49 protein-coding genes (1 of these 49 cut by a window edge) are annotated in these 56,854 nt (G+C 66.6%); 19 read left to right on the forward strand and 30 right to left on the reverse strand.

Features of this window, described 5'->3' with window-relative positions; translation table 11 throughout:
- Positions 1-371 precede the first annotated feature (371 nt).
- Positions 372-1,220, forward strand: a complete 849-nt coding sequence (locus AC6CIE_RS09405) for a tRNA threonylcarbamoyladenosine dehydratase (protein WP_498092132.1) — start codon at positions 372-374, stop codon at positions 1,218-1,220.
- Between the two features lie 91 nt (positions 1,221-1,311).
- Here AC6CIE_RS09405 and AC6CIE_RS09410 read toward each other — a convergent pair whose 3' ends face one another.
- Genes AC6CIE_RS09410 through AC6CIE_RS09420 form a run of 3 tightly spaced genes read right to left on the reverse strand, consistent with a single transcriptional unit; the run spans position 1,312 to position 3,372 of the window.
- The gene (locus AC6CIE_RS09410) at positions 1,312-1,623 is read right to left on the reverse strand and encodes a non-heme iron oxygenase ferredoxin subunit (RefSeq protein WP_175138836.1); all 312 of its coding nucleotides are present in this window, start codon (positions 1,621-1,623) and stop codon (positions 1,312-1,314) included.
- Positions 1,624-1,637: 14 nt separating this feature from the next.
- Positions 1,638-2,111, reverse strand: coding sequence for an aromatic-ring-hydroxylating dioxygenase subunit beta (locus tag AC6CIE_RS09415; RefSeq protein ID WP_175123243.1), 474 nt, complete (start codon positions 2,109-2,111; stop codon positions 1,638-1,640).
- Between the two features lies 1 nt (position 2,112).
- Positions 2,113-3,372 (reverse strand): aromatic ring-hydroxylating dioxygenase subunit alpha, encoded by a 1,260-nt coding sequence (locus AC6CIE_RS09420; protein WP_498092134.1) that lies wholly within the window; start codon positions 3,370-3,372, stop codon positions 2,113-2,115.
- A gap of 213 nt (positions 3,373-3,585) precedes the next feature.
- On the opposite strand from AC6CIE_RS09420, the gene AC6CIE_RS09425 reads away from it, so the two are divergent.
- Positions 3,586-4,488, forward strand: coding sequence for a LysR family transcriptional regulator (locus AC6CIE_RS09425; RefSeq protein ID WP_175138834.1), 903 nt, complete (start codon positions 3,586-3,588; stop codon positions 4,486-4,488).
- 10 nt (positions 4,489-4,498) lie between these two features.
- Here the strand turns inward: AC6CIE_RS09425 and AC6CIE_RS09430 are convergent, their stop codons facing one another.
- The 6 genes from AC6CIE_RS09430 to uvrA all read right to left on the reverse strand — a co-directional run bounded on the left by AC6CIE_RS09430 (position 4,499) and on the right by uvrA (position 16,254).
- Entirely contained in the window at positions 4,499-6,889 is a 2,391-nt protein-coding gene (locus AC6CIE_RS09430; protein WP_498092136.1) for a TonB-dependent siderophore receptor, read from the reverse strand.
- Between the two features lie 104 nt (positions 6,890-6,993).
- Complete coding sequence (locus AC6CIE_RS09435; protein ID WP_498092138.1) at positions 6,994-7,974, reverse strand: FecR domain-containing protein; 981 nt, start codon at positions 7,972-7,974, stop codon at positions 6,994-6,996.
- Complete coding sequence (locus AC6CIE_RS09440) at positions 7,971-8,486, reverse strand: sigma-70 family RNA polymerase sigma factor (RefSeq protein WP_498092140.1); 516 nt, start codon at positions 8,484-8,486, stop codon at positions 7,971-7,973. Before AC6CIE_RS09440 ends, AC6CIE_RS09435 begins: the two co-directional genes overlap by 4 nt.
- Before the next feature lie 92 nt (positions 8,487-8,578).
- The gene (locus AC6CIE_RS09445) at positions 8,579-9,211 is read right to left on the reverse strand and encodes an aminotransferase class IV family protein (protein WP_498092142.1); all 633 of its coding nucleotides are present in this window, start codon (positions 9,209-9,211) and stop codon (positions 8,579-8,581) included.
- A gap of 104 nt (positions 9,212-9,315) precedes the next feature.
- Positions 9,316-10,452: an aminodeoxychorismate synthase component I gene (locus AC6CIE_RS09450; RefSeq protein WP_498092143.1), complete on the reverse strand. Its 1,137-nt coding sequence runs from the start codon at positions 10,450-10,452 to the stop codon at positions 9,316-9,318.
- 6 nt (positions 10,453-10,458) lie between these two features.
- Entirely contained in the window at positions 10,459-16,254 is a 5,796-nt protein-coding gene (uvrA, locus tag AC6CIE_RS09455) for an excinuclease ABC subunit UvrA (RefSeq protein WP_498092144.1), read from the reverse strand.
- 228 nt (positions 16,255-16,482) lie between these two features.
- Here uvrA and AC6CIE_RS09460 point away from each other — a divergent pair, with 228 nt between their 5' ends.
- From AC6CIE_RS09460 to AC6CIE_RS09475, 4 genes are all read left to right on the forward strand, one after another.
- On the forward strand, positions 16,483-17,268 hold the full coding sequence (locus AC6CIE_RS09460) for an IclR family transcriptional regulator (RefSeq protein WP_370633071.1): 786 nt from the start codon (positions 16,483-16,485) through the stop codon (positions 17,266-17,268).
- A gap of 22 nt (positions 17,269-17,290) precedes the next feature.
- On the forward strand, positions 17,291-17,941 hold the full coding sequence (locus AC6CIE_RS09465) for a bifunctional 4-hydroxy-2-oxoglutarate aldolase/2-dehydro-3-deoxy-phosphogluconate aldolase (RefSeq protein WP_218344937.1): 651 nt from the start codon (positions 17,291-17,293) through the stop codon (positions 17,939-17,941).
- Positions 17,934-18,866, forward strand: a complete 933-nt coding sequence (locus AC6CIE_RS09470) for a sugar kinase (RefSeq protein WP_218344936.1) — start codon at positions 17,934-17,936, stop codon at positions 18,864-18,866. Before AC6CIE_RS09465 ends, AC6CIE_RS09470 begins: the two co-directional genes overlap by 8 nt.
- Positions 18,867-19,128: 262 nt before the next feature.
- Positions 19,129-19,257 (forward strand): hypothetical protein, encoded by a 129-nt coding sequence (locus AC6CIE_RS09475; protein ID WP_006226408.1) that lies wholly within the window; start codon positions 19,129-19,131, stop codon positions 19,255-19,257.
- 87 nt (positions 19,258-19,344) lie between these two features.
- Here AC6CIE_RS09475 and AC6CIE_RS09480 read toward each other — a convergent pair whose 3' ends face one another.
- Positions 19,345-20,310, reverse strand: a complete 966-nt coding sequence (locus AC6CIE_RS09480) for a LysR family transcriptional regulator (RefSeq protein ID WP_175123229.1) — start codon at positions 20,308-20,310, stop codon at positions 19,345-19,347.
- Between the two features lie 223 nt (positions 20,311-20,533).
- On the opposite strand from AC6CIE_RS09480, the gene AC6CIE_RS09485 reads away from it, so the two are divergent.
- Positions 20,534-21,469 (forward strand): glycosyltransferase family 2 protein, encoded by a 936-nt coding sequence (locus tag AC6CIE_RS09485; protein ID WP_498092145.1) that lies wholly within the window; start codon positions 20,534-20,536, stop codon positions 21,467-21,469.
- 27 nt (positions 21,470-21,496) lie between these two features.
- On the opposite strand, the gene AC6CIE_RS09490 is transcribed toward AC6CIE_RS09485, so the two are convergent.
- The 14 genes from AC6CIE_RS09490 to AC6CIE_RS09555 form a co-directional block, all read right to left on the reverse strand.
- Positions 21,497-22,234 (reverse strand): ABC transporter ATP-binding protein, encoded by a 738-nt coding sequence (locus tag AC6CIE_RS09490; RefSeq protein ID WP_498092146.1) that lies wholly within the window; start codon positions 22,232-22,234, stop codon positions 21,497-21,499.
- Positions 22,231-24,027, reverse strand: a complete 1,797-nt coding sequence (locus AC6CIE_RS09495) for an ABC transporter permease subunit (protein WP_495602203.1) — start codon at positions 24,025-24,027, stop codon at positions 22,231-22,233. Before AC6CIE_RS09495 ends, AC6CIE_RS09490 begins: the two co-directional genes overlap by 4 nt.
- Complete coding sequence (locus AC6CIE_RS09500; protein ID WP_175184095.1) at positions 24,024-25,064, reverse strand: branched-chain amino acid ABC transporter permease; 1,041 nt, start codon at positions 25,062-25,064, stop codon at positions 24,024-24,026. Before AC6CIE_RS09500 ends, AC6CIE_RS09495 begins: the two co-directional genes overlap by 4 nt.
- 162 nt (positions 25,065-25,226) lie before the next feature.
- Positions 25,227-26,378: an ABC transporter substrate-binding protein gene (locus tag AC6CIE_RS09505; RefSeq protein ID WP_498092147.1), complete on the reverse strand. Its 1,152-nt coding sequence runs from the start codon at positions 26,376-26,378 to the stop codon at positions 25,227-25,229.
- A gap of 162 nt (positions 26,379-26,540) precedes the next feature.
- Positions 26,541-27,269: an SDR family NAD(P)-dependent oxidoreductase gene (locus AC6CIE_RS09510; RefSeq protein WP_175123223.1), complete on the reverse strand. Its 729-nt coding sequence runs from the start codon at positions 27,267-27,269 to the stop codon at positions 26,541-26,543.
- A 37-nt stretch (positions 27,270-27,306) separates the two neighbouring features.
- Positions 27,307-28,092, reverse strand: a complete 786-nt coding sequence (locus AC6CIE_RS09515) for a cyclase family protein (protein WP_152383539.1) — start codon at positions 28,090-28,092, stop codon at positions 27,307-27,309.
- Positions 28,093-28,141: 49 nt separating this feature from the next.
- Positions 28,142-29,389, reverse strand: a complete 1,248-nt coding sequence (locus tag AC6CIE_RS09520) for an SDR family NAD(P)-dependent oxidoreductase (protein ID WP_498092148.1) — start codon at positions 29,387-29,389, stop codon at positions 28,142-28,144.
- On the reverse strand, positions 29,386-30,555 hold the full coding sequence (locus AC6CIE_RS09525) for a thiolase family protein (RefSeq protein WP_498092149.1): 1,170 nt from the start codon (positions 30,553-30,555) through the stop codon (positions 29,386-29,388). Before AC6CIE_RS09525 ends, AC6CIE_RS09520 begins: the two co-directional genes overlap by 4 nt.
- Entirely contained in the window at positions 30,552-32,192 is a 1,641-nt protein-coding gene (locus tag AC6CIE_RS09530; protein WP_498092150.1) for an AMP-binding protein, read from the reverse strand. Before AC6CIE_RS09530 ends, AC6CIE_RS09525 begins: the two co-directional genes overlap by 4 nt.
- A gap of 9 nt (positions 32,193-32,201) precedes the next feature.
- Positions 32,202-32,693, reverse strand: coding sequence for an aromatic-ring-hydroxylating dioxygenase subunit beta (locus AC6CIE_RS09535; RefSeq protein WP_291378794.1), 492 nt, complete (start codon positions 32,691-32,693; stop codon positions 32,202-32,204).
- The gene (locus AC6CIE_RS09540; RefSeq protein ID WP_498092151.1) at positions 32,690-34,009 is read right to left on the reverse strand and encodes an aromatic ring-hydroxylating dioxygenase subunit alpha; all 1,320 of its coding nucleotides are present in this window, start codon (positions 34,007-34,009) and stop codon (positions 32,690-32,692) included. The genes AC6CIE_RS09535 and AC6CIE_RS09540 overlap by 4 nt, the downstream gene beginning before the upstream one ends.
- Before the next feature lie 19 nt (positions 34,010-34,028).
- The gene (locus AC6CIE_RS09545) at positions 34,029-35,006 is read right to left on the reverse strand and encodes a PDR/VanB family oxidoreductase (RefSeq protein ID WP_498092152.1); all 978 of its coding nucleotides are present in this window, start codon (positions 35,004-35,006) and stop codon (positions 34,029-34,031) included.
- 27 nt (positions 35,007-35,033) lie between these two features.
- The gene (locus AC6CIE_RS09550) at positions 35,034-36,578 is read right to left on the reverse strand and encodes an indolepyruvate oxidoreductase subunit beta family protein (RefSeq protein ID WP_498092153.1); all 1,545 of its coding nucleotides are present in this window, start codon (positions 36,576-36,578) and stop codon (positions 35,034-35,036) included.
- A gap of 13 nt (positions 36,579-36,591) precedes the next feature.
- A complete protein-coding gene (locus AC6CIE_RS09555) occupies positions 36,592-38,823 on the reverse strand; it encodes a thiamine pyrophosphate-dependent enzyme (protein WP_498092154.1) in 2,232 nt (743 codons plus the stop codon).
- Between the two features lie 369 nt (positions 38,824-39,192).
- On the opposite strand from AC6CIE_RS09555, the gene AC6CIE_RS09560 reads away from it, so the two are divergent.
- From AC6CIE_RS09560 to AC6CIE_RS09585, 6 genes are all read left to right on the forward strand, one after another.
- The gene (locus AC6CIE_RS09560) at positions 39,193-39,690 is read left to right on the forward strand and encodes a MarR family winged helix-turn-helix transcriptional regulator (protein ID WP_056569521.1); all 498 of its coding nucleotides are present in this window, start codon (positions 39,193-39,195) and stop codon (positions 39,688-39,690) included.
- Positions 39,691-39,877: 187 nt separating this feature from the next.
- Positions 39,878-41,449: an ABC transporter substrate-binding protein gene (locus tag AC6CIE_RS09565; protein ID WP_175138817.1), complete on the forward strand. Its 1,572-nt coding sequence runs from the start codon at positions 39,878-39,880 to the stop codon at positions 41,447-41,449.
- 58 nt (positions 41,450-41,507) lie between these two features.
- Positions 41,508-42,494: an ABC transporter permease gene (locus AC6CIE_RS09570; RefSeq protein ID WP_105237526.1), complete on the forward strand. Its 987-nt coding sequence runs from the start codon at positions 41,508-41,510 to the stop codon at positions 42,492-42,494.
- The gene (locus AC6CIE_RS09575) at positions 42,494-43,408 is read left to right on the forward strand and encodes an ABC transporter permease (RefSeq protein ID WP_175123213.1); all 915 of its coding nucleotides are present in this window, start codon (positions 42,494-42,496) and stop codon (positions 43,406-43,408) included. Before AC6CIE_RS09570 ends, AC6CIE_RS09575 begins: the two co-directional genes overlap by 1 nt.
- Positions 43,409-43,415: 7 nt before the next feature.
- Complete coding sequence (locus AC6CIE_RS09580) at positions 43,416-44,402, forward strand: ABC transporter ATP-binding protein (RefSeq protein WP_105237528.1); 987 nt, start codon at positions 43,416-43,418, stop codon at positions 44,400-44,402.
- Positions 44,399-45,394, forward strand: a complete 996-nt coding sequence (locus AC6CIE_RS09585) for an ABC transporter ATP-binding protein (RefSeq protein WP_175138815.1) — start codon at positions 44,399-44,401, stop codon at positions 45,392-45,394. Before AC6CIE_RS09580 ends, AC6CIE_RS09585 begins: the two co-directional genes overlap by 4 nt.
- A 49-nt stretch (positions 45,395-45,443) precedes the next feature.
- Here AC6CIE_RS09585 and AC6CIE_RS09590 read toward each other — a convergent pair whose 3' ends face one another.
- Entirely contained in the window at positions 45,444-45,965 is a 522-nt protein-coding gene (locus AC6CIE_RS09590; protein ID WP_175138814.1) for a hypothetical protein, read from the reverse strand.
- 221 nt (positions 45,966-46,186) lie between these two features.
- On the opposite strand from AC6CIE_RS09590, the gene AC6CIE_RS09595 reads away from it, so the two are divergent.
- From AC6CIE_RS09595 to AC6CIE_RS09610, 4 genes are all read left to right on the forward strand, one after another.
- Complete coding sequence (locus AC6CIE_RS09595) at positions 46,187-47,107, forward strand: DMT family transporter (RefSeq protein WP_175138813.1); 921 nt, start codon at positions 46,187-46,189, stop codon at positions 47,105-47,107.
- 115 nt (positions 47,108-47,222) lie between these two features.
- The gene (ettA, locus tag AC6CIE_RS09600; RefSeq protein ID WP_175123208.1) at positions 47,223-48,896 is read left to right on the forward strand and encodes an energy-dependent translational throttle protein EttA; all 1,674 of its coding nucleotides are present in this window, start codon (positions 47,223-47,225) and stop codon (positions 48,894-48,896) included.
- Between the two features lie 131 nt (positions 48,897-49,027).
- Positions 49,028-49,561, forward strand: a complete 534-nt coding sequence (locus tag AC6CIE_RS09605; RefSeq protein ID WP_498092155.1) for an isochorismatase family protein — start codon at positions 49,028-49,030, stop codon at positions 49,559-49,561.
- Between the two features lie 191 nt (positions 49,562-49,752).
- Complete coding sequence (locus AC6CIE_RS09610) at positions 49,753-49,977, forward strand: YMGG-like glycine zipper-containing protein (protein ID WP_056321146.1); 225 nt, start codon at positions 49,753-49,755, stop codon at positions 49,975-49,977.
- A gap of 90 nt (positions 49,978-50,067) precedes the next feature.
- Here the strand turns inward: AC6CIE_RS09610 and minE are convergent, their stop codons facing one another.
- From minE to AC6CIE_RS09630, 4 genes are all read right to left on the reverse strand, one after another.
- On the reverse strand, positions 50,068-50,325 hold the full coding sequence (gene minE, locus AC6CIE_RS09615) for a cell division topological specificity factor MinE (RefSeq protein WP_006217654.1): 258 nt from the start codon (positions 50,323-50,325) through the stop codon (positions 50,068-50,070).
- Positions 50,326-50,328: 3 nt separating this feature from the next.
- Positions 50,329-51,144: a septum site-determining protein MinD gene (gene minD, locus AC6CIE_RS09620; protein WP_008158705.1), complete on the reverse strand. Its 816-nt coding sequence runs from the start codon at positions 51,142-51,144 to the stop codon at positions 50,329-50,331.
- A 142-nt stretch (positions 51,145-51,286) separates the two neighbouring features.
- Positions 51,287-52,231 (reverse strand): septum site-determining protein MinC, encoded by a 945-nt coding sequence (gene minC, locus AC6CIE_RS09625; RefSeq protein ID WP_343738724.1) that lies wholly within the window; start codon positions 52,229-52,231, stop codon positions 51,287-51,289.
- Between the two features lie 160 nt (positions 52,232-52,391).
- A complete protein-coding gene (locus AC6CIE_RS09630) occupies positions 52,392-54,158 on the reverse strand; it encodes a glutamine--tRNA ligase/YqeY domain fusion protein (protein ID WP_498092156.1) in 1,767 nt (588 codons plus the stop codon).
- Between the two features lie 136 nt (positions 54,159-54,294).
- Here AC6CIE_RS09630 and AC6CIE_RS09635 point away from each other — a divergent pair, with 136 nt between their 5' ends.
- Together AC6CIE_RS09635 and AC6CIE_RS09640 are read left to right on the forward strand one after the other, a co-directional pair.
- The gene (locus tag AC6CIE_RS09635) at positions 54,295-55,638 is read left to right on the forward strand and encodes a cytochrome ubiquinol oxidase subunit I (RefSeq protein ID WP_498092157.1); all 1,344 of its coding nucleotides are present in this window, start codon (positions 54,295-54,297) and stop codon (positions 55,636-55,638) included.
- Positions 55,635-56,690: a cytochrome d ubiquinol oxidase subunit II gene (locus tag AC6CIE_RS09640; RefSeq protein ID WP_175123204.1), complete on the forward strand. Its 1,056-nt coding sequence runs from the start codon at positions 55,635-55,637 to the stop codon at positions 56,688-56,690. The genes AC6CIE_RS09635 and AC6CIE_RS09640 overlap by 4 nt, the downstream gene beginning before the upstream one ends.
- A 65-nt stretch (positions 56,691-56,755) precedes the next feature.
- Here AC6CIE_RS09640 and recQ read toward each other — a convergent pair whose 3' ends face one another.
- A protein-coding gene (recQ, locus tag AC6CIE_RS09645; protein ID WP_175123203.1) for a DNA helicase RecQ crosses the window boundary here: on the reverse strand, positions 56,756-56,854 show its 3' end. Its footprint extends 1,731 nt past the window's final position; 99 of the gene's 1,830 nt are visible here — the last part of the coding sequence; its start codon lies off the right edge, out of view; the stop codon is at positions 56,756-56,758.

Raw genomic sequence — 56,854 nt, forward strand, 5'->3', positions numbered from 1 at the left:
CCACGCCGGGCTCGGGTGGTTTCAGCTTGGCGGGCGCTGGGGCGGGTTGAGTTCTTAAGGTTCTTGGCTGCGCTTGCGCGGGTTTGCCGCGTCTTGCGGGGCCCGCGCCCGGTTGGCCGCGCGGGCGGCCTCCGGGCGCTTACGCGGTTTCTTGCGTCGGAGGATGACGCTTCGCGCTTGCGGTGGGCGGCGGTACCGTCCGTTTCTGACAGCCTGTCTGTGGGTTCCTCTGGGATCTGGACTGGCGGCGAAAAGTGCGCCGGTGTCTGACACCCTTGAGGCACATCCGCGGCATGACTGCAGTCTCCGCAGGGTGTCAGACACCTTGTCCGCGTGACTTGGGCGGGTAGGCTGGCGGCCGCTGCCATAAAATGCGCTCCATGAACTCGCCCGAACTCATTCCCGAACCCGCCGATCTCGACCGTCGTTTCGGCGCGCTGTCGCGCCTTTATGGTCCTGACGCGCCCTCCCGCATCCGCAATGCCCACGTTGCCGTCGCCGGCCTGGGCGGCGTGGGGTCGTGGACCGTCGAGGCGCTGGCGCGGTGCGGGGTGGGGGCGTTGACGTTGATCGATCTGGATCACATTGCCGAGTCCAACGTCAATCGGCAGATCCATGCGTTGAGTTCGACGCTGGGGCAGTCCAAGGTGGATGCGATGGCTGAGCGGGTGTTGGCGATCAATCCGGAATGCCGGATCACGCGGGTGGATGACTTTGTGTCGCCGGAGAACGTGGGCGAGGTGTTGCCGGGGCCTTATACGGTCATCATCGACTGCACCGATCAGGCGGCCGCGAAGATCGCGATGATTCTGCATGCGCGTGCGCTTGGGGTGCCGATGCTCCTTTGTGGCGGCGCGGGTGGGAAGACGGATCCGTTGGCGTTGCGGGCGGGGGATCTGTCGGGGGCGGTCAATGATGCGTTGCTGTCCAAGCTGCGCAACAAGTTGCGGCGCGAGCATGGGTTTCCGCGGGCGTCGGACAAGAACGGCAAGGCGCTCAAGCGGGTGCCGAAGATGGGCGTGCATGCGTTGTGGTTTGACCAGCCGGCCGTTTTGCCGGATGCGTGGACCAGGCCGCTTGAAGGTGAAGATGATATGGGCGCGTCGGGTCTGAACCTGGCGCCGCAGGGCTTGTCGTGCGCGGGCTATGGGTCGGTGGTTACCGTGACGGCTGCCATGGGCATGGCGGCGGCGAACGAGGCGTTGCGGCTGGCGGTTTGAGGGCCGCCGGGGCGGCGGCGCCTCAATTTCTGAGCGCTGCGGTGCGTCAACGGACTGGCGTCTTGTGGTCGCCGTGCCCAGCGTCAGTAAATCAAAGCGCCACGAACACGACGCCATCCTCAATACGCACCGGATAGGTCGCGATGTTCTCCCGCAGTGGCGAGCACAGCGCGCGGCCGTCGCGCACGTCGAAGCGGCCCTGGTGCAGCGGGCATTCGATTTCGTGGCCGGTCAGGAAGCCGTCGCACAGCCTGGCATTGCCGTGCGTACAGAGGTTGTCGGTGGCGTAGACCTGGCCTTCGACGCCGTATAGCGCGATTTCTTTTCCGCCTGCCTCTACGGCGATGACGTCTTCTTCGGGGACTTCATCGCGTTCAATCGCCTTTGTCCATTGCACAGTCATTGTTCGTCTCCGGGTCAGATGGGATAGATCAGCGAGTTGGGGATCAGCTCGCTGTCGAAGATGCACAGCCGCGATTCGAATTTGAGACCGTCGGGGGTCTGGCGGATCACGTCGAGGTAGCGGCCTACGTTGAAGACGGTGGTGAGCTGGCTGGGCTTGGTGCGGAAGATGGCGTAGTTGGCTTCGGACTCGATGCGGTCGTCCTGCGCCAGCAGCACGCGCGGGGCGCCGACGACGTGGCGTTGGTAGTAGGGGTCATGGAAGATGGTTTCGGTGGCGCCGTAGATGCGGTCCTTGAGCATGCCGCGGCTCTCGAACGCCATGGTCGCCAGCGGAAATCCGCGTTCGTAGTTTTCGCGCGGCAGCACTTTGTAGATGCAGTCTTCCGTGAAGAAGTCGGGCCACTTTTCCCATTCGCCGGCGTCCAGGGCGGCGGCGTAGTCGGTGTACAGGCGGGTGAGTTGGTAGTAGCGCGGAAAGTCCAGCATGTCACGCCTCCATCACGCGGCGCCAGTACGCGTACATGCCGCGTATCAGCGTTTCGGTGACCATGTGATCGGTGTTTTCGGCGGTTTTTCCGCCGAGTTCGGCGACGCTGCGGTGCCAGGGCTTTTGTTCGAAGCCGGATTGCGAGAATTCGATGACTTCGCCGTCGTCGGCGGACACGAAGCCGGCGGGGCCGAAGAGGTTGGCCTGGCGCAGGCGGCGCTGGGTCATTTCGGGGGTGTCGTCGGCAAAGCCGAAGTGGGTCCAGACGAAGTCGAAGGCGTCGTGGCCGACGGGCTGGATGTGGCGGGTAGACAGCGAGTTCACCTGCTGCTGGATGATGACGCTGGGGAACAGGGTCATGAGCACGGCGGTGGGGCCGTTCCACCAGGGTTCCTGCACGATGTCCAGAAAGCGGTCGTCGTTCAGCGACATCTGTTCCTTGAAGCTGGACACGCCGCTGGTAACAGTGCTTTTGCCGCCCTGGCCGCGTGTGGAGATCATGGCGGCGTGGCGGAAGTGGCGGTCCATTTTCAGTTCGGACCGGTTGTCCGCGCGCCATAGGCCGAAGGTGACGAACCAGGTGTGCAGGAGGCCGGGGTGATAGGGGTCTTTGATGTTCTCCTGCATCAGCTTCCAGTTGCCGGGAATGCGCTGGCGGCTGTAGCCGTGGATCACCAGTTCGCGGCCGTCGAAGACGCGGTCGAAGTAATGCGCGATGTCGGGGCCCAGGTAGTCTTCGAGCGGCTCGACGTCGTGGTCGAAGGACGCAAAGACGACGCCGTTGCGGCAGGCGACCGCCAGTTTTGTCAGGCCGTGGTCCTCGGGCTTGAAGTCGGGCGGCATGCCGCCGTTGACCTTGCCGTCCTGCTTGACCCCGCGGCGGAAGGGCACGCCGATCAGGTTGCCCTGCAGGTCGTAATTCCACTGATGGTACGGACAGACGAACTCAGTACGGTTGCCGGCGCGTTCGCGGCAGAACTGCACGCCGCGATGGGCGCAGACGTTTTCCACGACGCGCACTTCGCCATCGTTGTCGCGCAGCAGGATGACGGACCGCTCGCCCACGACCGTGCGTTTGAAGTCGCCGGGATTCGGGATTTCGGCCTCGAGGCCGACGTAGCTCCAGTGGCCTTGGTAGAAGAAGCGCTCCAGTTCCCGCTGGTGCAGCGCGGCGTCGGTGTAGACGCCGAACGGGATGCGATGGGAACCGTCGCCTTGCCAGGGCGGGACGAATTGGACGGGGTGTTCGGGGGCGTTCATGGACGGCCCCAGCTACAGGACGTGGCGATGCGATGCGTGCGGACGCGCATGATTTGTCTCCATTTTTCAGCTGGCCGCATGGCGGCCGGGCAGCGCCTTGCGCGGCATGGGCGCAGGCAGTTTTTCCGCATCTTCGGGCAGGGCGCCAAATTAATAAATAGAATCTGGCTTATTACATAAATCACCAGAATCAATATTGGTGGAGACAGCCGCATGAACCTGAAAGACGTGGATCTGAATCTGCTCGTCGTCTTCAATGAATTGCACAAGCATGGCCGGGTGTCGGCGGCGGCGGAAAGCCTGGGGATTTCGCAGCCGGGCGTCAGCAATGCGCTGAGCCGGCTGCGCAAGCTGCTGGGCGACGAGTTGTTCCTGCGGACCTCGCGCGGCATGGTGCCGACGCCGTATGCCGAGAGCCTGGCTCAGCCGATCGCCGATGCGCTTTCCGCGCTGCAAGGCACGCTGAACGCGCGCGTGGCGTTCGATCCGGCGCGCAGCGAGCGGTCGTTTGTGATCGGGGTGAACGACGTGGGAGAGACCTACTTTCTGCCACGCCTGATGCGGGCGCTGGATCAGGTGGCGCCGGGCGTGACCATCCGCACGGTGCGCACGACGTCGATCGACGTGCGCGACGAAATGGAGCGGGGCCGCATGGATCTGGCCATGGGCTTTCTGCCGGGGTTGAAAGGCGGGTTCTTTCAGCGCCGGCTGTTTCGCCAGCCCTATGTGTGCATCTTCCGGCAGGACCATCCGCTGGCGCGCTCGGGCGTGTCGGCCAGGCAGTTTCGCGCGGCCGAACACGTGGCGATCGTGTCCGAGGGCACGGGCCACGGCGTGGTGGACGAGGTGATCGCGCGTGCGGGCATCCGCCGCCGGCTGCGGCTGACGGTGCCGCACTTCATGGCGGTGGGGCCGGTGCTGCAGGCCACCGACATGATCGCGGTGGTGCCGCAGCGCTTTGCCGACTGCGCGTGCGGCCCGTTCGGCCTGGCCGCCGCGCCCTGTCCGGTGAAGATTCCGGAGTCGGTCATCAACGTGTTCTGGCACGCCCGCAACCACCGCGAAGCCGCCAACCAGTGGCTTCGTCAGGTGGTGGTGGACGTGTTTGCGGATTGAGTTCGCGTCTTCAGAACTGCATCTGCGCCGACAGCGCGACGCTGCGCGGACTGCCGAGGTAATAGCTGTTCAGCCAATAATCGCGGCCGGTGACGTTGTTGACGTTCAGGCGCAGCGTCAGCGGCCGGCCCGAGACCTGGGCCGCATAGCGCAGACCGACGTCGAACGTGGTGTAGGACGGCAGGCGGCTGACGTTGGTGGCGGAGGACCATTGCTTGCCGACGTGGTAGACGCCGCCCGTGACGCTGAGGCCGGGCGCGAAGGGCAGGGCGTATTCGGAGTAGAGCTTGGCCATGAACTTGGGCACGTTCAAGGGATCCTTGCCGTCGTTGGCGCCGCCTTCGACGCGGGCATGCAGCCAGGTGGCGCCGCCCACGACCGTCCATGCGGGCGTGACCTTCCCGATGGCCGAGACCTCCGCGCCGCGGTGGCGCTGTACGCCGTCCTGGCCGTAGACGTTGGAATCGTTGGTGTATTCGTAGGCCTTCTCGATGTCGAACAGTGCGCCGCTCACAAGCACGCCGCCGACTTCGGCCTTCAGGCCCAATTCCTTCTGCTTGCTGCGCATCGGCGCCATGACCTGCAGCGCATTCGCGGCGTCTTCGGGCGCCACGCCGCCTTGCTCCAGACCTTCGATGTAGGTGGCGTAGGCCGTCATCCACGGCACGGGCGTGAAGATCAGCGACGCGTTGGGCGAGTTTCTGCCGCGGTCATAGTCGGGCTGGCTGAGGCTGCCGTCGGCGTTGCGGTCGGTCGTCTGGATGGTGCTGCGGTTGATGCCGACCAGCGCGGACCATTGATCGTTGAAGCGCACCAGGTCGCCGATCATGAAGTTGTCGTTGCGGATGCGGCTGGAGAAGTACATCGACTTGGCCGGCGTCGTGGCCCAGTCCGGTTCCGGCACGTGCGTGGGCGAATCCAGGCTGTACGGGCCCTGGTAGCCGGTGCTGGGGAACCACGTGTTCTGCCATTGCCGGTCGGTGTAGCCGTAGTACCCCATGGTGATCTTGTGATCGACCGGACCCGTGGCGAACGAGATGTCGGCCAGCGCCTGCCATGCCTCGGATTCCGTGCGCGTGGGGCCGACCTTCTGGCGCAGCTGGAAGTATTCGCCGGCGGAGCGCACGGAATTCATCGTGTGGTACTGCACCGGCCGGTCCTGGTATTCGCGCAGGTGGGCCACGCGCACCGTCAGGTGATCGCTGGCCTCATATGTGGCCCGGGCCATCCACTTGCGCGTTTCGGTTTCGTCGCGGACCCACGGCTGGCTCCAGTTCTTCTTCGTGTCCAGCGTGGGGCGGGACACGCCGTCGCGGAAGAACCAGTACGAGTTGGGCGCGTCCATCTTGTAATCGCCGTAAGACGCGCCCAGCTCCAGCTTGAAGCGGTCGGTGATGTTGAAGTCAAACGCGGCGCTGGCCAGGCTGCGGTCGATCTTCTGATCGTCGACGGCGGTGTCGCCGTCCTGGCGCACCAGGTTGACGCGGTAGCCGACCTTGCCGTTGCTGTCGACCGGGCCGCCGAAGTCGCCGTGCACGTAGTACTGGCCGCCGCCGTAGTTGCCGACGGTGACGCTGTTCAGGCGCTCCTGCGTGGGGCGCTTGTAGACGTAGTTCACCATCCCGCCGGGCGAGGCCGCGCCGAACAGGAAGCCCGACAGGCCGCTCAGGATCTCGACGCGTTCCTTGTCTTCGATGGATGCCGCGAAGCCGAAGGAGCGGCGCAGGCCTTCTTCGGCGCGATCGTAGCTGTTGAAACCTCGGATCTTCACCATGGGCGCCCAGCCGCTGATCTGGGGCGTCTGCGTCATGGCGGATGGGCTGATCTTGTAGACGTCGTCGGGTGACTGCGCCTGCACGTTCTGCAGCAGTTCGCGCGGCACGACGTTGATGGCGAAGGGCGCGCGCTGCAGGTCCATGCCGCCTAGGGCGCCGACCGACTGCACGAGCGAGGCGCGGTAGCCGTCGCTGGCCAAGCCGTCCTGCTGCAGGGCGGCGTTGGTGGAGCCGGTCACCGTGACACCGGGCAGCGTCACCACCCCCGGCGCTGCGGGGCTGGGCCGCAGGGTGTACTCGCCGCCGCCCCGGTGGACTGCCTCGAGGCCGGTGCCGGCGAGCAGGGTGCCAAAGCCGCTCGCCACGGAATGGCGGCCCCGCAGGCCGGGGCTGTCGCGGCCGGCTGTCATGGCGGCGTCGACGGACACCTGGATGCCGGCCTGCGCCGCGAACTGGGTGATGACGCGGCTCAGCGCGCCGGGCGCGATGTCGAAGTCGCGGCTGGCCGAGGCGGCCGGCGCGGACTGCGCGTGCACGGGCGAAATCGTGGAGACGGCAATGCCCAGGAGGGCCGCGGAAATCGCCAGCGACAGCGCGGTGCGGCGGGTAAGGGACGAGGAGTGCATGGAAAGCCTTTCGTGGGGGAAAGAAGAGGGTCTTCACCCCGTATGCCAAACGTGGCATCCGAAAAGGGAACCTCGGTCCTGAAATCTTTTTGCAACGCGTGGCGTCAGCGCGGCACCACCGTCACCCACCACGGCATCGGCGCCTGGATGCGCACGGGCAGCGTGGCGGCCAGCGCGCTCAGCACCCGGTCCGTGTCCGGCAGCGCATAGGCGCCGACGATGCGCAGGTCGGCCACCTCCGGCGCACAGGCCAGATAGCCGCGCCGGTAGCGGGACAGCTCGGCGATGAAGTCCGCCAGGCGCATGTTCTCGGCGATCAGCAGACCGCGCGACCAGGATTCGCGCGCCGGTTCGGCGGGCTCGGGGGGCGCGGCGGCCGCCCGGGTGACGCGGGACTGCTGGCCGGCGTGCACGATCAGGGTCGCGGCGCCGGCGGCTTTGGGGCGCACTTCCACCGCGCCCTCGAAGACGGCGACCCGGCTGGCGTCGTCCTCCTGGTAGACCGCGTAGCGCGTGCCGAGCGCGCGCAGCCGCGCCTCGGCGGTGTCGACCACGAAGGGCCGCGCGGGCGACTGCGTGTCCGGCGCGGTGCTGACCAGGATCTCTCCGGCCACCAGCACCACGCGACGCAACTGCGGTCCGTAGTCCACGTCGACCGCGCTGCCGGTGTTGAGCCACAAGGTGCCGCCGTCGGCCAACTGGATCTGGCGGCGTTCGCCCACGCTGGTGTGATGGGCTGCGGTCCAGGCGCGCCAAGGCGTGGTCTGGGACGCGGTCCAGACGCCCAAGCCGGTGCCGCAGAGCAGCGTCAGCATCTTCAGGGCGCTGCGGCGCTGCGAGCGTTTTGCCGCGGCGGCGTCCAGCATGCGATGCGCGGTGGGCTTGTCCACGCCCGGCAGGTCGTCGAACTTGCCGCTGATGGCCTCCACGCGGTGCCAGGCGGCCTGATGCATGGGATCGGCGTCATGCCACTGGCGCCAGCGCTGGCGCTCGCCGGGCGGCACCGCGGGGGCGCGCAGCACGGCGAACCACTCGGCGGCCTCTTGCAGCACCTTGAAGCTGGGCGCGCTGGGGGCGGGCGTCATGGTGCGGTGGCCGCCAGGCTGAAAGTCAGGCAGTGCAGCATCGCCTGCGCCATGTACTTCTTGACCATGCGCTCGGACACCGCCAGACGCTCGGCGATCTCGACGTAGCCCAGGCCTTCCAGGTGCGCCAGCAGAAAGGCCGTGCGGGCCTTGGGATTGAGCTGGTTCAGCAGGGCGTCCAGTTCGGACAGCGCGTCCATCAGCAGCGCGCGGTCTTCAGGCGAGGGATGGAGCGTGTCGGCGACGGTGGCCAGCGTGTCACGGTAGGCGCGTTCCAGATCCTGCCGCCGCCAGTGGTTGACGACCAGGCCGTGGGCGATGGTGGTCAGGAACGCGCGCGGCTCGCGGATGGGTTCCTGGTTGCGGAACAGGCGCACGAACGTGTCGTGCGCGATGTCGGCGGCGTCGAAGGTGTTGCCCAGGCGGCGCCGCAACCATTCCTGCAGCCAGCCGTGGTGGTCGCAATACAGGGATTCGATGCAGGCGGGCGCCCCGGGGCGGGAGGAAGACACGATGAAGCCGCTGACATGATGCCAATAAGAATCAGTCGCAATTATTCTTCAGCGGCGCGGCTTTTGCAATGCGCGTTCGCCCCGAGCAGATGTCAGGCGTCGCGGAATGTCACCGTGAACCATCCGCGCAGCGCATTCGACAACCGGATTTCGTCGGCTGCATGCAGGTCCGCCAACGTCAGGACGCGTTCCTTCGCCTTGCCGTCGTCGAGCAGTTGCGCGCGCTGCACGCCCGGCAGGCAGCCGCTGTCCACGGGCGGGGTGTACCAGACGTCGCCCAGGCGCAGATAGACGTTGCTGCGGCTGCCTTCGCAGAGTTCGCCGCGTTCGTTCAGGTAGACCAGATCGAAGATGTGCGGATGCGAGGGCAGCCATTCGATCGTCTTGGTGTACCAGGGGCGGTGCGTGGTCTTGTAGCGCAGCAGCGGTTCGGAAGACCGCAGCGCCTCGGGCGCCAGCATGACTTCCTGGTGCGCGGGCAAGGGGGGCAGGACGGCGGTCTGGATGTGACGGCTGCCGTCGCGCGCGACCAGGAGGCGCAGGCGGTGGGGACCGGCGGAGCCCAGGGACATGACGGCGACGAGGATGTCGCCTTCGACATCGCGGCCGCCCCAGACATAGCCCAGGGCCTTGCATGACGCTTCGAGGCGGTGGAGGTGGCGCGCCAGCAGCGGCACGTTGCCCGAGGCTTCAACCAGGATGGTCTCGATCAATTCAGGTTGCATGGGACTCTCCTGGAATAAGGCGCGGGGCCGGCTGAGTGGGGCCGCGCCAGGCCGGGCTGCGCGGGCCGCGCTCTATGCTACTACCGGCCGTGGGGTTTGCGCCGTCAGGCGCGCAGGATGCGGGCCTTCCAGTGGCATTCCTGCCATTCGCCGGCCGGGTCCGAATCGTAGACGATGCCGCCGCCGACGCTGTAGACGCCGTGGCCCCGCCGGTCCAGGACCAGCGTGCGGATCGCGACGTTGAGCGAGAAGTCGCCATCCGGGGCCAGCCAGCCGATGCTGCCGCAATACAGACCGCGCGGGGCGGTTTCCATCTGGCGGATGCGGCGCATGGCCGCGACTTTCGGCGCGCCGGTGATCGACCCGCAGGGAAAGAGGGCTTGCAGCACGTCCGACAGCGTGGCGTGCGGCGCGGTGGCCGACACGGTGGACGTCATGGTCCAGACCGTGGGGTATTGCTCCAACGAAAACAGCGCGTCGACCTTCACCGAACCCGGCTCGGCCAGCCGTCCGAGGTCGTTGCGCAGCAGGTCCACGATCATCAGGTTTTCGGCGCGGTTCTTGTCGCTGGCCAGCAATTCCTGGCCCAGGCGTTCGTCCTCGGCCGGGTCGGCATGTCGCGGTGCGGTGCCTTTCATGGGCCGGGTCGTCAGCCGGGCGCCCTCGCGCCGCACGAACAGCTCGGGCGAAAACGACAGCACCGTGCGATCGCCGTCCTGGATGTAGGCTGCGTGCGCGACCGGATTGCGCGCCGCGATGCGGCGGTACAGCGTGGCCGGATCGCCCTGGAAGCCGACGTCGAGCGGCTGCGTGAAATTGACCTGATACAGCTCGCCGTCCCGGATCAGGCCGCGAATGGCGTCGATCTGGCGCACGTAGGCGGGCTCGGTCATGCGCGGTACGGGCAGGCTGATGGACGCCGTGGGCGCATCGGCGTCCGGCGCGTCCCATGGCGCTTCGTCGATCTTGCGGTCGAACACCAGCGCAGTCAGACGGGGGCGTCCGTCATCGCGCGGCGGCGTCCACGGCCCGGCCGGCGCGGGCCGGGTGGCCTCGGGCAGTAGCCATTCGCCCAGCTCGTAGTCCAGCAGCAGGGCAATCCAGCGGCCTTCGCGCCGCGCGGCGTCGATGGCGGCCAGCGCCGGGGCGACCTCGGCCGCGGCGCGCGCCTCGATCCGGTCGCAAAACCCGTCGAGGCGCAGCGCGCGACCGGCAAGCCGGTCTTCAAAACGGCAATCCATGGTGCGTTACCGCTGTTGTTGCGCAAGGAACTCCGTCAGGACCCGGCCGGTGTGGGAATGATCGGCCAGCGTCATCACGTGCTCGGGCGAGCCTTCGCCCACCAGTTGCCCGCCGCCCGTGCCGCCTTCGGGGCCCAGGTCCAGCAGCCAGTCGGCTTCGGCGATGACGTCCAGGTTGTGTTCGATCACCACCACCGTGTTGCCGGCTTCGACCAGGCGGTGCAGCACGTGGATCAGCTTTTCGACGTCGGCCATCGACAGCCCCACCGTCGGCTCGTCCAGCACGTACAGCGTGTGCGGGATGCGCGAGGCGCGGCCGGTCTTGATCAGGCCGTTGGTCAGGCGGGCCTTGGACAGCTCGGTCACCAGCTTGATGCGCTGCGCCTCGCCGCCCGACAGCGTGGGCGACGGCTGGCCCAGCGTCAGGTATCCCAGCCCCACGTCCTGCATCAATTGCAGCGGACGGTGGATCTTGGGATGGGCGGCGAAGTAGCCGATGGCGTCGTCCACTTCCATGGACAGCAACTCGCCGGCGTTCTTGCCGCGCATCTGCACGCTGAGCGTGTCGTTGTTGAAGCGCGCGCCGTTGCAGGCGTCGCACGGCACCTTCACGTCGGGCAGGAAGTTCATCTCGATGGTGCGCATGCCCTGGCCTTCGCAGATCGGGCAGCGGCCATCGCCGGTATTGAACGAGAAGCGCGCCGCGGTCCAGCCGCGCATGCGGGCCTCGCGGGTGTCGGCGAACTGCTTGCGCACGTCGTCCCAGAAGCCTACATAGGTCGCCGGGCACGAGCGCGGCGTCTTGCCGATGGGCGTCTGGTCCACTTCGAGCACGCGGTCGATGGCTTTCCAGCCCTTGATGCTTTCGCAGCCCGCCCAGCCCGGCGCCTTGCCTTGCGAGACCGCCTGCGTCAGGTTGTCCAGCAGCACTTCGCGCGCCAAGGTCGATTTACCGGATCCGGACACCCCGGTCACCACGCTCAGGCGGCCCACCGGAATGCGCGCGTCGACGCTGCGCAGGTTGTGCAGGCGCGCGCCGCGGATCTCGATCATGGGCGTGTCGGCCTCGACGGGACGGCGGCCTTGCAGCGGATGCGCAAGCGGTGTCTTCAGGTAGCGGCCGGTCACGGACTCGGGCGCGTCGATCACGTCCTGCACCGTGCCTTGCGCCACCACGCGGCCGCCGCGGATGCCCGCGCCCGGGCCGATGTCGATGACGTGCGAGGCGCGGCGGATGGTGTCGTCGTCGTGCTCGACCACCACCAGCGTGTTGCCGTTGCCTTCCAGCCGCGCCAGCGCGTCCAGCAGGATGCGGTTGTCGCGCGGGTGCAGGCCGATGGTGGGTTCGTCCAGCACGTAGCAGACGCCCTGCAGGTTGGAGCCCAGTTGCGCGGCCAGCCGGATGCGCTGCGCCTCGCCGCCGGACAGCGTGGGCGCGGCGCGGTCCAGCGCCAGGTAGTTCAAGCCCACTTCCTGCATGAAGTTCAGGCGGCCGCGGATCTCGGCCAGGATGTCGCGGGCGATCTCGCCTTCGCGGCCGCGCGCCACCAGTCCGGTAAAGAAGGTGTGCGCGTCCGACACCGGCAGCGAGGCCAGTTCGGCAATCGACTTGTCGCGCCAGCGCACGGCGCGCGCCACGCGGTTCAGCCGCTGGCCATCGCATTGCGTGCAGGTCTTGGCCTCGCCTTCGTACCACGCGTTCCAGGCGGTTTCCTCGCCGGTCTGCTCTTCGTCAAAGCCCTGCAATTGCAGGCCCGTGCCGTAGCAGCCTGTGCACCAGCCGTGCTTGGAGTTGTACGAGAACAGGCGCGGATCGGGTTCGGGGAAGCTGGTGCCGCAGGACGGGCACGCGCGCTTGACCGAGAAATGCTGCTGCTGCAGTTCGCTGTTCAGCGCCTCGTGAAGCTTGTTGACGGGCCACACGACCGACATCACGCCCTGGCCGTTTTCCAGCGCGCTCTTGACGGCGGCGCGCAGGTCGGCCTCGTTGGCCGGGTCCACCACCACGTCTGCCACCGGCAGTTCGATGTTGTGTTCCTTGTAGCGGTCCAGGCGCGGCCACGGCGCCACGGGAATGAATTCGCCGTCAACGCGCAGATGGGAATGGCCCTTGGAGCCCGCCCACTTGGCCAGATCCGTGTAATAGCCCTTGCGCGCGGTGACCAGCGGCGCCAGCAGGCCGATGTGCTCGCCCTTGTGCTCGCGCAACAGGCGCGCCACGATCTGGTCGGTGTTCTGGGGTTCGACCGCGACATTGCAGTCCGGGCAGTATTGCGTGCCCAGTTTCACGTACAGCAACCGCAGGAAGTGATGGATTTCCGTCATCGTGGCCACGGTGGACTTGCGGCCGCCGCGGCTGGTGCGCTGTTCGATCGCCACGGTGGGCGGGATGCCGAAGATGGCGTCCACATCCGGCTTGCCGGCCGGCTGCACAATGGCACGCGCGTAGGCGTTCAGCGATTCCAGATAACGGCGCTGGCCCTCGTTGAACAGGATGTCGAAGGCCAGCGTGGACTTGCCCGACCCCGACACGCCCGTGATGACGGTGAACTTGTCGTGCGGAATTTCGACGCTGATGTTCTTCAGGTTGTGTTCGCGCGCGTTGCGGATTTCGATGGCCATGCTGCCCTGGCGGCGTTCGCGCACCAGGGATTGCAGGGGCGAGCCCACGCCCGCGCCGTACTCGGCTTGCGGCTCGGCGATGCGCGCGGTCAGGCCGGCCTGCTCGGCCTCCTGCGCGTCGGCATCGCTGCTGACGATGACGTCGGCCTTGCCGCCCGCGACGGTATCGACGGGCAGGATGCTGACTTCGTAGTCGCGCAGCGCGGCGCCCGTGTGCGACTTGGGGTTGTCCATCAGGTCCTGCGGCGTGCCCGTACCGAGGACCAGGCCGCCGGCGTCGCCGCCTTCCGGACCGAGGTCGATCAGCCAGTCCGCCGCGCGGATCACGTCCAGGTTGTGTTCGATGACGAGCAGCGTGTGGCCGGCGGCCAGCAGCTTGCGGAACGCGCGCATCAGGCGCGCGACGTCGTCGAAGTGCAGGCCGGTGGTGGGTTCGTCGAACAGGAACAGGCTGCCCTTCTTGGCGACCTTGGCGGTGGAGATGCCGCTGCGCGCGGCCTCAGCCAGATGGCCTGCCAGTTTCAGGCGCTGCGCCTCGCCGCCCGACAGGGTCGGCACCGGTTGCCCCAGCCGCACGTATTCCAGGCCCACGTCGGCCAGCGGCGCAAGACCGGTCTGCACGTCGCGCAGCCCCTTGAAGAAGTCCAGCGCCTCGCTGACCGTCATTGCCAGCACCTCGTCGATCGAGGCGCTCTTGCCCAAATGTTCGACGCGCACTTCCAGCACTTCGGGGCGGAATCGCTTGCCGTCGCAATCGGGGCAGCGCAGGTACACGTCGGACAGGAACTGCATTTCGACGTGTTCGAAGCCGGTGCCGCCGCAGGTCGGGCAGCGGCCGTCGCCGCCGTTGAAGCTGAATGTGCCCGCCGTGTAGGCGCGTTCACGCGCCAGCGGGGCTTGGGCAAACAGCTTGCGGATCGCGTCGAACGCGCCGACGTAGCTGGCCGGGTTGGAGCGCGCGGTCTTGCCGATGGGGGTCTGGTCCACCATGACGACGTCGGCGATCTGCTCGGCGCCGAGCAGACGGTCGAAGGCGCCCGGCGCTTCCGACGGCTTGCCCTTCTGCTTGAGCAACGCGGGGTAGAGCACGTCCTGCACCAGCGTGGATTTGCCCGAACCGGACACGCCGGTCACGCAGACCAGGCGGCCCAGCGGCAGCTCGACAGAGACGTTCTTCAGGTTGTGCGCATTGACGCCTTCCAGCAGCAGGCGCGGCGTGTTGGCCGCCACCGGCATCGGACGCGGCGCTTCCACACGCAGTCGGCCGCCGAGATAATCGCCGGTCAGCGAGGGCGCGGCGCGCAGTTGATCAGGCGTGCCGTCGAAGACGATGCGGCCGCCCCGCTCGCCGGGACCGGGGCCGATGTCGATGATGCGGTCCGCGGCCACCATGACCTGCGGATCGTGCTCCACGACCACCAGCGTGTTGCCGGCGTTGCGCAGGCGGTGCATGACTTCGACGACGCGGTGCATGTCGCGCGGGTGCAGGCCGATGGAGGGCTCGTCCAGCACGAACAGCGTGTTCACCAGCGAGGTGCCCAGCGCGGTGGTCAGGTTGATCCGCTGGACCTCGCCGCCCGACAGCGTGCGGCTCTGGCGGTCCAGCGTCAGGTAGCCCAGGCCCACGTCGCACAGGAATTTCAGGCGCGCGCGCACTTCGGTCATCAGCAGGTCGGTGGCGGCGTCCAGCGCGCCCGAGAACGACAGCGTGTCGAAGAATTTACGCACCCGCTCGATCGGCAGCAGCATCACGTCGTGCAGCGACAGGCCGTCCAGGCCGTTGAGCTGCTCGCGGCTCCAGGTGGTGCCGACCGGCATGAAGCGCTTGTAGCGGCCGTCTTCGGGCGGCAGCACGGCGTCGGCTTCATCCTTGTTGCCCAGGCGCCAGAGCAGGGCGTCGGGCTTCAGTCGCGCGCCGTTGCAGCTGGGGCAGGGCGTGTAGCTGCGGTACTTGGACAGCAGCACGCGCACGTGCATCTTGTACGACTTGGTTTCCAGCCAGTCGAAGAAGCGCTGCACGCCGTACCACTGGTGCTTCCAGGCGTCGTTGCCGCCCTTCCAGTCGGGTGTGCCGTACAGCACCCAGCGCTTGTGCTCGTCGCTCATGTCCTTCCAGGGCACGCCCAGCGGCACGCCCGCGCGCGGGGCGTACTTTTGCAGGTCGTCCTGGCATTCCTTGTAGGACGGCGTGGTCCACGGCTTGATGGCGCCTTCGAGCAGGGTCTTTTTCTCGTCGGGGATGACCAGGCCGAAGTCGATGCCGATCACGCGGCCGAAGCCGCGGCAGGCCTCGCAGGCGCCCAGCGGCGAATTGAACGAGAAGCTGCTGGGCAGCGGGTCGGTGTATTCGATGTCGCAATCGGCGCAGTGCAGCCGGTCGCTGTACTTCCAGATGTGCGCGTTGCCGCCGTCGGCGTCCATGGCGTAGACGGCGATGTGGCCGGCGCCCATGCGAAGCGCGGTGTCCAGCGCTTCCATGATGCGTTCGCGCTCGGTGCCGGCGAAGCGGAAGCGATCCTGGATGACGTGCAGGATGCGGCGTTCTTCGGTGGCGGCCTTGGCGGTCTTCGTGGCCTTGGCCTTCTTGGCGCCCTTGGCGGGCGCGGCGGCGCGGGGCACGGCGGTTTCTTCGGCGTGCACGCGGGTGTAGCCCTGCTGCTCAAGGAAGCCGCGCACTTCGTCTTCGGTGAAGTTGGCCGGCACGGCGATCGGGAAGGTCACCACCAGGCGCGGGTCGCCCACGGTCGCAGCGCGCTCGGCCAGCGAGTGATAGACGGATTCCGGCGTGTCGCGCCGCACCAGCTTGCCGCAGCCGCGGCAATAGAGCTTGGCGCCACGCGCGAACAGCAGTTTCAGGTGATCGTTCAGTTCGGTCATCGTGCCGACCGTGCTGCGCGAGCTGCGCACCGGATTGGTCTGGTCGATGGCGATAGCGGGCAGAATGCCCTCGATGCGGTCCACCTGCGGCTTGTCCATGCGGTCCAGGAACTGGCGCGCATAGGGCGAGAAGGTTTCCACGTAGCGCCGTTGGCCCTCGGCGTAAAGGGTGTCGAAGGCCAGCGAACTTTTACCGGACCCCGACACCCCGGTGACGACGACCAGTTCGCCGGTGGCGATGGTCAGATCCAGGTTCTTGAGATTGTTCTGGCGGGCGCCAACGATGCGGATATGGGAGCTCATGGACGGTATCGTAGCCTGACGAAGGGAGCATGCCGGCGCGGCGATCCATCGCTGGTTCCGGGCGCGTCGATATGGAATAATTGACTATATTGTGAGGCGCATGTCCATATTGTGGACAATCGGCGCCTCGGTAGCTGTACAAATAAACAGTATCGCAGATTCGTCTGATATTCGCGCTTGCCGCGTTGCGGATCTGGCCTGGGCTATCGCATGTATTTGGGGACATGAGTGCAGGAATCCAAGGTCGCGGGCGCGGCAGCGTTCGGAAAATTCATGGCGGTATTGCAGGCGGTGGCCGATGCGCCGCAGCCGCCGACGGCCGCCATGCTTGCCCGTGACTGCGGCTATCCCCGTCCTACCGTCTACCGCATCCTGGCGGCGCTGGCCGAACAGGGGATGGTCACAGAATCCAGCGGCGCGTATCGCCTGGGGCCGCGCCTGATGTCGCTGGCCAGCAAGGCATGGTCCCAGTTCGATCTGCGCGCCGCGCTGGCGCCCGAACTGCAGGCGCTGCGCGACCAGACCGGCGAAACCGTCCATCTGGCCGTGCCCGCGGGCCACGAGATGATCTATATCGACAAACTGGAAAGCCCCGGCCCCGTGCGCATGGTGTCGCGCGTGGGGGCGTCCGTCGCGCTGCATTCCAGTGCCGTCGGCAAGGCCTATCTGGCCGCGCTGGACGAGCCCGCGCGCGAGCGCCTGCTGCACGCGCTGCCGATGCCGGCCCGGTTGCCCGCCACGCTGACCACTCTGCCCGCGCTGCGCGAGGCGCTGGGCGTGGCGGCTCGGCAAGGCTACGCTGTCGACAACGAGGAAAACGAACCCGGCATCGTCTGCTACGGCGTCGCGCTGTGCGACGGGGCAGGGCGTCCCGTCGCGGGCGTCAGCGTCAGCACGCTGCTGTTCCGCCGCCGTGGCGATCCGCAGTCCGCCTATATCGAACCCTTGCTGCGGCTGCGTGATGCCGCCGCAGCCAAACTCGCCGTCCTGCCGGTAACGTCCGGCGGCGCCTGATCGTCAGCCCCAGAGGAAATCCATGACCGCAACCGCTGCTCCCACCGCCTCCAAGCTTGCCGCCCTGTTGGCCGCCCGCGTCGTGCCCGTCCTGCGCTACACCGACGCGGCCGCCGCGGCCTATGCCGCCGAAGTCGCGGTGTCGGCCGGCTGCACCACGCTGGAACTGACCTGGACCATTCCGAACGTCACAGATCTGGTGCGCGCGCTGCGCGACAAGCACGGCGCCAGCCTGCTGCTGGGCGTGGGTACAGTGCTGGACGAGTCGCAGGCGCGCGACGCGCTGGTGGCGGGCGCCGACTTCCTGGTGTCGCCCGCGCTGGCGCACGAGATCGTGGATATGGCCCACGCCGCCGACGCGCTGTGCATGCTGGGCGCGTTCACCCCGAGCGAAGTCCTGGCCGCGCGCCGCGCCGGCGTGGACGTGGTGAAGGTGTTCCCGGCGGACACCGGCGGCCCCAAGCACCTGGCCGCGCTGAAGTCGGTGTACCCGGACACGATCTTCTGCCCCACGGGCGGCATCACGCAGGAAAACATGGGTACGTATTTCGCGGCCGGCGCCGGCCTGGTCGGCATCGGCAGCAACCTCTACGACAAGGCCGCCTTCGCGTCGCGCGACACCGCCGCGCTGGTGGCGCAGATCACCCGGACCCGCGAGGCCGCTCATGGCTGACTTCGACATCGTCGCGCTGGGCGAGCCGCTGGTCGAGCTGAACCAGACGCACGACGGCCAACGGCAATACCTGCAGGGATTCGGCGGCGACACCTCCAACGCGGTGATCGCAGCCGCCCGCCAGGGCGCGCGCTGCGCATACCTGACCCGGGTCGGCAATGACGCCTTCGGCAAGCAGTTCCTGGACCTGTGGCAGAACGAGGGCGTCGACACGTCCGGCGTAGAGGTCGACGATGACGCGCACACCGGCCTGTATTTCGTGCAGCACGGACCTGACGGCCATGCTTTCAGCTATCTGCGGCGCGGCTCGGCCGCCAGCCTGATGACGCCGGCCAGCCTGGACGCAGGCCTGATCGAACGCACGCGTTTCCTGCACGTGTCGGGCATCAGCATGGCGATCAGCACCACCGCCTGCGATACGGTCTTCGCCGCCATCGAGCGCGCGCATGCCGCTGGCGCGCAGGTCAGCCTGGATTCCAATCTGCGGTTGCGCCTGTGGCCCGTGGACCGCGCCCGCGCCATCCTGCGCGAAGCCATGCGCACGGCGGACGTGTTTCTGCCCAGCATGGACGACATGCAGCACCTGACCGGCAACGACGACCCGGAGCGCACGCTGGACTGGATCCGCGACGGCGGCGCGCCGGGCGTGGTGGTGCTGAAGCTGGGCAAGGACGGTTCCATCATTGACGACGGCCGCAGCCGCACGGCGATGCCGGCGCTGCGGGTGCAGGCCGTGGACGCGACCGGCGCGGGCGACTGCTTTGCCGGCAGCCTGCTGGCGCGGCGTTGCCAGGGCGATGCCTGGGAAGACGCCGTGCGTTATGCCAATGCCGCGGCGGCGCTGTCCACGCTGGGCTACGGCGCGGTCGATCCGCTGCCGCGGGCGGAGCAGGTGTGGGAACGGCTGAAGGAAACGTCGGGCTGAGCGCGGCAGGGCGGCGGTGCAGCGGGTGAGACGGACGCGGTCCGGCCATATTGCGCCGCGCCTTGGCGCCTTCGCGTATCCGCCGCCGATTTGTCCCTGTTTGTTTCAGGCGGTGCGTAAGCCCCGGTTGGCGCCTTTGAAATCCGCCCATTGGCGTCCGATTCGGATTTCAGGCTAAAATGCCAAGTTATCCGAATTTTTTCCGCCAGTCCGGTTTCCGGTTGTGCGGGCCACTTTCCGCAAATTCAACAGGAGAATCAACATGGCTGAACGCAAACGCGTGCGTCGTAACACCCTGGAACGCCGTTGCCTGGGCAAGGCTTTCAAGCGCTTGTTCGTCAAGTCGCCCAAGGGCGTGTTCAAGATGCTGGAAAAGATCAAGCGCGTCTAAATGATGCGTTCGGCCGGCAGGTCTTCGGACCCGCTTGGCCTGATCAAAGAAAAACCGCAAGGCGCGAGCCCTGCGGTTTTTTTTTCGTCAGGCCTGCGGGGCCCCGAGCTTGGGCCGGATGAAATCCATGAACGCGCGGGTCTTGGCCGGCTGGATGCTGGAAGGGAAAACCACATAGATCGAGATCGGATCCACCGACCAGCCCGGCAACACGCGCCGCAGCGAGTTGCGCTGGATGATCGGTTCCAGCGCCAGGCAATGCGGCATGCGCGTGATGGCCAGGTCCAGGCCGGCCAGCGTGCCCGCGATGCTCATGTTGTTGGCGGCCAGATGTCCGTGCACGGCCACGCGCTGCGAAATCGCGCCGTTATTCAGCGTCCAGTACGAATGGGCTTCGTCGATGGTCGTGCGCAGGCACTGGTGCTGCGACAGATCGGCCGGCGTCTGCGGCTCGCCATGACGCGCGATATAGCTGTCGGACGCGTACAGATGCGTTTCCAGCGAGACCAGCTCATGCACCACGGCGCCCTCGATGGCGCGATGCGGCGTGCCGTTGCCATTGCCGTTGTCGGCGGAGGCGCCCGGATAGTCGGCTTCGCGGCCGAACCGCAGCACGATGTCGAACGGCGTGCCCTGCGCGTCGGAGGCCGTCATCATGCTCAGGTCGAACTCGCATTCCACTTCGGGATAGCGATCGGTGAAATCGCTGATGGTCTCGGGCAGCAGCCAGATGGCCAGGCTGTACGGCATGGAGACGCGCAGATTGCCCGACGGGCCGCCTGACAACGACAGCAGTTGCTCGTGCGCCAGCCGGGCTTCGTCGATGAGGCCCTGGCACCGGCGCATGTAGGCCGCGCCCGCGTCGGTCAGATCCAGCCGGCGCGTGTTGCGGTTGATGAGCCGCAGCCCGATCGCGCGTTCCAGTTCGTTGATCCGGCGCGACAGCGTCGACGTCGGCATGTCCAGCGCGCGCGCGGCCTGGCTGAAGCTCTTGCGCTTGGCAACCTCCACGAACAAGGCGATGTCATTGAGCTGGACGGTCGAGGCTTCCATAGGCGTTCCGAATTGGGCCGCCCGAGTTTACGCCACGATGCCCTGCGGCCAACGTCCGGCGCGGCGCATGGCATCAAAAAAAAACCGCACGGTTTGTCAGATTTGATTGCAAATTCCAAAGCCGTGGAATCGGTTCCCCGAGGCATATCCCCTACACTTCAGGCGAAATCATAAGAACCAAGACCGCAGCGGTTTCTGGAAGATCGCAAGGGGCACAGCAGGCATGACCGATACACCGATTTTTTTCACCGTTCTGACGCCGACCTACAACCGGGCAGGAACCCTGCACCGCGTCTACGAATCGCTCTGCCAGCAGACTTTCCGGGATTTTGAATGGGTGGTGGTGGACGACGGCTCCACCGACAACACGCACGAGTCCATCCTGCATTGGCAATCGCTGGCGGATTTTCCGATCCGCTATGTCTGGCAGAACAATCAGCACAAGAAGACCGCCTTCAATCGTGGCGTGCGCGAGGCGCGCGGCCAGATGATCGTGGGCCTGGATAGCGACGACGAAATGCCGCCGGACGCGCTGGCCATTTTCCATGAGGCCTGGAACGCGATTCCGCCCGCGCGCCGCGACTCGTATTTCGCCATTACCGGGCTGTGCGCGCGGCCCGACGGCACCATCGTCGGCGACCGTTATCCGCAGGACGTGTTCGACAGCACTGCCGTCGACGTGTATTTCCGCTACCGCATCAAGGGCGAGAAATTCGGCTGTATGAGCACGGACATCCTGCGCAAGTACCCGTTTCCCGAGGACGTGGCGGGCTTCGTGCCCGAAAGCCTGGTGTGGTGGGCGGTGGCGCGTGCGGGGTATCTCAGCCGCTTCATCAACCGCGTGGTGCGCACCTATCACGACACGCCCGGTGGCCTGAGCCAGGGCGCGGTGTCCGTCAGCAACAACGCCCAGGGCCTGTACCTGCTGGCGTGGGACATGTTGCAGCATCACCTGGAATTCTTCCGCTACCGCCCGCGCGAATTCATGATGGCGGCGGCGCGCTACACGCGTTTTCGCCTGCACCTGAAGCATTCGGGCGTGCCGACGGCAATGCAGGCCTACCGGCTGACCCATCCGGTCGCGACTTTCCTCGTGGCCGTCATGTACCCGCTGGGGTATGCGCTGTACCGCCGCGATCGGCGTCGCGGCGTGGCCTGACCCAGCCGGCCGACCCGGCAGCCTGCGTCACGCAGGCGCGCCGTGCCCCAGTCCCAGATAGACCTCCACGACGCGCGGATCCTGCGCCACCTCGGCCGCCGGACCTTCCAGCGTCACCGTTCCGGTTTCCAGCACATAGGCGTAATCGGCCACCTGCAGCGCGGCGCGCGCGTTCTGTTCGATCAAGAGGATGGACACGCCCATCTCGCGCAGCCGCGCGACGATGCGGAACACTTCACGCACGATGCGCGGCGCCAGCCCCAGGCTGGGTTCGTCCAGCATCAGCAGGCGGGGTTTGGCCATCAGCGCGCGGCCCACAGCCAGCATCTGGCGCTCGCCGCCGGATAGCGTGCCGGCCAATTGCGCGCGCCGTTCCTGCAGCCGGGGAAACAGTTCAAAGACCTCGGCCAGCGTCTGATCCTGGTCGCGCAGGCTGCGGCGATAGCGGTCGAAGGCGCCCAGCATGAGGTTGTCCTCGACCGTCATTTCCGCGAAAAGCTCGCGCTTTTCGGGCACCAGATTCATGCCCGCGGCGACCATTTCCTCGATTTCGGCGTGCTCCTGCGCCTTGCCGCCGAAGGTGATGCCGCCCTGTGACGGCAGCACGCCCATGATGGCCGACAGCAGCGTGGTCTTGCCCGCGCCGTTGGGACCGATCACGGTCACGATCTGGCCTTCGCCCACTTCCAGGCTGACGCCGGAGACCGCCTCGACCTTGTCGTAGGCCACGCGCAGGTCGCGCACTTGCAGCAGTTTCGCGCTCATTCTTCCACTCCGCCCAGATACGCTTCAAGCACCGCGGGATTCTGCTGGATCTCTGCCGGCAGGCCTTCGGCGATCTTTTCGCCGAAGTCCATGACCACCACGCGATCCACCAGCCCCATCACGAAATCCATGTCGTGTTCGACAAGCAGGATGGCCATGCCTTCGGCGCGCAGGCGCTTGAGCAGCTCGGCCAGCTCGCATTTCTCTTGATAGCGCAGGCCGGCCGCGGGTTCGTCCAGCAGCAGGATGCACGGGTCGGACGCCAGCGCGCGCGCGATCTCCAGGATGCGCTGCTGGCCCAGCGCCAGCGAGCCCGCCTCGTCATGCAGATGCTTGCCCAGCCCCACGCGCTCGACCTGACGCGTGGCTTCGGCCAGCAGGCGCGCCTCTTCGGGCCGGTCCAGCCGCCAGGCGGCCGGCAGCACGCCGCGATGCCCGCGCAGGTGCGCGCCGATGGCCACGTTTTCCAGCACGCTCATGCGGCCCAGCAACCGCACGTGCTGGAACGTGCGCGACAGACCCAGGCGCGCAATCTTGCGTGCGCCCACGCCGGCCACCGGCTGGCCCAGCAGCGTCACCTGTCCCGACGTCGGCGTGTCCACGCCCGAGATCTGATTGAACATCGTGCTCTTGCCCGCGCCATTGGGGCCGATCAGCGCCAGCACTTCGCCCGCGCGGATCTCCAGGTTCATGGCGTTGTTGGCCACCAGGCCGCCGAACTTGCGCGTCACGTCCACGGCTTTCAGCACCACCTCGCCGCGCGGCGGCATGGTGCGCCGGGGCAGCGGTTCGGCCGTCATGTCGACATGGCGCGGCTTGCGCTTGACGGGCACCCAGCGCGTCAGCACCGGCCACAGGCCGCTGCGGGCGCGGTGCAGCAGCAGCACCATGCCGAAGCCGAAGACGATCACTTCGAAGTTGCCGGTCTGGCCCAGCACCTTGGGCAGCAGGTCCTGCAGCCATTGCTTGAGCACCGTGAAGACGCCCGCGCCGACCAGCGCGCCCCACACCTGTCCGGCGCCGCCGATGACGGTCATGAACAGGTATTCGATGCCCATCTGCAGGCCGAAGGGGTTGGGGTTCACGAAGCGCTGCATGTGCGCGTACAGCCACCCCGACGCGCAGGCCTGCAGCGCCGCGATGACGAAGATCACCATGCGCGAGCGCGCCGTGTCCACGCCCATGGATTCGGCCATTACGCGCCCGCCCTTGAGCGCGCGGATGGCGCGGCCTTCGCGCGAGTCCAGCAGGTTCTGCGTAGACCACACGGCGACCAGCAGGAACGCCCAGATCAGGTAATAGATGTTGCCGCCCTGGTTGAGCGTCCAGCCGAACAGGCTGATGGCCGGAATGTCCGGGATACCGGTGTGGCCGCCCAGCCCTTCGACCGAGCCGAAGACGAAGTACAGCGACAGCCCCCAGGCGATGGTGCCCAGCGGCAGGAAGTGGCCGGACAGCTTCAGCGTGATCGCGCCCAGCAGGTAGGCCAGCGCCAGCGTCAGCGCCAGGCCGGCCAGCAGCGTGAGCCAGGGCGATGCGCCCAGCCAGCCGAGCCACGACGGCAGCGTGTCCGCGCGGGTGGTGAGCAGCGCCGTCGTATAGGCGCCCACGCCCACGAAGGCGGCCTGGCCGAAGCTGGTCAGGCCGCCGACGCCGGTCAGCAGCACCAGGCCCAGCGCGACCAGCGCATACAGACCGATGTAGTTCAGCAAGGTCACGTAAAACGGCGGCAGCACCAGGGGGCCGAGCGCCAGCAGAGCCAGGAAGGCGAGGAGGATGTGGCGCGGGGTCATTCGTCTTCTTCCTCGACGTGATGGCTGTTGAGTGAACGCCAGAGCAGCACGGGGATGATCAGCGTGAACACGATGATTTCCTTGTAGGCGCTGGCCCAGAACGACGAGAAGGCTTCGATCAGCCCGACCAGCACGGCGCCCGCGGCCGCCAGCGGATAGCTCACCAGCCCGCCGATGATCGCGCCCACGAAGCCTTTCAGGCTGACCATGAAGCCCGAATCGAAATACATGGTGGTGATGGGTGCGATCAGGATGCCCGACACGGTGCCGATCAACGCGGCCAGAAAGAACGTGGCCTTGCCCGCGAACACGGGCGAGATGCCCATCAGGCGCGCGCCGATGCGGTTGAACGCCGCGGCGCGCAGCGCCTTGCCGTACATCGAGCGTTCAAAGAACTGGTACAGCACGACGATCAGCACCACTGACACCGCCACCACCCACAGCGCCTGGCTGTTCACATTGACCGGGCCGAGCGTCATGCTGGCGTCGCTGAACGGCGCGGTGCGCGCGCCTTCCGCGCCAAACGCCAGCAGGCCCAGGCCGACCAGCGCCAGGTGGACCGCGATGGATACGATCAGCAGCACCAGCGTCGAGGCCGACGCGATCGGCTGATAGAACAGGCGATAGAGCTGCGGACCCATCGGCACCAGCAACAGCAACGTCAGCAGCGCCTGCACCGCCATCGGCAGTTGCGCGAGCGGCAGGCGGTACAGCAGCAGCGCCAGCGCCAGCGGATAGATCACCTTGGCGGCCATGCGCCAGTGGGTGCGGCCGCGCGCGGGGCGCTTGCGGCGCGCCATCAGATCGGCGATGACCTCGGCCAGCGCGAACGCAAGCAGCAGCCACACCAGCAGGATGGGCTTGCCGGCCTGCATGGCGGCCATGGTGAGCGCGCCAAAGGCGACGAACTCGCCCTGCGGGATGAACAGGACGCGGGTGACGGTGAAGACGAGCAGGATGGACAACGCCAAGAGCGCGTAGATGGCGCCATTGGTGATGCCGTCCTGCCCGAGTATCAGAGCAATCTGAGCATTCATGCGAAATTCCGAAAAGCTGATTTCCCCCCCGAAGCGCTGCGCGCTTTCCCCCAGGGGCATGCCTGCGGACCGGCGGAGCCGGATCCGCGGCATCCCGATGGGACGCGCGGAGCCTGCTTCCTGGCGACGCCCCGCAGAGCATGTGAGCGTGGGGCGCTCGTTTTACTTAACTAGGGTCCAGTTGCCGTCCTTGACGGTGATGAGCTCGCGGCCGCGTTCGTCAAAGCCGCTGTGGTCGGCGGCGCTCATGTTGTAGACGCCTTGCGTGCCGACCAGCTCCTTGGTCTGTTCCAGCGCGTCGCGCAGGGCGCTGCGGAACTCCTTGGTGCCCGGCTTGCCGGCCTTCTCGGCGATCGGCACGGCCTTTTCCAGCAGCAGGCCGGCGTCATAGACGTTGGCGCCGAAGGTGGCGGGCTTGGAGCCGTTGAGCTTTTCGTAGGCGGCGATGTACTCGGTGGCCACCTTCTTGGACGGGTTGCTGTCCGGCATTTCCGGCAGCACCAGCATCAGGCTGGCGGCCAGCACCGTGCCTTCGACCTTCTTGCCGCCCAGCTTCAGGAAGTCGGGCAGCGCGGCGCCGTGGGTCTGGTAGAACTTGCCCTTGTAGCCCTGATCGAACAGCGTCGTCTGCGGCAGCACGCTGGCGGCGCCGGGGGCGGCGACCAGCACGGCGTCGGGCTTGGCGGCCAGGATCTTCAGCGCCTGGCCGGTGACCGAGCTGTCAAAGCGCAGGTAGCGTTCGTTGGCGGCGATCTTGATGCCCTTTTCCGCGGCCAGGCCCGAGAACACCTTGTACCAATTCTCGCCGTACGGGTCGTTCAGACCGATGAAGCCGACAGTCTTGATGCCGGTCTTGGCCATGTGGTCCACCAGCGCGCGCGCGATGATGTCGTCGTTCTGCGTGGTCTTGAACACCCACTTCTTCTGATCGTTCATCGGCAGCACCACCGCGGCGGTGCCCACCGGCGCCAGCATCGGCACGCCGGCCTCGGCGGCGAACTGGATCACGCCCATGGCGTTGGGCGAACCCGACGGGCCGATCAGCGCGTCCACGTTCTGCTCCGTGATCAGCTTCTTGAAGGCCGTGACCGAGTTGGTCGAGTCGCTGGCGTCATCCAGCGAGATGTATTCCACGGTCAGGTCGCCGATCTTCTTGGGCAGCAGCGGCACCGTGTTCTTTTGCGGAATCCCGACCAGCGCGGTGGGGCCGGTGGACGAGGTGACCACGCCGACCTTGACTTGGGCCAAGGCGGGCAGGGCGAACAGGGCGGCGACGGCAGCGACGGCGGCCAGGGGGAGTTTCTTCGACAGCATGGCAAAACCTCCGGGGTAGGGAGCAGAGTGGGAGTGCGGCTGGAAAGCGGAGAAAACGGGAACTGCGGGAATACTTGTTGCTTAAAGTTTCTTACCTTCAAGGATCAGCACTGTAGACCCGGGTCCCGGTGCTTACCTATCCGTCAAAACCCGAAGCGACGGTCAGATGGTGATTGAGCTGACGCTCGCGCCGCCGCAGACGAACAGCGTCTGGCCGGTCACGAAGCTGTTGGCGGGATCGGCAAAGAACATGACGGCGCGCGCCACGTCGTCCGAACGGCCCAGCCGCTTGACCGGGATGCCCTCGGCAAGCTGCCTTTCGCGTTCGCTGCCGGCTTCGATCACCTCGTAGAACATGTCGGTCTGGATGGGGCCGGGCGCCACCACGTTGACCGTGATGCCGTATGGCGCCAGTTCCAGCGACCAGGTGCGGGCCATGCCCACCATGCCGGCCTTGGTGGCCGAATAGGCGGTGCGCGTGGGCAGGCCCAGCGCGCCGCGCGACGACATCATCACGATGCGGCCGAACTTGCGTTCCTGCATGCCTGGCAGCGCGGCCTGCACCAGGCTGATGGCGGCGCCCAGATGGATCTGCGTCAGACCATGCAGCTCTTCCTGCGTGACCTGCGGCAGCAGATTCGGCCAGATCACGCCGGCGTTGTGGATAACGTGGCTGATCGGAAATTGGGCGGCGGCTTCGGCGCCCGCCTGCGCGGTCGCGGTGGCGTCAAGCAGGTCGACCTGCACGTTGTGCAGGCGCGGATGCGAGAAGTCCGCGGCGCGGCGTGCCATCGAGATCACCTCGTAGCCCGCATCCAGCATGCTGCGGCAGATTTCCGCCCCGATGCCGGCGCTGCCGCCGGTCACGATGGCCACATGGGTTTGCGTCATGGTTCCCCCTTGATTTATTGGTATGGTCCGGCCGCGATCAGGCCGTGGGCGCCAGCGCCAGCACGCGCAGCGGACTGCCCGAGCCGCTGCGGATCTTGAGCGGCGCCGAGAAGATCACCGCGCCGGTGGCCGGCAGCTGGTCCAGGTTGGTCAGGCACTGCAGGCCGTAGCGGTTGTTGCCGTGCATGTAGTAGTGGCAGGGGTAGGGCGGATCCAGGTGCTGGGCTTGTCCCGCGTCCGTGCCCACCGACTCGGTGCCGAACCCGTGCACGTCGCGCTCCTTGATGAGCCAGGGCACGACCTCGGCATCCGGCCCGGGAGAATGCGCGCCGTCAGCCTGCATGTTCAGGTAGTCGGCGGGTTTGGCGCGCTTGGACCAGTCGGTGCGCATCAGCACCCACGACCTTGCGGGGATGCGGCCGTGCTGTTCTTCCCATTTCTTGACGAAGTCGATGGTCAGCAAAAAGTCCGGATTGCCGGCCGCTTCGGCGGAACAGTCGATCACGCAGGCGCTGGCGATGAAGGCGTCGATGGGAATCGTGTCCACCGTGTTGTCCGGCTGGTCCTTGCCCGTGACCCAGTGCGCGGGGGCGTCGAAGTGCGTGCCGGTGTGTTCCGAGCACGAGAAGTTGTTCCAGTACCAGGCCGGCCCGCGCTCGTCATAGCGCGAGATTTCCTCGATCCGGAACGGCCACGCCTGGCCGAATTCCGGTGGCAGCACGATGGTGGGAAACTCCGGCGTCAGCGTCTCGGTCAGGTCCACCAGGCGGATGCGGCCAGAGACCAGCTCGGTCATGAATTGGGCAAGAATGGGTTGACTCACGGTGCTCTCCTGTTGGTGCTTGTTGGGGGACGACGCGCGGGGCAGGCGGTCAGCCGCCCGCGCCCAGCTCCCGTTCCAGTCCCTTCGGGTTCTCGGCCAGCCGCGCGCGGAATTCCTGCGCAACGTCGCCCACGTACACGTCTTCGATACCGTCCTTCAACGCGCGCACAATCGCGGCGGCGATCGCAGCCGGCGCCACGCGCGGCGGCGGCGTGCGTTGCTCCCATTCGTGATCAACCGGGCCGGGAAACACGTTCACCACCCGCACGCCCGCGCCACGCATTTCGGCGCGCAGGCATTGCGCCAGCGATAGCGCGGCGGCCTTGGACGCCGACCACATGCCGCGCGATGGCAAGTTCATGTGCGCGTAGATCGACAGTACGTTGACCCACGCGGCGGCATTGTTCACGCCGTCGGCGGCGCGGCCGCACAGCGCGGGGCCGAAGCTCTGCGCCAGCCGCATCAGGCCCAGTACGTTGACGTCCATCGCGTCGCGCGCGGTGTTCACGTCCTTGCGGCTAAGCAGTCCGCCTTCGCGCTCCAGGTCCGCCGTGTTCACCAGGATCTCGACCTTGCCGCCGATGGAAGCCGCCACGCGTTCGACGGAATCGGTGTCGGTCACGTCCAGCGTCACCGCCTGCACGCGCGGATCGGCCGCCAGCGCGTCAAACGCGGCGTCACGCTTCCACGCCTGCGGATCGCCCAGAAAGATCATCGGGCTGCCCGCGTCCAGCAGCGCGCGCGCCACGGCCTGACCGACGGCCGACTTGCCGTCCGTGACCAGCACGCGGCGGAATTTCGGATCGCACGAGGTCTCGCGCAGTGTCTTGTCGTCTTCCATGTTCGGCGTATTCCTTTCGGGCAGGGCGATCATCACGGCCTGGCCGCTGCGATCCAGTTTCAACGCGAGGCGCACGCGGCCGCCGTCGGCGCAGTCCTGGTGGACGTGCGCCACGACGGAAGGACCGGCGTCCATCCGCACCGTGCCCACGCGCCAGGGCAGGCGTTCGCGGAAATACAGGTCGTTGCTGTGATGCAGCGTGGTGCTGACCAGCAGCACGCCGTTCGGATCGGCGGGCCGCCACGGCAGGTGTTCGGACAGGCAATGGCCGCAGACCTCGCGCGGCGGATACTGCACCGTGCCGCACTCGGCGCAGGTCTGCAGATCGAAACGCCCTTCGGCGGCGGCAGCGGTCAGCCCCAGCGCGCTGCGGCTGCGCGAGCCCGGCGGCAGCGTGGGCTGCCGGGTGCGCGCGACGGGATTCTTGCGAGGCGGCTTGGTCAGCGGCTCGGTCATGCGTCGCTCCTTGCCAGGATGGCCGCGGCCGTGCACAGCCCGCGGTCGTAATTGATCATGCCGAAGCCGCTCACCATGCCCAGCTTCGCATCGCTGACCTGCGTGCCGCCGGCCGTGCCGGTCAACTGGCGCAGCGCCTCGACCATGCCCAGATAGCCGCCGGCCGCGCCGGCCTGGCCGACCGACAACTGGCCGCCATTGGTGTTGAACGGAAAGCTGCCGTCCACGGTAAAGCTGTTGTCCCGCACGAATTGCGGCGCAGCGCCTTTTTCGCAGAAACCCAGGTCTTCCATCTGCATCAGGTTGATGACGGGATAGTCGTCGTAGGCCTGCAGGAAGTCCATGTCGGCCGGCGCGGCGTTGGCTTGCCCGTACAGCTCGTCCACGTCCATGGTCCAGCCTCCCCGCGTCTGGATCGGATCGTCGATCCAGGCGTTGTGGCGCTCGATGGTCGACAGGATGCGCGCGTAAGGCAGCTTCAGCGCGCGGGCGCGGTCCTCGCTCATGACCAGGAATGCGTCGGCCCCGGCGCACGGCATGACGCAATCGAACAGGTGGATCGGCTCGGTGATGACGCGCGCGTCCAGATACTGCGCCAGCGTCAGCGGCTTTTTCATCAGCGCGTGCGGATAGCGCAGGGCGTTGTCGCGCTGGGCCACGCAGAGCTTGCCGAAGTCTTCGCGCGTGGCGCCCGTCTCGCGCATGTAGTTGGCGGTCAGCAGGGCAAAGCTGGCGTTCGGGCCGCCCGCGCCGTACGGGTAGACGGCGTCCTGCGCAAAGCGCGAGAACTGGCTGACCGTGTTGCGGAACGAGTCCACGTGGTTCGTGTCGCCGGCCAGGCAAGCCACGATGTTGGCGTCGCCCGCCTGCACGGCGCGCGCCGCACGGCGCAGCGCGGCCACGCCGCTCGCGCCGCCCATCGGAATGTGATCGAGCCAGCGCGGCGTCATGCCCAGGTGCTGGACCAGGCCGACCGCGGTATCGGGCGCCAGCGTGAAGCTGGACACGCACAGGCCATCGACGTCGGTCTTGGCCAACCCGGACTGCCGGATCAGCGCGCCCAGTGCGCGGCCCAGCCACCAGTGCGCGGCGTGCGTGGAATAGCGTTCGTACGGAATCGTGACGGGCAGGGCCGCCACCACGCCGTCGTAGCCCAGGCGGCTCATCGGTGGGCCCCTTCGGCCGGACGCTTCTTCAGATGGCAGGTGTCCACGCAGCGCGCCGTGCCCGGCAGGCCGGGCGCCAGCGCCTTCATTTCGCCGCGCTGGATCTTGTTGGTGGTGGTGAGCGGCAGGCTGTCCACGAATGCCACATAGCCGGGCGCCTTGTAATACGCCAGCTGCGACAGCGACCATTGCACGATGCTGCGCGCGGCCTCGGCCATCGCGTCCGCGTCGGCGGGCGTGGACTCGGGCACCACGCACGCCAGCACTTCGTCGCCGCGCACCGGATCCGGCACGGCGGCCACCGCCACCGCCTTGACCAGCGGATGCTGCATCAGCACGCTCTCCACTTCCACGGCCGAGATGTTCTCACCGCTGCGGCGGATCACGTTCTTCTTGCGGTCCACGAAGCGCAGTGCACCGTCCGCCTCGCGGCGCACGATGTCGCCGGTGTGGAACCAGCCGCCTTCCCAGGCTTCGTTGGTGGCGGCCTCGTCCTTCAGGTAGCCGGCAAAAAAGCCATAGCGCGGATCTTCCCCGGCATGGCGCACCAGCAGTTCGCCCGGCTCGCCAATGGCGGCCGGTTCACCCGCGTCGGTCACAATGCGCACCTCGACGTCAGCTTCCTCGCTGCCGAAGCTGCTGGTGCCGACGTGGCGCGGTTCCTGGTTGGCGATGATGACGGCGCCCGCGCCGGTCTCGGTCATGGCCCAGGCTTCCAGCAGCGGAAAGCCGAACCGCGCCTCGAAGGGCGCATGCAGCTTGCGGTCCACGCCCGCGCCGAAGCCGAAGCGGATGGCGGGCTGCAGATCCTGCGGGGTGGGCTCGGCCTTCATCAGAATGGCGGGCATGACGCCCAGATAGTGCAGCACGGTGGCGCGCGATTCGCGCACGCTGTCCCACCACGAGCGCGGGTGGAAGCGGTCCAGCGGAATCAGGCAGCCGCCCGTCAGCACCATCGCCATCGCCGAATACGCCATGGCGTTCATGTGCACCAGCGGCAGCGGCGTCAGCATGCGTTCCTGTCCCGGCCGCAACGCGGCAAGCCCGCCGATGCGTGCGTACCAGCCGCCCGCGTGCAGGAAATAGCGGTTGGGCAGGATGCAGCCTTTCGGCCGGCCGGTCGTGCCGGACGTGTAGAGCAGCGCACACTCGGTCAGTTCCGACAGCGCCGTGGCTTGCAATGGCGCCGGGAACGGCGCGGCGGGCGGCGCATCGTCCGGCCCCATCACACGCAGCTCGCGGCCCGCGCGTTGCGCGGCGGCCAGCAGGTCCGCGTGGCGCCCGGGCAGGGCGACCGCCAGCGCGATCTCGGAGTGGCCGGCCAGGTACTCCAGTTCGGCGGCGCGCAGGTCCGGGTTGATCGGCACAACCGACACGCCCAGCGCATTCAGCGCGAACCAGTGCAGAAAGAAGGCGGGACGGTTCTCCAGCAGCAGCCCCGCGCGGTGGCCATGGCCGTAGCCGGCGGCGGCATACGCGGCGCGCAGCGTCTCGATGGCGTCGGCCGCTGCGGCGTAGGTCAATTCCCCCGCAGCGATGCCATAGGCCTCGGCGGTTTCGGGCAGGATGCACAGGAACGGCTGGCCGCCGTGGCGGGAGGCGGTGTCGGCAAATGCCTGGTGGACGGTGGCGGTCACGGTCCGCTCCTACATGAACAGTTGGATGTTGCCGAACGCAGCGTCGCAGTTGACGAGGTCCACGCGCTTCAAGCGGATGCGCAGCGCGCCGTCCTGCTCCACCAGGTGATGCGTCGCCCAGCCCGCATACAGCGTCTGCGCGTCCTGCCGCGTCTCGACGTAATGGAAGGCGGTGCGCACGACGTGACGCCCCTCGGATGGCGCGGCCTCCGGGTGGTCATGTTCGACCGTGGGCGCCTGCAGCAGATGATGGCAGCGGCTCTTGGGCTGCTGCGAAAACGTGCGCTGGCCCGCCAGCCGCTCCACACGTACGCGCAGCAGCAGCTTGTCTTCATACATCAGCGACGCATGCAGCTTCGCATCGGTCTGGCCGTGCGCCAGCGGCATCCAGTAGTAGCCGTCCTCGGTGTACAGGTCCAGCCAGTCCTCGAAGCGCAGCTCGTCCAGCAGGCGCGCCTCGGCGTAGACAAAATCGATCAACTCGCGGTCGCTTGCGCTCATACCGACTCCGGTCCGGTCATGTAGCGGCCCCATGCGCGGTATTGGTTGCGCATCTGCCATTCGTTGGTGCCATTGGTGACGACGTTCTTCTGGTCCTGCTCGCCAGGCGCGTAGAGCCGTCCCACGTTCACCCAGTCCCGCGCACGCGAATGCAGGCCGTCCTGCGCGCGTTCGTACATTTCCAGGTCGTCGTGGCCGACCACGGACGTCGGCGCGTTGATGAGCCGGTTGTACATGAGGGTGCGTTCCAGCAGCAGGTCCGGCGCGCCCACCAGGCGGAACGTCCACGACTCCACCAGCGTGCGGTCCGCGGCAATCGGCTTGAAGATCCGCAGCGTCTGGATCGGGCCCTTGACCATGATGTTGGGGAAGTAGACGGTGTTGTGGCGCACGTCGCCCAGGATCTGCTTGGCGCGATCCTCGCCGTAGGCTTGCACCATCGACTCCCAGTAGCCCGGAATGCCCGAGTACGACGCGTGGATCGAGTCCGACACGCCCGTATGCCCGTGGCCGTTTTCCCAGACGCGGATCCCCATGTTCTCGAAGAACTCGTACGGCGAGATGAACGGCGCGAACAGTTCCACCGCCATCGGCTTGGGTGTGCCTTCGGGCGCCTGTTCCCAGACCTTGACGGCCGTGCCCGCCGACGATTCGTGCGCGACCATCGGATGGCAGGTGTCGGTCTGGTTGTCGACCAGCATCTTCCAATTGCAGCGGTGCATGTAGCGCAGCACGCCGCCCGCGACTTCCAGGCGGCCTTCGGGAGACCGGTCCACCATGTTGTCCAGCGTGGACAGCGAGTCGCCGAAGAATTCCTCGAACGACTGGCCTTCGGGATTCAAGCGGCAGAACACGAAGCCGCGATGGTTGCGCACGTCTTTCACGGCAGCCATCCCCTGGCTGGCTTCGCAGTTTTCCAGGCCGGTGTTTTCGTAGCCCTTTTTCAGCGGGATCGACAGCAGGCTGCCGTCGGTCTTGAAGGTCCAGGCGTGATACGGGCAGCGAAAGAACTTGCCCGTGTTGCCGCAGGCCTCGCCCGCGACCATGGTGCCCTTGTGCGGGCAGCGGTTGTGCAGCACGCGCACCGTCTTGTCGCTGTGGCGCACCATCACCACGGGCTGGTTGCCGACGGTGGTGGTGACGTAGTCGCCGGCGTTGGGCACCTGGCTGTCGTGCCCGACGAAGACCCAGGTGTTGGCGTACAGGCGCTCCATTTCCAGGTCGAACAGTTCCTGGTCAATGAAAAGGTCCTTGTGCACCTCGGTGTCGCGGAGCAGCGCGCGGATGGCGTCGGGATTGTCGCGGTATTTGGCCATGATGGCTTCCTCGTCGGGCTTACAGGTCCAGCACCAGGCGCGCGGACTTGGCGCGCGAGATGCAGATCTGGATGATCTTGCCGCTGGCCTTCTCGGTATCGGACAGGTAGTAGTCGCGGTGATCGGGCTCGCCTTCCAGCACGGTGGCCTGGCAGACGCCGCATTCGCCGCGCTTGCAGTCGTATATCGGGTCGCAGCCTTCGTCTTCCATGACCTCGACGATGGTCTTGTCGGCGGGAATCGTCAGCACGCGGCCGGACTGGCGCAGTTCGACCTCGAAGGCCTGATCGCCAGCCTGCGCGGCGGCCGTGGTGAAGAGTTCGAAATGGATGTGGGCGTCGGGCCAGTGGCGCGCGTGCGCGCCCTGGATGACGGCGTCGATCAGGCCCTTTGGACCACAGACATACAGGTGCTGGCGCGGGTTGGACGCGGCAAGCAGCGCCTGCAGATCGAACCGGCAGGACGGATCGTCGTCGGCGTGCAGCGTCAGGTCGCCGCCCGCCAGCGCCTGCAGTTCAGGCAGGAACGCAAGCTGGTCCTTGCTGCGGCCGCAGTAGTGCAGATGGAAGGCGCGGCCGTCGGACTTGAGCGCGGCGGCCATGGACGCGATGGGCGTGATGCCGATGCCGCCTGCGATCAGCACGACCGGCTCATCGCCCGCGGGGGATTCATGCAGCGGAAAGTCGTTCTTGGGGCCTTCCACGGTCAGGACGTCGCCCTCGGCCAGCGCGTGCATGTGGCGCGATCCGCCCTGACTGGGGTCTTCCAGCCGCACGCCCAGGCGATATTCCGCCGGCTCGGCAAAGCGGCCGGCTTCGGGCGCCAACTGCACCAGCGAATAGCAGCGCGGATCGCGCAGGCCCGGCACCGTCACCTTCAGGTGCGCGCCGGGGCCAAACGCGGGCAACGTGCCGCCGTCTTCGCGCGCCAGCCGGAACGAGCGGATCAGCGGTGATTCCTGCCGGACTTCCCGGACGATCAGTTTGAGTGTCTGCACGATGTCTGTCTCTTTCTGGTGTCGGCCTCAGGCGGCCAGTTTTTCCGCGATCTGGCGTTCCATGGGCTCGCACTTCACGTTGGCGAGCGCCGTGTCGCGTAGCGCGCGCAGCGCGTCGGCGGCATCGGGGCGGCCAACCAGCTGGTCCGCGGCCGCGATGAGCTGCCGGTACTTGCCGCCGCCGCGCGTGTGGGTGTCGCTATAGCCCTTGACCAGGCGGCGGCAATTGACGGTCTCCACGGCCAGCGCGTAGTCGCGCGGCGCCAGCCGCGCCACCAGCGCCAGCCACGTTTCCAGGGATTCGGCCTCGATCTGGTGGCGCAGCGTGCTGCGGCGGAACCGCCGCATGCCCGCCAGCGTGTACAGCATCAGGAAGCCGCCCAGCGTGCCGCTGCGCAGGCGCCGGCCTTTGCCAAGCCGGCGCTCCACGAAGCCGCCGAAGGCCTTGGAATCTTCCAGCCAGCGGCCCAGCCGCACCGGCAACGTGCCGCAGATTTCTTCCAGCCGGGGATGCATGAATTCGGTCGTGTCGACGAGCTGGCCGGGCCGCGCGCCGACTTCCGTGCGCACGCGGTCAAAGCGCGTGCCGCGGGTCTTGAGGTCCGCCACGCGGATCACGTCGTCGTAGGCCATGGCGGTGGCCACGTAACGCGCCGCCGCACAGGTCAGCGCCCATTGGTGCGTATCGCCGCCGTATTGCGCATCCAGGTCACGAATGGCCTTCATGCGGCGCAGGTAGTCTTCGGCGTAGGCCAGGTCCTGGAACTCGATCTGGCGGCGCACGCCCGCGGTCAGCATGGGCTGCGCACAGGCGGGAAAATCGCGCCGGATGGCGTCCAGCAAGGCCTGCGCGCGCGGGCTGGCCGCACGTTCGGGCACCACCGGCTCGGGCCGCGTGAGGTCGATGGCGGCGGGCTGGACCGGCGCCGTCGCGGCCGAGTCGAAACCCAGCGCGAAGGCGCGCAGGCTGGCGTCCACGCCCAGGCCCGCGCGGCGCACGGTGGCCTCGAAATCGTCGCGGGTGAAGGGCAGGGCGCCGCTGCCGGCCACCGCGCCAAACAGGCTGGCGCTGATGACGCTGCCGGCGCGGTCCGCCAGGTCCTGCAGATCGAAGCACAGGAAGCGCCCGGCGGCTGCGCGGCCCGCTTCCAGCACCTTGTTGGGATCGGCGATGCCGTTGCCGGGCGCGGACTTCTCGCTGACCGCAAAACTGCGGTGCGACGACGCGATCAGGACCGTGCGGTCCGGCGTCACGAGGCCGCGCTGGATGGCCCGGCCGCCTTCCATCAGTTCGGCCGCCACCACCAGGTCCACGTCGCCCGGCGTGGGCATCAGCGCCAGTGCGGGTTGGCGGCCGGCGCGCTGCACATCGGCCTCGGGCAGCAGTTCCAGGTAGTAGATCGTGGCGCCGGTGCGCTGCGCCACGCCGGGCACCGAGGTGGTCTGCGCCCACCAGCCGGCGTGCTCGGCCATGTCGACGATCCAGTCGGCCAGCACGCCGCCGCCTTGGCCGCCCATGGCCAGGATCGCGATCTTGATGGGGTTGCCTTGCTGCATCACCGCCGCGTTCATGTTGCTGGGTTCCTCAAAGCGCGCTTTGCGCCAGACGCGCCGCGCGGCGCCGTTGCAGGAAGCCGATCACCGCGCCGCGCATGCGCGCCAGGAAGCGGTCGGCGCCGGTCGGGTTGTGGATGATGTCGGCACGGTAGAACGACGGACACAGCACGGCCGCGTGCGCGACCTCGCCGCAGTTGCCGCAGCCCACGCAGCTGCTTTCCACGTGCGCAACCGGGTCTTCCTTGAGCGGATCGCCGCTGTCCTTGACCGTCAGCGACGGACACCCGGACAGCCGGATACAGGCGTGATCGCCAGTACAGACATCCGGATCCACGCCAAAGCGTTCCTTCACGACCCGCTTGCCTTCCTTGACCGCCTTGTTGAACAGGGGTTTGACGCGCCGCTGCTTGTTCAGCATGCATTCGGACTGCGCGATGATGACCTTCGGACCCTTGATGTCGGTGGTCAGCGCCTCTTCGATGGTGGCGCGCACCTTGGCCACGTCGTAGGTGCGGTCCAGCGTGCGGACCCACTTCACGCCCACGCCGCGCACGGCCTGGTCGATCGGGTTGTTGGTCGAGCGATCGGGGTTGTCGGCGCGCGAGGACAGGATGTCCTGTCCGCCGGTGGCCGACGCGTAGAAGTTGTCCACGATGACGATGACGCCGTCGTACTTGTTGAACACCGCGTTGCCGATGCCCGACGCCAGCCCGTTATGCCAGAAGCCGCCGTCGCCCATGATCGAGATGGGCCGCTTGGCGGCCGGCACGTTGAAGGCGGCCGCGCTGGAAGCGCCCAGGCCGTAGCCCATCGTCGTGGCGCCCAGGTTGAAGGGCGGCAGGATGGAAAAGAGATGGCAGCCGATGTCGCACGAAATGTGGTGCTGGCCCAGCGTTTCCTGCGCCAGCGTCAGCGCGGAAAAGATGGGCCGCTCCGGACAGCCCGTACAGAAGCCCGCGGGCCGCGGCGGCACAACGGCCGCCAGGCCTTCGACGTGCTTGTGGAAGGTGATGGGCTGCTCGGCGGGGCGTGGCGGCTTGGGCCGCGAGACCTCGGTGATGGTGAGCTGGGGCTCGGGCTGCACTTCTGCCTGCGCATCCACCGCTACCGCCGGATGCGTCTGCAGCGATTCCGGCCGGTTGCGCCTGAGGAATTCGCGCAGGCCATCACGCATGACCTGGGTCGTGTATTCGCCCGCCATCGGCAGCACGTCCTTGCCGGACAACTGCGTGCTCACACCGGCCCGGCGCAGCACCGCGTGCAGGTTCTGCTCGATGTAGTCCGGCTGGCCTTCTTCCAGCAGCAGCACGGCGCGCTTGCCGCGGCAGAAGTCGATGACCTCGTCCTCGATGACGGGGTAGGTCACGTTCATCACGTACAGCGGGATGCGGCTGTTGCCGAAGTTGTCGGCCAGGCCCAGCAACTGCAGCGCGCGGATCACGCCGTTGTACAGGCCGCCCTGCAGGATCAGGCCGATGTCGTCCTGGTCGCCGTCAAAGTGCTCGTTGAGCTGGTTTTCCTTGATGTAGCGGATGGCGGCCGGCCAGCGCTCCTTGATCTTTTCCTGCTCGTGCAGGAACGAGGCCGGCGGCAGCACGATGCGGCTGGTGTCGCGCGCGGGGCTTTCCAGCGCCTCGGCCAGGCTGAACGCCGGACGCTTGTTTTCCTTGGCGATGAAGCGGCCATGCACATGACAGCCGCGGATGCGCAATTGCAGCATCACGGGCGTCTTGCTGGCTTCCGACAGCGCAAAGCCGTCTTCCACCGCCTTGACCATGCTTTCCAGGTTAGGGCGCGGGTCCAGCAGCCAGATCTGCGACTTCATGGCGAACGCGTGCGAGCGTTCCTGCATGATCGACGAGCCTTCGCCGTAGTCTTCGCCCACGATGACGAGCGCGCCGCCGGTCACGCCACCCGAGGCCAGGTTGGCCAGCGCGTCGGAGGCGACGTTGGTGCCCACCGTGGATTTCCACGTCACGGCGCCACGGATCGGGTACATGACGGAGGCGGCCAGCGTGGCTGCGGCGGTGGCTTCCGAGGCGCTTGCCTCGAAGTGCACGCCCAGTTCCTGCAGGATGTCGTTGGCGTCGGCCAGCACGTCCATCAGATGCGAGATCGGCGAGCCCTGATAGCCGGCCACGTAACCCACGCCGGATTGCAGCAGTGCCTTCGTGACGGCAAGAATCCCTTCGCCGCGAAATTCCTCGCCCGCGCCGATGCGCAGTTGCTGGACTTCTTTCTTGAAAGACCTTTCCGCCATCTTGGATCCCTTTCGCGGACCCCATCGGGATCCTTAATCCGTGCTGCCGTGCAGCATCATCTTGCTACGAAAACATCGCCTGAAAAATACTTTAGGAGTCAACGTTTTAGCTGTCAATAAAAAAGATGAAATTTCATGGAAATTAAAAAATATCACGCAAAAACAAGGGTGTATATACTGGTTGTTCTCTAGGTTTTTGACGGATTGAGGGCGCTGCAATGGTGCAAAAACGGGTTGCGATTTGGGGTATACCCTGTGCTGCGCAACAGCATTGCGGTACATCATGGCGCACGGCTGCGCCGTCGTGGTGCAATGCGCCTTTCGGCAACGGGGCAGGCCTTCGAAATGGGTGCGTGGGAGCAAACCAACATGCAGGCAGATAAGCCACGCGGCACGCGCGCCGCCGCAACGGGCCCACGGTTCGTCGACGGCTACCTGGCCTATCTGCTTGCGCAGGCCAGTCAGCGCATCTCGGCGGAATTCCATCAACAGGTCAAAGCCGCCGGCCTGTCCGTGACCGAATGGCGCGTGCTCGCCAGCTTGCAAGGCAGCGCCGGCGAAACCATCGGCAGCCTGGCCGTGCTGGCCATCACCAAGCAGCCCACGCTCAGCAAGGTCGTGCAGCGCATGGAGGCCGACGGTCTGGTGGCCCGCACCGGCGTCCGTGCCGACCGCCGCCAGACGCGGGTTTGCATCACGGCCAAGGGCTCCAACCTCATCGGCGGCCTGTGCGATCAGGCTTTGCAGCACCAGAAGGCGGTGCTGGCGCCCTTCGGCGAAGAAAAGGCCGCGTTGCTGATCGACATGCTGGACGTGCTGATGACCGAACACGTGCCCCTGGAACTGCCCATCGACCCGGACGAATAGGTCCGTCCGTTGCAAGCGCGCACTCGAACGTCGTTTGGTCCGATTTTTTTGTTACATGCTTATGCGTCCCCGGTTGTCGTTCCCCAGAGAAAACGACCGCCGGTACGCGCAAACCCTGAATTGACGCGGGTCTCGTGGGTAGGCACACTCGCGCCGGTATTCAGACTACTGTCAGGAGTTGACACTTATGCGCCGCACTTTGATTGCTATCGCGATCGCCGCCGCCGTGGCAGTGCCCTCGATCGGGCAAGCCAAGACCTTCCGCTGGGCCGCCCAGGGCGACATCCTCACGTTCGATCCGCACTCGCAGAACGAAGGCATGACGATCGCCGCCAACAGCTACATCTACGAGCCGCTGGTCGACTACGACAAGTCCTTCAAGGTATCGCCGCGCCTGGCCACCGAATGGGAGCAGGTGTCGCCCACGCTGTACCGCTTCAAGCTGCGCCCCAACGTCAAGTTCCATGACGGCGCCGCGTTCACGGCGGACGACGTGGTGTTCTCGATCCACCGCGCCATGGCGCCCACGTCGAACTACAAGGCCTACACCACCGGCATCAAGGAAGCGCGCAAGATCGACGACCTGACCGTCGAGATCGAAACCTCGGCGCCCAACCCCGTGCTGCTGCGCCAGCTGACCAACGTGTTCATCATGAACAAGGCCTGGTCCGAAAAGAACAACATCGCCAAGCCGCAGGACTTCGTCAACAAGGAAGAAACCTACGGCGCGCGCAACACTAACGGCACCGGTCCCTACAAACTCAAGAGCCGCGAAGTCGACGTGCGCACGGTCTTCGAGGAAAACAAGGACTGGTGGAACAAGGCCGGCAAGGTCGGCAACGTGACCGAAGTCGTCTTCACGCCGATCAAGCAGAACGCCACGCGCACCGCCGCGCTGTTGTCCGGCGAGATCGACTTCGTGCTGGATCCGGCCGCGCAAGACCTGGACCGCCTGCGCCAGTCGCAGAAGGTCGTCGAGGGCAACGAATACCGCACCATCTACCTGGGCCTGGACCAGAAGCGTCCGGAGCTGCAGTACTCCAACATCAAGGGCAAGAACCCGTTCCAGGACGTGCGCGTGCGCGAAGCGCTGTACCGCGCCATCGACGTGGACGCCATCAAGCGCGCCGTGATGCGCGGCCTGTCGGCGCCCACCGGCACGATGATCGCGCCGCAGGTGCATGGCTGGGCCGAGTCCGTGCACAAGCGCGTGCCCTACGACCCCGAAAAAGCCCGCGCCCTGCTCAAGGAAGCCGGCTACGACGGCACGCTGAACTTCACGCTGGACTGCCCGAACAACCGCTACATCAACGACGAAGCCATCTGTCAGGCCGTCGTGGGCATGTGGGCCAAGGTCGGCGTCAAGGCCACCATGAACGCCATGCCGCGCTCCACGTACTTCCCGAAGGTGCAGTCGTTCGACACCAGCGCCTATCTGTTCGGCTGGGGCGTGCCCACGTTCGACGCCATGTACACGCTGCAGAACCTGATCCGCACCAAGGGTGAGGGCGCCGACGGCATGTACAACCTGGGCAACTACAGCAACAAGGAACTCGACGTCATCATCGATCGGATCAAGACCGAGACCGATGAGAAGAAGCGCGACGCCGACATCATCACCGTGCTGGAAGGGCACGCCAAGGACTTCGGGCATATCCCGCTGCACGACCAGGTCATCCCCTGGGCCATGCGCAAGAACGTCACGGTCATCCACCGTGCCGACAACCGCCTCGTTGCCGATTGGGTCAAGGTTGACTGATCCAGGCTAACCAGACGGCGGGACCTACCCGGTTCCGCCGTCTTGCTTTTTTCCGCCTATGTTCGCTTTCATACTGCGTCGCCTGTTGCAGGCCGTAGCGGTGATGCTCACCGTCGCGCTACTGGCCTTTGTGCTTTTCCAATACGTCGGCGACCCCGTCACCATCATGCTGGGGCAGGACGCCACCGATGCCGAGCGCATCGAACTGCGTGAACGCCTGGGCCTGAACGAGCCCGCCATCGTTCAATTCGGCCATTTTGTGGCCAACGCCGTGCAGGGCAATTTCGGCATCTCCCTGCGCCAGAGCGAACCCGTTTCCACCCTGCTGAAGTCCCGTTTGCCCGCCACCCTCGAGCTGTCCATGGTGGCCGCGTTGCTGGCGCTCGTCGTGGGCGTGCCGCTGGGCGTGTACACGGCGCTCAAGCGCAACAGCCTGGTTTCCCAGATGCTGCTGGCCGGCTCGCTGCTGGGCGTGTCCCTGCCAACCTTCCTGATCGGCATCCTGCTGATCCTGGTGTTCTCGGTGCAACTGGGCTGGCTGCCCAGCTACGGGCGCGGCGATACCGTCAGCCTGGGCTGGTGGACGTCGGGCCTGTTCACCGCCACGGGCTGGAAGCACCTCATCCTGCCGTCCATCACGCTGTCGCTCTTCCAGATGACGCTGGTGCTGCGGCTGGTGCGCTCCGAAATGCTGGAGGTCCTGCGCTCGGACTACATCAAGTTCGCGCGCGCCCGGGGTCTGAAGCGCCGCGCCATCCATTTTGGCCACGCGCTCAAGAACACGATGGTGCCCGTCATCACCATCACCGGCCTGCAGCTGGGCGGCATCATCGCCTTTGCCATCGTGACCGAGACCGTGTTCCAGTGGCCGGGCATGGGCCTGCTCTTCATCCAGGCGGTCCAATTCGCCGACGTGCCGGTGATGGCCGCGTACCTGTGCCTGATCGCGCTGGTGTTCGTGGTTATCAACCTGATCGTCGATCTTCTGTATTTCGTCGTGGACCCGCGGCTGCGTTCCGGGCTGACTCGCGGGGGGGCTCACTGATGCGCGCCGTACTCAAACGCTGGTGGGACAGCGACATTGCCTGGGCCTGGCGCCGGGCGCCCGTGGCCATCGTCGCCACGCTGCTGCTTGCGGCCCTGTTGATCGGTTCCTTCGGAGCCGGCTGGGTCGCGCCGCACAACCCGTTCGACCTGACCAAGGTCGAACTGCTGGACGCGCTGCTGCCGCCGGCCTGGGAACCCAACGGGCAGGCCACGTACCTGCTGGGCACGGACAGTCAGGGCCGCGATCTGTATTCGGCCATCCTGTACGGCACGCGCGTGTCGCTGCTGATCGGCCTGGCCTCGGTGCTGCTGTCGATGGTGATCGGCATCGTGCTGGGCTTGATCTCCGGTTATGCCGGCGGCCGCATCGACGCGTTCATCATGCGCGTCGCCGACGTGCAGCTCTCGTTCCCCGCCATCCTGATCGCGCTCCTGATCGACGGCGTGGCGCGGGCGGCAGTGCCGCGCGAGCTGCACGAGATCATCGCCTTTCCGGTGCTGATCGGCGCTATCGCGCTTGCCGGCTGGCCGCAGTACGCGCGCACGGTGCGCGGCTCGACGCTGGTGGAAAAGAACCGTGAATACGTGCAGGCCGCCCGCGTGATCGGCGTGGCCTCGCCCGTCATCATGTTCCGCCACGTATTGCCCAACGTGCTGGGTCCGGTGCTGGTGCTGGCCACGGTTCATCTGGCCACCGCCATCATCACCGAGGCGACGCTGTCGTTCCTGGGGGTGGGGGTGCCGCCGACCGCGCCGTCGCTGGGCACGCTGATCCGGATCGGCAACGATTTCCTGTTTTCCGGAGAGTGGTGGATCACCATTTTCCCGGGCGCGGCGCTGGTGCTGCTGGTGCTGTCGGTCAACCTGCTGGGTGACTGGCTGCGCGATGCGCTCAATCCGCGACTGAACTGAGGTAACCATGAGCGCATTACTCGAAGTCCGCAACCTGCGCGTGGAATTTCCCACGCGCCGCGGCACGCTACGCGCCCTGGACGACGTGTCCTTTTCCATCCAGGCTGGCGAAGTCCTGGGCGTGGTGGGCGAATCCGGCGCTGGCAAGTCGCTGACCGGCGCCTCCATCATCGGCCTGCTCGAGCCCCCGGGCCGCATCGCGGCCGGCGAGATCCTGCTGGCCGGCCGTCGCATCGACAACCTGCCCGACGAACAGATGCGCCGCGTGCGCGGCCGCGAGATCGGCGCGGTGTTCCAGGACCCGCTGACGTCGCTGAACCCGCTGTACACGGTGGGCCGGCAACTGGCTGAAACCATCGTCACCCACCTGGACATGACCTGGTCGCAGGCGCGCAACCGTGCGGTCGAGCTGCTGGCGTCCACCGGCATTCCCGCCGCGCGCGAGCGCATCGACCACTACCCGCACCAGTTCTCCGGCGGCATGCGCCAGCGCGTCGTGATTGCGCTGGCCCTGGCCGCCGAGCCGAAACTGGTGGTGGCCGACGAACCCACTACCGCGTTGGACGTGTCGATCCAGGCGCAGATCATCGAACTGCTCAAACGTCTGTGCCGCGAAAACGGCACGGCGGTTATGTTGATCACGCACGACATGGGCGTCATCGCCGAGACCGCCGACCGCGTGGCGGTGATGTACGCCGGCCGCGTGGCCGAGATCGGGCCGGTGGCCGACGTGATCCACAAACCGCGCCATCCCTATACGTCAGGACTGATGGGGTCCATTCCCACGCTGGAAGGCCACATCGAGCGGCTGGTGCAGATCGACGGCAGCATGCCGCGCCTGAACGCCATCCCGCCGGGCTGTGCGTTCAATCCCCGCTGCGGCCAGCGCCTGCCGCGCTGCGCGCACGACCGCCCGGAGCTGATGCCCGCGGGCACGTCGCGCGCGGCCTGTTGGCTGCATGACAAAGGCAATACGTTGGAGGTGGCCGCATGAGCACGCCCTTGGTTCAAGTAAAGGACGCGGCGCGCTGGTTTGACGTATCGCCGCCCTGGCTGGAGCGCACGCTGGCGCGCAAGCCCAAAGTGATGCTGCGTGCGGTGGACGGCGTGTCGTTCGACATCGCCCGCGGCGAAACGCTGGCGCTGGTGGGTGAATCCGGCTGTGGAAAATCCACGGTCGCGCGCATGCTGGTCGGGCTGTATGGCCTGACGCGCGGCGACATCCACTTCGACGGCCAGCCGCTGTCGCGCATGTCCGAGCCCGGCGGGCGCGCCTTGCGCAAACGCCTGCAGATGATCTTCCAGGATCCCTATGCCAGCCTGAATCCGCGCTGGCGCGTGGGCCGCATCATCGCCGAGCCGATGCTGACGCACACGCAGATGTCGCCCGCGGACCGCGTGGCGCGCGTGGGCGAACTCCTGCGGCAAGTGGGCCTGGATCCCGCGGACCAGAGCCGCTATCCGCACCAGTTCTCGGGCGGGCAGCGTCAGCGCATCTCGATTGCGCGCGCGCTGGCGGTCAATCCGGAATTCCTGGTGTGCGACGAGCCCACCTCGGCGCTGGATGTGTCCGTGCAGGCGCAGGTGCTGAACCTGATGAAGGACCTGCAGCGCAAGCTGGGGCTGACGTACCTGTTCATCTCGCACAACCTGGCCGTCGTGCACCATGTGGCGGATCGCGTGGGCGTGATGTATCTGGGCCGCATGGTGGAAGTGGCGCCGCGCGACGAACTCTTCGCGCGGCCGCGGCATCCTTACACGCGGATGCTGCTCGAGGCGATTCCGGACATCAACGGCGCGGGCAAGCCGCGCACGGCGGTGGCGGGCGAGGTGCCCAATCCCCTGAATCCCCCGTCCGGCTGCACCTTCCATCCGCGCTGCCCGCACGCCAACGACCGTTGCAAGGCCGAAGCGCCGGTCGCGAAGCTGGCGGGGGTGTCGATCGTGGCCTGCCACGCGGTCGAGGAAGGCCGGATCACCGTGTGATTCTGTAAACGCCGTGGACCGGGCGCCTGCCCGGGCCGCGGCGCGCCGCTCAATGGCGGTGGTTGTGGTTGTGGACGTCGTCGTACGGCGTGTCGTCGTCTTCGTCGTCCGCGCCGTCGTCTTCTTCGTCTTCCTCGTCGGGATCGGGCTGCGGTTCCTCGGTCAGGGCAAAGGGCAGCACGTCTTCCAGGTTGTCGGACCAGGCGGATTCTTCACCGTCGTGGTCCAGCTTGATGAAGCGCTCGCCGTCGTTCAGCGAGATCTGGATCGCCCACAGGTACAGACAGTCGTAGGTGTCGTCATCGGACTGCGGCAAGCCGCCTCGGTTGCCGAGCAGGCGCGCGCCCGGCCCGCCCATCTGCACGTGGGTCTGTTCCTCGTCCGTCTCGGCCTTCTCGTCCATTGGGACGCCGTAGGTCACCCATTCGGTGCCTTCATCGCCCAGCACCACTTCCGCCAGCACGGGTTTGCCCAGATAGGCGCTGAGTGCATCCGCGGTCTTGGCCAGCATGTCCAGTTCGGGTGCGCTGAAATGGGTCAAGGAAGCGGGAGGAGTGGCAGAGGCGGACATGAAGGTTCCTGGGCGCGATGAAGCCGCGACGGCACGGCAGATACGTCAGGCGCTATTGTCGCGCGAACCGCGCTGCGGTGCATCGGGCGCTTGGATTACGAAGAAACGCGGGCGGTCTTCGGATGGCGTGCCGGGGCGCCAACATATCAGTGACGTATACAGCGGGTCGGACGGAGCCTACACTGGCCTGCTTTTCGTCTTTCTGCCTTCCCGTTTCATCCATGCGCTCCGACGCCCCGCAGCTCCCCCTCCGATTTTTCCTGTTTCCGCTTCTGGCCGCCCTGATCTGGTCGGTCAACATGATCGTCACCAAGATGGCCGCGGGCGTTATCGCGCCGGCGGCCATCGGCTTTTATCGCTGGGCGCTGGCGGGCATCGTCCTGACCCCGTTTGCGCTGCCCGGCGTCTGGGCGCAACGCCGCCAGGTGCTGGCGCACCTGCCGAAATTCGCCGTGCTGGGCGGACTGGGCATGGCGCTGTACCAAGGCCTGGCGTACGTGGCGGCCGCGTCCACCACCGCCACCAACATGGGCTTCATCACCGCGATGATCCCGCTCATGACCATCGCCGTCATGGCGGTCATCATGCGCGAGCGCCCCACGGCCATGGCGGTGCTGGGCAGCCTGGTGTCGCTGGCCGGGCTGGCGCTGCTGATCGGCGAGGGCGACCCGGCCCGGCTGCTGTCCGTGGGCGCCAACCACGGCGACGTGCTGATGGGGCTGGGCGCGCTGGCCTATGCGCTCTATGGCGTGCTGCTGCGCCGGTGGGCGCTGCCCGTGGGGCCGTGGCAGTCGCTGTACGTGCAGGTCGCGTTCGGCATTCTGTTCCAGCTTCCCGCCTTTCTGATGGCGGCGCCGTCGCCGCTCAATGCCGCCAACGTGCCGCTGGTGCTGTATGCGGCGGTGTTTCCGTCGCTGTTTGCGCCGTATCTGTGGATGCAGGGCGTGCGCCACCTGGGCCCCAATCGCGCCAGCATCTTCCTGAACGTCATGCCGGTCTTCACCGTGGCCATCGCGGCGCTGTTCCTCGATGAAAAGCCGCATCTGTTTCATATCGCGGGCGGTGCGCTGGCGCTGGCCGGCGTGATGCTGGCGCAAATGCGTACGCCGGGTCTGCCGGGCCGGGCCGAGAAGGCCAACTGAAGGCGGGCAAAGGCCCGGATCAACGCGAGATGGGGCCGGATCACCGCTGCCGCACGCCGGTCAGGGATCCGGCCTACAATCAACGGTTTCTCAGCTATATCTCACCTACGAGCCCATGGCCCAATACGTCTACACCATGAACCGCGTCGGCAAGATCGTGCCGCCCAAGCGGCAGATCCTGCGCGATATCTCCCTTTCGTTTTTTCCTGGCGCCAAGATCGGCGTGCTGGGCCTGAACGGCTCGGGCAAGTCGACGCTGCTGAAGATCATGGCGGGCGTCGACCGCGAGATCGAAGGCGAAGCCGTGCCCATGCCGGGCCTGAACATCGGCTACCTGCCGCAGGAACCGCAGCTCAACCCCGAGCACACGGTCCGCCAGGCGGTTGAAGAAGGCCTGGGCGCCGTCGTCACCGCCAAGAAGCGCCTGGACGAGGTCTACGCCGCGTACGCCGAACCCGACGCCGACTTCGACGCGCTGGCCGCTGAACAGGCCGAACTCGAAGCCATCATCGCCGCCGCCGCCTCCAGCGGCGCGGACGACATCGAACACCAGATGGAAATCGCCGCCGACGCGCTGCGCCTGCCGCCCTGGGATGCCACCGTCGGCAACCTGTCCGGTGGTGAAAAGCGCCGCGTGGCCCTGTGCCGCCTGCTGCTGTCCAAGCCCGACATGCTGCTGCTGGACGAACCCACCAACCACCTGGACGCCGAAAGCGTGGAGTGGCTGGAGCAGTTCCTGCACAAGTTCCCCGGCACCGTCGTTGGCGTGACCCACGATCGCTACTTCCTGGACAACGCGGCCGAATGGATCCTGGAACTGGACCGCGGCTACGGCATTCCCTGGAAGGGCAACTACAGCTCGTGGCTGGAACAGAAGGAAGACCGCCTCAAGCAGGAAGAGTCCTCCGAATCGGCGCGCCAGAAGACCATCAAGAAAGAACTGGAGTGGGTGCGCCAGAATCCGAAGGGCCGCCAAGCCAAGGCCAAGGCGCGTCTTGCCCGTTTCGAGGAACTGTCCTCGTACGAATACCAGAAGCGCAACGAAACCCAGGAAATCTTCATTCCGGTGGGCGAGCGCCTGGGCAACGAGGTCATCGAATTCAACAACGTCAGCAAAGCCTACGGCGACCGTCTGCTGATCGACAACCTCAGCTTCAAGGTGCCGCCGGGCGCCATCGTCGGCATCATCGGCGCGAACGGCGCCGGTAAGTCCACGTTGTTCCGCATGATCGCCGGCCGCGAGCAGCCGGATTCGGGCGAAGTCAAGATCGGCCAGACCGTGAAGCTCGCCTTCGTCGACCAGTCGCGCGACGCGCTGGAAGACAAGAAGACGGTGTTCGACGCCGTGTCCGATGGCGCCGACATCCTGACCGTCGGCAAGTTCGAGATGTCGTCGCGCGCCTACCTGGGCCGCTTCAACTTCAAGGGCGGCGACCAGAACAAGGTCGTGGGCCAGCTCTCGGGCGGCGAACGCGGCCGCCTGCACATGGCCAAGACGCTGATCGCCGGCGGCAACGTCCTGCTGCTTGACGAACCGTCCAACGACCTCGACGTCGAAACGCTCCGTGCGCTTGAAGATGCGCTGCTCGAGTTCCCCGGCAGCGTCATGGTCATCAGCCACGATCGCTGGTTCCTGGACCGTATCGCCACGCACATCATGGCCTTCGAAGGCGATTCGCAGGTCGTGTTCTTCGACGGCAACTATCAGGAATACGAAGCCGACAAGAAGCGCCGCCTGGGCGAAGAGGGCGCCAAGCCCAAGCGCCTGCGGTACAAGGCATTGAAGTAAAAACGACAGGCTCCACCGCCAAGAATCCCGGCCACGCGCCGGGATTTTTTTTCTGGTGTCAGACACAGGCCCAGGGAGACATCACCGCCCCACAGCGTTATGCTGACCCCTTGCCCCCAGGAGTCCTCACCATGCTGCTGTCCGCCTCCGATTCCACCGTGTTGATTGTCGACATGCAGGGCCGCCTGATGCCTGTCATCCACGAAGGCGACGCCGTGCTGAACGCCGCGCACAAGCTGGCGCAGGCGGCGCGGTTGCTCGATGTGCCGGTCGTCGCCACCGAGCACCACAGCAAGATGCTGGGCGTCACCGTGGACCCGGTGCGCGAGCTGGTGCAGGCCACGTTCCAGAAGATGCACTTTTCGTCAGCGCGTGAACCGGGTTTCGACGGCTGGCTGCCCGCCTCGCGCAAGACGGTGCTGGTGGCCGGCTGCGAGGCGCATATCTGCGTGCTGCAAACCGTGATCGGTCTGGTGGACCTTGGCTACAAGACGGTGCTTGTCGCGGATGCGGCCGGATCGCGCAAGCCGTCGGACCACCATGCCGCGCTGCGCCGCGCGCGCGCTCACGGCGCGGAGATCGTCACGACAGAGATGGCGATTTTCGAGTGGATGGAGACGTGCGAGCACCCGCGCTTCCGCGACGTGTTACGTCTGGTCAAATAGCCGCCGGCCCTTGCAACATCGTTCCCAGGGGAGTGCAAAAGTTCGCTCTCCCTTTGACACAATTCCTGGGTAAACCTAACACCGTGTCCCCGGATAATTTGCGATCCTGAAAGCTCTAAACCCCTAAAGGTCCGCTCGCTCGCATTTTGATTCTCCGGTGCGGCCCCGGGTAAAAGAATAGGAGCTACATCATGAAAATCGCATCGCTTTCCAAGATCTGTGCCGCTGTGGCGCTGGCTGCCACCATGGCGGGTTGTTCATCGTGGGATGGCATGAGCCATCGCCAGAAGAGCACCGTGGGGGGCGCCGCACTCGGCGGCGTCGCGGGTGCGGTGATCACTAACGGCGGCGTGCTCGGCACGGTCGGCGGCGCGGCGATCGGCGGTGTGATCGGCGACCAGGTAGGCAAGCGTTAAGCCTTCCTTGTCCCAAAAAGCAACGCCCGGCAATGCCGGGCGTTTTTTATGCGCAACGCGCGCCGGCAAGGCCGGCGCACAGCAGAGACGTCACGTCTCGTTCTGCGGCATTTCGATCTTCACTTCCAACACTTCCAATGTGTCCTGGCGTTCCAGGTGCACCTTGATGTCTTCAGGATTGATCTTCACGTACTTGGAGATGACCGCGATCAGTTCCTGCTGAAGCTGCGGCAGGTAATCGGGCGAATCCCCGCGGCCACGCTCGTGGGCAAGGATGATCTGCAACCGTTCTTTGGCGACGGACGCGGAGGTCTTCTTTTGACCGAGCAGAAACGACAGGAAGGACATCGCTTACTTGCCTCCGAACAGGCGTTTCAGGAAACCCGGCTTTTCGTAGTCGGTAAAGCGCAGGGCCTTGTCTTCGCCAAGGTAACGGCTGACGACGTCCTTGTAGGCTTCCGAGACGTCGGTGTCTTTCAGGTGGATGGCCGGCAGGCCCTGGTTCGACGCCTGCAGCACGGCTTCCGATTCGGGAATCACGCCGATGAGCTTGATGCGCAGGATGTCTTCGATGTCGGTCAGCGACAGCATCTCGCCGTCGGACACGCGCTTGGGGTTGTAGCGGGTCAGCAGCAGGTATTCCTTGACCGGCTCGTCGCCCTCGACCGCGCGCTTGGACTTGGCGGCCAGGATGCCCAGGATGCGGTCCGAGTCACGCACGGACGAGACTTCCGGGTTGGTCACCACCAGCGCGTCATCCGCAAAATACGCGGCCATCAGCGCGCCGGTTTCGATGCCGGCGGGCGAATCGCAGACGATGTAGTCGAAACCCATTTCCTTCAGGTCATTGATGACCTTTTCCACGCCTTCCTGCGTCAGCGCATCCTTGTCGCGCGTTTGCGAGGCGGGCAGGATGAAAAGGTTTTCAAGCTGCTTGTCCTTGATGAGCGCTTGCTTGAGGGTCGCTTCGCCCTGGATCACATTGACGAAGTCATACACCACGCGACGCTCGCAACCCATGATGAGGTCGAGGTTGCGCAGGCCGACGTCGAAGTCGATGACAGCGGTCTTGTGGCCCCGCATCGCGAGGCCCGCGGAAAAACTGGCGCTCGTCGTGGTTTTGCCCACGCCGCCTTTGCCGGAAGTCACCACAACAATGCGTGTCATGACGATCAAACCCTTATGTTCGAATAAATCGCGTTATCGTAAAGCAAAAAGCCCGTGTAAGGCTTCTTACAGGATGTGTTGAGATTTGAGCGGGCCGCGGCCGCGCCGCCGTCTCGCAGGATGCCGCGCCCGGAGCGCGGCATCAGGCCTTCAGCGCTTCGATGCGCAGCGTGTCGCCATCCAGGCGGACCAGCGCAGGCTGGTTCTGCAGCGTGCCATCAAGCTTGTCTTCGACCACGCGGTAGACGCCCGCGACGGCCAGCAATTCCGCATCCAGATGCGTCGTGAAGATGCGTGCCGACGTGTCGCCGCGCGCGCCGGCCATGGCCTTGCCGCGCAACGGACCGTAAACGTGCACGTTGCCGTCGGCGATGACTTCGGCGCCCTGGCTGACCATGCCGATCACCACCAGATCCGTATGCCGTGCGTAAACGCGCTGGCCCGAGCGCAGCGGCCGCGTGACCACCAGCGCCGACGACGAGTGCGGGGCGGCGGCCGTCGGGCTGGGCGCGGACGTGGTGCTGCTGGCCGCGCGGGCGGGCAGGGGACCGGCGTCGGCTGCGGGCTTTTCGGCCTGCGCTTCGGCCTTTGCATCGGCAACGTCAGCGGCCGCCGTCTTGTCCTGCGCCGGGGTGTCGGCGGCAGACGTCTGCGCGGCAAGCGCCGACGTGTCGGTGGGTGCGGGCGCGATCTCGACGGCGGCGGCCGGCACGGACGGCACGGGCGTCGCGACGTCATTCGGCGGCGCGGTGTCCACCACGGGGGCGGGTCGCGCGGCAGGCGTGGACAGTTCGACCGGGGTCAGGCCGGCATCGCGCGCGGCTTGCAGATTGGCGCCTTCGGCCACCACGCCGATCGGAGGCAGGTTGTGGCCGCGCAGCGACGCGACCAGCGCCGGCCAGTCGATCGTTTCCTCGACCCGGCTGGCGTCGATGACGACGGGCTCGTTTTCAAAGAAGCTGCCGGCATCCGCCATACGCTTGGCCAGCGCTGCGTTCAGGCGTTCGGGATCGGCGCTATGCAAAACCACCCGGATGGCATACAGGGTGGCGCTCTTGAAGTCCAGGGCTAGGGATTCAGTGTTCATCTTGATTGTGGCTGGCGGTCCGGGCGGCGGAAAACGGCGCGCGCAACCGGCTGCGGGATGTCGGGGATGATAACCCGCCAGGGGCGGCCTGCGCCGGGCGCAGGGCGAAAGAAAAAGGCGCCACAAGGCGCCTTTTCCCGGTATTGCGCACGCGGGCGCGTCAGCCTTGCACCCACGAATCGCGCAGGGTCACGATGCGGTTCAGCACCGGCGCGTCGGGCGTCGAGTCCTTCAGGTCCGCCGTGAAGTAGCCCAGGCGCTCGAACTGCCAGGTCGCGCCCGGCGTGGCCACCGTGCCCGGTTCCAGCCAGGCCGTGACGGTCTGTTTGGAGTTGGGGTTCAGGCAGGCCAGGAAGTCCTTGTCGCCGCCGTCCGGACGCGGATCCGCGAACAGGCGGTCGTACAGGTGGATCTGCGCGGGCACCGCGTGCGCCGCGCTGACCCAGGTGATGTTGCCCTTGACCTTGACGCTGTCCGCGCCCGGGGTGCCGCTCTTGGTGTCGGGCAGGTATTCGGCCTGCACTTCGACGACCTCGCCGGCCTCGTTCTTGGTGAAGCCGGTGCAGCGCACGACATAGCCGTACTTCAGACGCACCGTGTTGCCCGGGAACAGGCGGAAATACTTCTTGGGCGCTTCCTCGCGGAAGTCGTCGCGTTCGATCCACAGCTCGCGCGACAGCGGGAACTCGCGCACGCCGGCTTCGGGGTCGTGCGGATTGCGCGGCGCGGTGCAGGTCTCGGTCTGGCCTTCCGGGTAGTTGGTGACGACCAGCTTGATCGGGTCCAGCACGGCCACCGAACGGGCGGCGATGGGGTCCAGGTCGTCGCGCACGGCCTGTTCGAGCAGGCTGTAGTCGATGCGCGAATCGGACTTGGAGACGGCGGTGCGGTCGCAGAACAGGCGGATCGACGCGGGCGTGTAGCCGCGGCGGCGCAGGCCGAAAATGGTGGGCATGCGCGGGTCGTCCCAGCCGTCCACATGGCCTTCCTTCACCAGTTGCAGCAGCTTGCGCTTGCTGGTGACGACGTAGCTCAGGTTCAGGCGGGCAAATTCGTACTGGTGCGGCAGCGGCTGGGCCAGCTTGCCCAGTTCGGCCAGGCGCCTCAGGATCCAGTCGTAGAACGGGCGCTGATCTTCGAATTCCAGCGTGCAGACGCTGTGCGTGATGCCTTCCAGCGCGTCTTCCACCGGGTGCGCCCAGCTGTACATCGGGTAGATGCACCATTGGTCGCCGGTGCGATGGTGCGTGGCGTGGCGGACGCGATACATGACCGGGTCGCGCAGGTTGATGTTGGGCGACGCCATGTTGATCTTGGCGCGCAGCACCAGACTGCCATCCGGATGCTTGCCGTCGCGCATTTCGCGCAGCAGCGCGATGGACTCGGCGGCCGGGCGGTTGCGCCAGGGCGAATCCGTGCCGGGTTCGGTCAGCGTGCCGCGGTTGGCGCGGATTTCTTCCGCGCTCTGTTCGTCGACGTAGGCGTGGCCGGCTTCGACCAGGGCTTCGGCAAACTCATACATATAACCGAAGTAGTCGCTGGCGAAGTACAGGTTCTCGCGGCCGTCGGCCTTCCAGTCAAAGCCCAGCCAGTGGACGGCCTCGATGATGGCGTCGACGTATTCCTGGTCTTCTTTCTCGGGGTTGGTGTCGTCAAAGCGCAGGTGACAGACGCCGCCGAAGTCGCGCGCCAGCCCGAAGTTCACGCAGATGCTCTTGGCGTGGCCGATGTGCAGGTAGCCGTTGGGCTCCGGCGGAAAACGCGTGCGGATGCGCGCCGGGTCCGCGTCCCCCTGCTGCTGCATGGCCGCCGGGCCAGGCTTGCCCGCCCAGCGCTTGCCCTGGAAGCGGTTGGCTTCGAGGTCGTCTTGGACGATGTTGAGCAGGAAGTTTGATGCGGCGGGGGTCGGCGTCGGGGCGGTGGTCATTCTTGAAAGAATAGGAAAAAGCAGCGACAAAGCGTCAATTTTGCCACGTTCCGCAGCGCGGCCATTTTTGCCACGCCTTCAACCGGTTTCGATCGACCCCCATAGTCATGTAACTGGCTCTACACTACGGGCCATTATGGATATCTCGACCCTATCCCTGGCCCGGGCGCAGTTTGTGGCCAGCCTTAGCTTCCTGGCGCTTTTCCTAGCCGTCTCTCTGGCGCTGGCCTGGGTGCTGCTGTTCTTCAAGATCCGGGCCCGGTGGTCCAGCCACGGTGGCTGGACGGCGGCCTACCGCTTCTGGGTCCGCATCTTTGCGCTGTCCTTCGTGTTGACGCTGGCCGCCAGCGTGCCCGTCCTGATCCAGATCGGCAGCCTGTGGGCGGGCCTGATGGACAAGATCGGCAACGTGGCCGGTCCGCTGCTGGGTTACGGCATCCTGTCCGTCTTCATCCTCAAGTCCTGTTTCCTGGGCGTCATGCTGTTCGGCCAGCGCCGCGTGTCCGATGGCGCGCACACGCTGGCCGTCCTGATGGTGGCGGCCGGGCAGCTCGTCGCCGTGTTCTGGGTGCTTGCCCTGCAATCGTGGATGCAGACGCCGGACGGCGCGCTGCTGGTCGACGGCCGCTACCAGGTCTATGACTGGCACAAGGTCGTGCTCAATCCCTCGGTCGGCTGGCGCATGGCCGTGGTGATGGTCGGCGCGGCGCTGGCCGCCTCGTTCCTCATGATGGGCGTGACCGCGCTGCAGGCATTGCGGCGGCCGCTGGGCGAGGGCGAGCGCAGCGCGTTCAAGACGGCGCTGGTGATGGCCGTGGTGGCCGCGTTCCTGCAGGTGCCCGTGGCGACCGGCGCGGGTCAGATGATGGCCAAGCTGCAACCGGCCAAGGCCGCGGCCGCGGCGGGCTTCTGGGAAAGCGGCCCCGTGCCGCAACTGGTGCTGTTCGGCTGGCCCGACGCGCGCGGGCACGTCAACGAAGGCGACCTCACGATCAATAACGCCGGCGGCATGTGGCTGCATCGCAATGCGGACGGCACCTACCAGGGCCTGGACAAATATTCGGGCATGCTGCCGCCGGTGGCGCTGACCTTCTGGTCGCTGCGCGTGGCCGTCGGCCTGGGACTGCTGATGCTGGCCGTGGCGTGCGTGACCTTCCTGTGGACGTTCCGGCGCGGCATGGACCCGTCGGTCCTGCCGCCTTGGTGGCAGCGGGTCCTGTGCGGCATGATGTTCTCCGGCGGCATCGCCGTGGTGGCCGGCTGGTGGGTCTCCATCATCGGGCTGCAGCCTTTTATCGTGAACGGCACCGTTACGCAGTCCGAGGTCCTGGGTTCCGTGCCCTCCAGCACCGTGCTGTACGGGCTGGCCGGCTACGGACTGCTGTACGCGCTGCTGCTGGCCGCGTTCGCCGGCATGCTGTTCCATGCGGCGCGCTACGGCGTCGTGCCTGTGCGCAAGCTGAGCGGAGGTGCGCCATGATCGCCATGCTGGCTGCGTCGCAAGGCCTGAGCCCCGACGATCCTTCGTTCTGGATGCCGCTCGCCTTCATGGCGCTGCTGTTTGTCGTGATTGCCGCGGGCATGGTCCTGGACGGCTTCGACCTCGGCGTGGGCATCCTGCTGCAGATCGCGCCGGAACACGAGCGCGGCCGCATGATGAGCCTGCTCAGCCCGTGGCGCGACGCCAACGAGTTCTGGCTGCTGCTGGGCATGGGGCTGTTTGCGGCGGCGTTCCCGTTCGCTTGGGGCGCCGTGCTGGGCAAACTTTATGGGCCGCTGACGTTCATGGTGCTGGGCGTGGTGCTGCGCAGCGTCGCCTTCGAATTCCGCATCCGCGCCCGCAACGAAATGAAGCCGCGCTGGATCTTCGCATTCTGGATCGGCTCGGTCATCACCGCGTTCGGCCAGGGCACGCTGCTTGGCCGCATCGCCACGGGCTACCAGTCCGACGCGGGTTATGGCTGGTTTGCGATGTTCGTGGGCCTGTGTGCGGTGGCCGCGTACGTGCTGCTGGGCGCGTCGTGGCTGGTCATGCGCGTCGAGGGCGACCTGCAGCGCCGCGCGGCCAACTGGGCGCGCCACGCCATCCGCTGGACGGCCGTGGGCATGGTGTCGATCGCGGTCACGCTGGGCCTGGCCAACGCCGGCATCTTCTACAAGTGGAGCAACATTGCCCACCTGAGCCTTGCGGCGTCGGTGTGGGTGCTGATGCTGGCCGGCTTCGTGGCCGCGGAAATGCTGCTGGCGCGGCTGCCGGGCCGCGCCGACCGCTTCAGCTGGCTGCCTTTTGTGCTGACGGTGGCGCTGTTCCTGCTGATGCTGAGCGGGCTGGCGTACAGCCTGTTCCCGTACCTGATCCTGGACGACATGACGCTGTGGGACGGCGCGGGCGCGCTGGGCTCGATGCGGCTGGTGATGGCGGGCGCCGTCGTGGGGATTCCGGTGGTGCTGGTGTTCAACATCCTGGCGTACCGGTCGGTCTTCGGCAAGGAGCGCCGCCCCGTGCCGCTGCTGCCGCCGCCGTCGTACTAAGCGATTCAAGGCGGGGCGGATTGCCGGGCCGGCATTCCGCCCGGGCTTCTGGTGCTGTCCGGGCGCTACAGCACCGGCCGCGCCACCCGCTGCAGGATTTCTTCGCCGTAGGCTTCCAGCTTGCGGGCCCCCACGCCGTTGATGTGGCTCAGTTCGTCCATGGA

Source organism: Achromobacter sp. GQ309 (assembly GCF_059759315.1).

Bases quoted from the DNA above. Each gene is read 5' to 3' on its own strand.
- AC6CIE_RS09405 (WP_498092132.1), top strand. From the start codon at position 372: ATGCGCTCCATGAACTCGCCCGAACTCATTCCCGAACCCGCCGATCTC.
- AC6CIE_RS09410 (WP_175138836.1), bottom strand. From the start codon at position 1,623: ATGACTGTGCAATGGACAAAGGCGATTGAACGCGATGAAGTCCCCGAA.
- AC6CIE_RS09415 (WP_175123243.1), bottom strand. From the start codon at position 2,111: ATGCTGGACTTTCCGCGCTACTACCAACTCACCCGCCTGTACACCGAC.
- AC6CIE_RS09420 (WP_498092134.1), bottom strand. From the start codon at position 3,372: ATGAACGCCCCCGAACACCCCGTCCAATTCGTCCCGCCCTGGCAAGGC.
- AC6CIE_RS09425 (WP_175138834.1), top strand. From the start codon at position 3,586: ATGAACCTGAAAGACGTGGATCTGAATCTGCTCGTCGTCTTCAATGAA.
- AC6CIE_RS09430 (WP_498092136.1), bottom strand. From the start codon at position 6,889: ATGCACTCCTCGTCCCTTACCCGCCGCACCGCGCTGTCGCTGGCGATT.
- AC6CIE_RS09435 (WP_498092138.1), bottom strand. From the start codon at position 7,974: ATGACGCCCGCCCCCAGCGCGCCCAGCTTCAAGGTGCTGCAAGAGGCC.
- AC6CIE_RS09445 (WP_498092142.1), bottom strand. From the start codon at position 9,211: ATGCAACCTGAATTGATCGAGACCATCCTGGTTGAAGCCTCGGGCAAC.
- AC6CIE_RS09450 (WP_498092143.1), bottom strand. From the start codon at position 10,452: ATGGATTGCCGTTTTGAAGACCGGCTTGCCGGTCGCGCGCTGCGCCTC.
- uvrA (WP_498092144.1), bottom strand. From the start codon at position 16,254: ATGAGCTCCCATATCCGCATCGTTGGCGCCCGCCAGAACAATCTCAAG.
- AC6CIE_RS09465 (WP_218344937.1), top strand. From the start codon at position 17,291: ATGACCGCAACCGCTGCTCCCACCGCCTCCAAGCTTGCCGCCCTGTTG.
- AC6CIE_RS09470 (WP_218344936.1), top strand. From the start codon at position 17,934: ATGGCTGACTTCGACATCGTCGCGCTGGGCGAGCCGCTGGTCGAGCTG.
- AC6CIE_RS09475 (WP_006226408.1), top strand. From the start codon at position 19,129: ATGGCTGAACGCAAACGCGTGCGTCGTAACACCCTGGAACGCCGTTGC.
- AC6CIE_RS09480 (WP_175123229.1), bottom strand. From the start codon at position 20,310: ATGGAAGCCTCGACCGTCCAGCTCAATGACATCGCCTTGTTCGTGGAG.
- AC6CIE_RS09485 (WP_498092145.1), top strand. From the start codon at position 20,534: ATGACCGATACACCGATTTTTTTCACCGTTCTGACGCCGACCTACAAC.
- AC6CIE_RS09490 (WP_498092146.1), bottom strand. From the start codon at position 22,234: ATGAGCGCGAAACTGCTGCAAGTGCGCGACCTGCGCGTGGCCTACGAC.
- AC6CIE_RS09495 (WP_495602203.1), bottom strand. From the start codon at position 24,027: ATGACCCCGCGCCACATCCTCCTCGCCTTCCTGGCTCTGCTGGCGCTC.
- AC6CIE_RS09500 (WP_175184095.1), bottom strand. From the start codon at position 25,064: ATGAATGCTCAGATTGCTCTGATACTCGGGCAGGACGGCATCACCAAT.
- AC6CIE_RS09505 (WP_498092147.1), bottom strand. From the start codon at position 26,378: ATGCTGTCGAAGAAACTCCCCCTGGCCGCCGTCGCTGCCGTCGCCGCC.
- AC6CIE_RS09510 (WP_175123223.1), bottom strand. From the start codon at position 27,269: ATGACGCAAACCCATGTGGCCATCGTGACCGGCGGCAGCGCCGGCATC.
- AC6CIE_RS09520 (WP_498092148.1), bottom strand. From the start codon at position 29,389: ATGACCGAGCCGCTGACCAAGCCGCCTCGCAAGAATCCCGTCGCGCGC.
- AC6CIE_RS09525 (WP_498092149.1), bottom strand. From the start codon at position 30,555: ATGAGCCGCCTGGGCTACGACGGCGTGGTGGCGGCCCTGCCCGTCACG.
- AC6CIE_RS09535 (WP_291378794.1), bottom strand. From the start codon at position 32,693: ATGAGCGCAAGCGACCGCGAGTTGATCGATTTTGTCTACGCCGAGGCG.
- AC6CIE_RS09540 (WP_498092151.1), bottom strand. From the start codon at position 34,009: ATGGCCAAATACCGCGACAATCCCGACGCCATCCGCGCGCTGCTCCGC.
- AC6CIE_RS09550 (WP_498092153.1), bottom strand. From the start codon at position 36,578: ATGAACGCGGCGGTGATGCAGCAAGGCAACCCCATCAAGATCGCGATC.
- AC6CIE_RS09555 (WP_498092154.1), bottom strand. From the start codon at position 38,823: ATGGCGGAAAGGTCTTTCAAGAAAGAAGTCCAGCAACTGCGCATCGGC.
- AC6CIE_RS09560 (WP_056569521.1), top strand. From the start codon at position 39,193: ATGCAGGCAGATAAGCCACGCGGCACGCGCGCCGCCGCAACGGGCCCA.
- AC6CIE_RS09565 (WP_175138817.1), top strand. From the start codon at position 39,878: ATGCGCCGCACTTTGATTGCTATCGCGATCGCCGCCGCCGTGGCAGTG.
- AC6CIE_RS09570 (WP_105237526.1), top strand. From the start codon at position 41,508: ATGTTCGCTTTCATACTGCGTCGCCTGTTGCAGGCCGTAGCGGTGATG.
- AC6CIE_RS09575 (WP_175123213.1), top strand. From the start codon at position 42,494: ATGCGCGCCGTACTCAAACGCTGGTGGGACAGCGACATTGCCTGGGCC.
- AC6CIE_RS09580 (WP_105237528.1), top strand. From the start codon at position 43,416: ATGAGCGCATTACTCGAAGTCCGCAACCTGCGCGTGGAATTTCCCACG.
- AC6CIE_RS09585 (WP_175138815.1), top strand. From the start codon at position 44,399: ATGAGCACGCCCTTGGTTCAAGTAAAGGACGCGGCGCGCTGGTTTGAC.
- AC6CIE_RS09590 (WP_175138814.1), bottom strand. From the start codon at position 45,965: ATGTCCGCCTCTGCCACTCCTCCCGCTTCCTTGACCCATTTCAGCGCA.
- AC6CIE_RS09595 (WP_175138813.1), top strand. From the start codon at position 46,187: ATGCGCTCCGACGCCCCGCAGCTCCCCCTCCGATTTTTCCTGTTTCCG.
- ettA (WP_175123208.1), top strand. From the start codon at position 47,223: ATGGCCCAATACGTCTACACCATGAACCGCGTCGGCAAGATCGTGCCG.
- AC6CIE_RS09605 (WP_498092155.1), top strand. From the start codon at position 49,028: ATGCTGCTGTCCGCCTCCGATTCCACCGTGTTGATTGTCGACATGCAG.
- AC6CIE_RS09610 (WP_056321146.1), top strand. From the start codon at position 49,753: ATGAAAATCGCATCGCTTTCCAAGATCTGTGCCGCTGTGGCGCTGGCT.
- minE (WP_006217654.1), bottom strand. From the start codon at position 50,325: ATGTCCTTCCTGTCGTTTCTGCTCGGTCAAAAGAAGACCTCCGCGTCC.
- minD (WP_008158705.1), bottom strand. From the start codon at position 51,144: ATGACACGCATTGTTGTGGTGACTTCCGGCAAAGGCGGCGTGGGCAAA.
- minC (WP_343738724.1), bottom strand. From the start codon at position 52,231: ATGAACACTGAATCCCTAGCCCTGGACTTCAAGAGCGCCACCCTGTAT.
- AC6CIE_RS09630 (WP_498092156.1), bottom strand. From the start codon at position 54,158: ATGACCACCGCCCCGACGCCGACCCCCGCCGCATCAAACTTCCTGCTC.
- AC6CIE_RS09635 (WP_498092157.1), top strand. From the start codon at position 54,295: ATGGATATCTCGACCCTATCCCTGGCCCGGGCGCAGTTTGTGGCCAGC.
- AC6CIE_RS09640 (WP_175123204.1), top strand. From the start codon at position 55,635: ATGATCGCCATGCTGGCTGCGTCGCAAGGCCTGAGCCCCGACGATCCT.